Below are 57,671 nucleotides of genomic sequence, written 5' to 3' on the forward strand. Positions count from 1 at the left end.
ACTTCCAAGAAAACCAAGTGAAGCAGCCCGTACCGTAAACCGACACAGGTAGTTGGGATGAGAATTCTAAGGTGCTCGAGAGATTCATGGCTAAGGAACTAGGCAAAATCGACCCGTAACTTCGGGAGAAGGGTCGCCCATCTTCGGATGGGCCGCAGTGAATAGGTCCAGGCGACTGTTTATCAAAAACACAGGGCTATGCTAAATAGAAATATGATGTATATGGCCTGACACCTGCCCGGTGCCGGAAGGTTAAGAGGAGATGTTAGCTTCGGCGACGCATTGAATTGAAGCCCCGGTAAACGGCGGCCGTAACTATAACGGTCCTAAGGTAGCGAAATTCCTTGTCGGGTAAGTTCCGACCTGCACGAATGGTGCAACGATCTGGACACTGTCTCAGCCATGAGCTCGGTGAAATTGTAGTATCGGTGAAGATGCCGGTTACCCGCTGTGGGACGAAAAGACCCCGTGAACCTTTACTATAGCTTAGTATTGACTTTGGATAAGTAATGTGTAGGATAGGTGGGAGACTTTGAAGTGGCGTCGCCAGGCGTCGTGGAGTCATTGTTGAAATACCACCCTTTGCTTATTCGAAGCCTAACATCGCGAGATGGACAGTGCTTGGTGGGTAGTTTGACTGGGGTGGTCGCCTCCAAAAGAGTAACGGAGGCTTCTAAAGGTTTGCTCAGTACGGTTGGTAATCGTGCGTAGAGTGCAATGGCATAAGCAAGCTTGACTGAGAGAGATACAGCTCGATCAGGTACGAAAGTAGAGCATAGTGATCCGGTGGTTCCGCATGGAAGGGCCATCGCTCAAAGGATAAAAGGTACTCCGGGGATAACAGGCTGATCTCCCCAAGAGCTCACATCGACGGGGGGTTTGGCACCTCGATGTCGGCTCGTCACATCCTGGGGCTGGAGAAGGTCCCAAGGGTTGGGCTGTTCGCCCATTAAAGTGGCACGCGAGCTGGGTTCAGAACGTCGTGAGACAGTTCGGTCTCTATCTACAGTGGGCGTTAGAAATTTGAGTGGATCTGACTTTAGTACGAGAGGACCGAGTTGGACGAACCGCTGGTGTATCTGTTGTCTCGCCAGAGGCACTGCAGAGTAGCTACGTTCGGAAGGGATAAGCGCTGAAAGCATATAAGCGCGAAACCCACCACAAGATGAGATTTCTTTAAAGGGTCGTGGGAGACTACCACGTTGATAGGCTATAGGTGTAAAGGCAGTAATGTCATAGCCGAGTAGTACTAATAACCCATAGGCTTATGCGCCTGAATTGCTTTTTACAAGCTTATTTTAGTAACTCTTTAGTGTATTTAAATCAATATGTCAACTTATTAGGTTAGTAGTGTGTTTATGAAATAGTATTTCATAGGTATAGGTACTAATAAAGATTTAAGGTGGTTATAGCAACGGGGCTCACCTCTTACCATTCCGAACAGAGAAGTTAAGCCCGTTAGCGCCAATGGTACTACAATCGTGGAAGAGTAGGTCGCCGCCTTCTTTGAAACCCTTCATTAAAATAATGAAGGGTTTTTTTATGCTTAAATTTTATCCAACTAATAACAAATCAAAATAGAAACAATATACTACTTAAGTAAACTATTGTACATACTATAGCATGCTTCTAAGTATGATGAGAATTAGTATTTTTGGATAAATTCATGCTATAGTATTAATAGGCTCTTTATAGATGAATAAGTGTGTTTTAAGTTATGAGTTGAAAAGGATAAAGGTATTCAGAGACACAAATCACTTAATTAAAAGAAGATGTCTTTAATTAGTTTTTGGTACAGGCCGTAATTTCCCAAATCACGTTATTAATTTATATTAGGATAAGGAATCTTCAAGTGTTTTTTTAATGAAAAATAGGCTCAAACCTTATTTAAGTTTTGAACCTATTGCATTTAAGATTATTTTAAAATAAAAAAAAATAATCTACTTTAGTTATTGAAAAGAAATTATACACAAACGGGTAAACCATTTTCGTAATCGCATAAATGCCCATCAGTACACTCTTCGCATTCAAAGGGATCTGCTAATTTTAGAGAATGTCTCATACCACCTTTAATCTCTTTCTGTCCTTTTTTGCTAATAGCTTTTCCTAAGTTTAAAATTGATTTTTTCATAAAATTTAATTTTAGTATTAAAGTATTAATTCTGTATCAAACCCTGTTCCTACTGGTTCTATGGGACGTTTAAGGCCTGACGTGTCAATAACCTTAGCTTTAGGTCTGTCCCCTCCATACACTGTTTTTAATTGTTTTGCGTCTATTTTATAATTTTCTAAACTTTTCATATTTAATTTTTAAGAATTACACCTACTCTATTTTTATAAAGCTTTTCGGTTATCACTTTTTAAATCGGGATTACATTGCTTTTCTTAATACAGCATGGGGTAACTAATGACTTTAAAAAGGCGTAGTTTCAAATATTGTTTTATTAACCTAAATTAAATCACACTACCCAATAATTTTAACTAACCGCATTAATGTGAAACCGTAATTAGTTCATGCCTGGAGTGTAGTAAGTACCGTCGTCCAGTTTTATCATATTAAGACCGCCTCCAGTCCCTTGCCAACAACGACGATCATTACATATTGTATCTCCTCCAGTAACATTTCTTTGTTGTTGTTTAGTTAAAACGGTTCCTAAGTTTAAAATTGAGTTTTTCATATTATATGTTTTAATTATTTTATACCACAATATGTTTAATGTCGTGTGTGGTTTTACGACTAAAATTTATATATCCATTTGATAGGAGATGATGTTCAAAATGTTTAATTGTTTTAATAGTTTTCAGAGACTAAACTATGTGTAAAAGCAACGTTTTTCAAGAAGATCTGGTAAGCATTTATAAATTTTACCCTATCTATTTATAAATTTTGACTTACTATTCAGGCTGTTGTAATGTTAACGTATTAAAGGATGATTAGGGTTATGGTTGTTTTTCGTTTTTGATTTAATATTCTTTGTATGTTTACTCAAAATTTTGGTAATAATTCATTTTACTCTTACTTATAATATGAGGGTTTCTTATTGGTTAATTATTTTGGTCTGTTCCGTGACTTCTGTATACTCAGCGGAGCAGCAGAAAAATATATATAATAGTTCTTCTGATTCTTTATCTAATAAAACACTTCAAGAATTAGGTACTCTTTTTTGGAGAGGAATACATCATAATTCAATTGTTAAACGAACTTTGGCAGACTACTATATGTATAGAGCCAAGAAAGAAAATAATATAGAAAATATCGCGGATGGTTACCAAATGTTTATTTCTATTTATAAAAAACAACCTGATATCGCATTATGTTATACAGACTCAATAATTGAACTGACAAAAGACACACAAAATAGTCGATATCCTTCTACAGGGTATAAGATAAAAGGAAATATACTGAGTAAAATAGATAGATATAATGAGGCTTTAGAAGCATATTTGATTGCTCAAAAGTATTCTGAAAAGATGAATAATGAAAGACAACTCATAGGACTGAAGCACAATATTGCTATTCTTAAAACGACCTTAGGAAAAGAACGTGAGGCACTAAAAGTGTATAAAGAGAATTACGAGTATTTCTCAAAACAAGATAGTGTTATAAAACTTAGTCAAATTTATATCGCTACTTTATATAAAATGTCAGATAGTTATAATCGCCTTAAGTACTATGATTCTGCATATTTTTATTTAAAAAAAGGAATAAAAGCTAGTTTGTTGAATCCGTATAGACGTTACTATCCTAATCTATTATTTGCTTATGGAGCGAATAGTTATGAAAGAAAAAATTATCAATCGGCTATTGACAGTCTGCAAAAGGCGCTAATTTTGTCAGAAGAAGATGTTAATGATATTAATGTTAAAAAAGGATATTTGTTTTTAGCTAAGACGTATCTGGAGCTTAAAAAAGAATCAAAGGCATTGCACTATTTGAAAAAATTGGATGCAATAACTAATGATTCAAATTATAGAATTGAAGTAGCCGAAGCTTTTACATTATTGATAGATTATTACAAAAGAAGTAATGATCCAAAAAATCAATTAAGAATAATGGAAAAGCTTTTAAAATATGATAGTATATCGGATATAAAATATGCTAAATTAAATAACTCTCTCATAAAAAAATATGATACGCCAAAGCTAATAAAAGATAAAGATTTGTTAATAGACGGGATTAAAAATAGCAATAAAATTTTAGTCTATAAGTTAATAGCTTTTGGTGTTTTTTTGATTACCATAATAGGTTTCTTCTATTTTTATTTTTCTAAAAAACGAAAAGATAAATACAATGTGTTATTAGGGGCAGAGAAACAAAAAGTAAAAGTGTTGCAACAAAAGAATGTCAAGTCTGTAAAAATAAGTGTTGAACTTCCATTAGAATTAAAACAAGGAATACTAGAGAAATTGACCAACTTCGAAGATGACTTGGAGTTCTTAAAAAATGACCTTACTCTAGTAAAGGTTTCAAAAAGATTAAAAACCAATTCGACCTATTTGTCTAAGGTGATTAATATGGAGAAGCAAAAGAATTTTGCAAATTATATTAATGACTTACGAATTGAATATTGCAAACACAAGATTAAGAATGATAAAAAATTTAGACAATATTCTATACGATCAATGGCAGTAGAAATTGGTTTTAATAATATACAATCGTTCGCTAAAGCCTTTTCTAAGAAAGAAGGGTGTAATCCCGTTGAATATGTAAAAAGATTTAAGAATTAATATTTGAAGATGTTTTTAACCTAAACAATAAGGTTAAGATTTATAAATTTTAACCTATATCCAGTTGTTGGTATTTATTGCACACTGCTTTTTTTGTTACATTCGCTATGTAAAAAAAATAAAACAAGAATCATTTTGAAAAAAAACAAGAAAATTAAAATCGAATTAAAAAAAATTAAAATTACAAGATTGAATAATTCGGCAGAGCAATATGCAAAGGGTGGTGGAACGGATCGTTACAATAGCGACGGATGTGATTCTGAAATCCAACCGTGTTATCCTCTTCTAATATATAAAAGTATTGACTGTTATAAGTTATAGTTAGATCTGTAATACAGGTGTTTTATAGAGGTATGCATTTCACACAGTAAGAAGTAGTCAGCACGTATTTGATTATTTGTGTTAATGGGCTTGAATTCGCATTACCAATAGCCCATGTTTTGTTGAATAAATTTAGAGTGCTAGAATAAAATATCAATTTAATACTGGTTTTCTGTCATAACCATATTAGAATATTAGAGTATTAATTTTTGAAAACAAAAAGCGAAGTTTGTGAGTTCACACAAACTTCGCTTTTTAATAAATTTTCTTCAACGAATTAATCTCTAAGAATACTTCTTGAGATTACAATTTTTTGAATTTCGCTTGTACCTTCATATATCTGTGTGATTTTGGCATCTCGCATTAGTCGTTCTACATGATACTCTTTTACAAAGCCGTTCCCTCCATGTATTTGCACAGCTTCTACACTTACTTCCATAGCAGCTTGAGAAGCAGCTAATTTGGCCATTGCACCAGATAAGTCGTAATTTTCATGATTATCTTTGTCCATTGCTGCTTTATATACTAGCATTCTTGCCGCTTCAATTTGAACATGCATGTCTGCTAATTTAAATGCAATAGCCTGGTGATTCATAATCTCTGTTCCAAAGGCTTTTCGCACTTTAGAATATTCTTTTGCTAATTCATATGCACCTTCAGCAATTCCTAAAGCCTGTGCTGCAATTCCGATACGTCCACCTGCAAGTGTTTTCATGGCAAATTTAAAACCAAAACCATCCTCGCCTATACGATTCTCTTTAGGAACCTTTACATCATTAAAAATTAAAGAATGAGTGTCACTACCTCGAATACCTAATTTGTCTTCTTTAGGGCCAATTTCAAAACCTTCCCATCCTTTTTCAACAATAAAGGCATTGATACCTCTATGTTTTTTTTCTTTATCCGTTTGTGCAATTACTAAATAGTAATCTGCAGACCCACCGTTAGTAATCCAGTTTTTGGTTCCATTAAGTATATAATGATCACCTTTATCTATTGCTGTAGTTTTTTGAGACGTTGCATCACTACCTGCTTCTGGTTCAGATAAACAAAAAGCACCGATAGATTCACCAGTAGTTAACTTCGAAAGATATTTCTTTTTTTGTTCATCGTTTCCATAAGTGTCAAGACCCCAACATACCAAAGAGTTATTTACAGATACAATAACAGAGCATGAAGCGTCTATTTTAGATAATTCTTCCATAACTAAGACATAAGAAAGAGTATCCATACCACCACCTCCGTACTCAGGAGAAGCCATCATTCCTAAAAAACCAAGTTCTCCCATTTTCTTTACTTGTTCTGTTGGGAATTCTTGTTTGTTATCACGATCGATAACTCCAGGTAATAATTCAGCTTTTGCAAAATCACGAGCAGCATCTCGTATCATTAACTGTTCTTCGGATAGTTTAAAGTCCATATTTTATTATAATTTACTGTGCGTGCATAACACGAAATTCGTACTTTTTGATGAAAATAAATCGAGTTTACCCCTCGATTTTTACTAATTCTACAAATATAAGCTATAATATGATAGTTTTAATGTTTTTTTGCTTTTTTGATATCATGAATTTTTGAATGTATTTTAGAGGAATTTTCCCATATTTTTTAAAATTTGATTGACCTACTATAAGAAAAGAAAAACACTATTATTAGCGTAATTTTAATTTTATTTACTGTTTCAGCGTATTTAGTTTTTTATATTTGTCATCAAACATTTTTATTAGAATTCAATTTATAATAATGTCTTATGGATCAGCGCTGACCTCTGTAATGGAGGATAATTTAGACGAATAGAATAAGAGAACAATTTCGTTACGAATTGTGACGGAAATATTATTGTTAAATAAATTGAAATTTTTTTGAATGAAAGAATTATTAAAAAAATACGAAAATAAAACTCCCGAGATTATTTTTAACTGGAAAGATGCTGAGACAGAAGCTGAAGGTTGGACAGTTATAAATTCTTTAAGAGGAGGTGCAGCAGGAGGTGGTACTAGAATGCGACTTGGTTTGGATATGAACGAAGTACTCTCTTTGGCTAAAACGATGGAAGTAAAATTTACGGTTTCTGGACCCGAAATTGGCGGAGCAAAATCTGGAATTAATTTTGACCCCAATGATCCTCGTAAAAAAGGAGTTTTAAAAAGATGGTATAAAGCTGTATCTCCATTATTAAAAAGTTACTATGGTACTGGGGGAGATCTTAATGTAGATGAGATTCATGAAGTAATTCCTATTACAGAAGAGTGTGGTGTATGGCACCCACAAGAAGGAGTTTTTAATGGACACTTTCAACCTACCGAAGCTGATAAAATTAATAGGATAGGGCAATTAAGACAAGGAGTTATCAAAGTTTTAGAAAATACTATGTTTTCACCAGATGTGTCTAGAAAGTATACCGTTGCTGATATGATTACCGGATATGGAGTAGCAGAAGCTGTAAGGCATTATTACAGTATTTATGGAGGTGATGTAAAAGGAAAGAAGGCTGTGGTACAAGGTTTTGGTAACGTTGGGTCAGCAGCAGCATATTACCTTTCAGAAATGGGAGCTAAGGTAGTAGGTATTATAGATCATGCTGGTGGACTTATTAAAGAAGATGGTTTTTCTTTTGAACAGATCAAAGAGTTATATTTGAATAAAAAAGGAAATAAACTATATAGTGAAACGTTAATTCCTTTTGATCAATTAAATGAAAAAATTTGGTCTTTACAAACTGAAATATTTGCACCTTGTGCTGCCTCTAGGTTAATTACTAAAGATCAGATATCACAAATGATAGACTCAGGCTTAGAAGTAATTTCTTGCGGAGCCAATGTTCCTTTTGCTGATAAAGAAATATTTTTTGGACCAATAATGGAGTATACAGATGAACAAGTAAGTCTGATACCTGATTTTATTTCTAACTGCGGTATGGCAAGAGTATTTTCATATTTTATGGAACGAAAAGTGCAAATGACCGATGAAGCTATTTTTATGGATACATCCGAAACTATAAAAAAAGCTATTCAACATACATATAATAATAACAAAACAAAAACTAGTATCAGTAAAACAGCGTTTGAAATAGCCCTGAAACAATTACTGTAATATTAATCGCATTAACTAAGTAAAACTATGTTTAAGTATTTTTTAGGTAATAGTCCAAAATGGTTCAAAACCATAATGATTGGATTTTTAATTTTCAATGTATTTTCTTTTTTCGTTTTAGGACCAATAATTACTTCTTGGTTATTTATCGCAGAATTTATTTTCACATTGGCGATGGCACTAAAATGCTACCCCTTGCAATCAGGAGGTTTGTTGGCAATTCAGATTTTGATATTGAATCTTACTACTCCAAAAAATGCTTATCATGAAATAGACCAAAATCTAGAAGTTGTATTGCTTTTAGTTTTTATGGTAGCTGGTATATATTTTATGAAACCTTTATTAATGTATATTTTTAGTAAAGTGTTTACAAAAATAAAGTCTAAAATGGTATTGTCGCTACTGTTTGTTTTTCTTGCAGCAGTACTTTCGGCATTTTTGGATGCATTAACTGTAACTGCTGTTTTAATAAGTGTAGCAGTTGGTTTTTATGGAGTATACCATAAGATTCATTCAGGTTCTGGAGATTATGATGATAGCGGGACTTTGGATAGAAAGGAATTAAGCGGGGATACTTTAGAACAATTCAGAAGTTTCTTAAGAAGTTTGGTAATGCATGGAGTGGTAGGTACGGCCTTAGGAGGAGTTTGTACTTTGGTAGGAGAACCGCAAAACCTATTAATAGGGGAACGAATGGGATGGGACTTTATACAGTTTTTCTTAAAAATGGCTCCAATTTCGATTCCAGTACTAGGTGCAGGATTGCTTACAACAGTTGTTCTTGAGGCTACAGGGTCTTTTGGTTTTGGTGCAAAATTACCAGAAGTAGCCAGAAGAATTATAGAGAGTTACACAGAGGAAGAAGATGCAAATAGATCTGATAAATCTAAATATGGTCTTATTGTTCAGGCAGTATCAGCTATACTTTTAATTATTGGTTTAGCAATGCATTTAGCCCCGGTTGGTCTTATAGGATTAGCTTTAATAATTGTACAAACTGCCTTTATGGGGATTACTGAAGAGCATCAATTAGGGGCGGCATTTGAAGAAGCGCTGCCATTTACAGGTTTAATTGTAGTTTTCTTTGTTATTGTTGCTATGATTCATGATCAGCATCTGTTTAAGCCTATTATAGATTGGGCATTAACGTTGGATCCCGATCAACAACCTTCTATGTTTTATATCGCAAATGGATTATTGTCGATGATTAGCGATAATGTATTTGTAGCTACTGTGTATATTGGTGAAGTCAAACAGGCTTTTGATAGTGGAGTAATATCTCGTGAACAATTTGAGAAGTTAGCTATAGCGATTAATACAGGAACAAATTTACCAAGTGTTGCAACACCTAATGGTCAAGCAGCGTTCTTATTCTTACTAACATCTTCGTTAGCGCCGTTAATAGGATTGTCATATATGAAAATGGTGAAAATGGCTTTTCCTTATACAATTGTGCTTGGAGGCATTGGTTTATTAGGAATTATATATATATTATAAAAAAACGTCCATATACTTAACCTACAGAAATAACGTTAGTATACTAACACTAAATTAACAAAATCAAACATGACATATTTATCTATGCTTGGAGCTATTGCCCAAAACGCTGCAGAAAGCGAAACGGAGACAGAGAATTCATTGTCTATAATGGACCTTCTACTTAGTGGAGGTACAGGAGCGGTTGTAATCATTTCTATTCTTTTTGTATTACTGTTTGTTGCAGTGTACATTTATTTCGAAAGAATCTTTGCTATAAAAGCGGCATCTAAATATGATGAGAGCTTTATGACTAAAATTAGAGATAATGTAACTACAGGTAAAATTGAAGCGGCCAAAATATTATGTGCGCAAACCAATAACCCTGTTGCTCGATTAACTGAAAAAGGAATTTCACGGATAGGCCATTCATTAGAGGATATTAATAAAGCTATCGAAAATGCAGGTAGGCTAGAAGTGTATAAATTAGAGAAAAACGTAAGTATATTGGCCACTGTTGCTGGAGCTGCACCAATGATTGGTTTCTTAGGTACAGTTATTGGTATGATTTTGGCATTTCATAATTTGGCATCTAGTGAAGGAACTGCTGATATGGGAGTTTTGGCAGAAGGAATATATACTGCAATGACAACAACTGTAGGAGGACTAGTAGTAGGGATTGTTGCCTATATAGGATATAATCATTTAGTTGTACGAACTGATAAAGTTATACACAGTATGGAAGCAAAGGCTGTAGACTTTCTTGATTTATTAAACGAACCTGCTTGATATGAATTTAAGAGGAAGAAATAAAGTAAGTCCAGAGTTCAGTATGTCGTCAATGACGGATATTGTATTTCTATTGTTGGTTTTCTTTTTGTTAACATCACCAGCAATAACTCCTGAAGCGCTAGATTTGGTTTTGCCAAAAGCAAAAGGAAAAAGTTCTAATACACAAAATATATCGGTAAGTATTACCAATAAATTACAATACTATATCGATAGTGAACGAATAACTCAAAGTAGATTAGAGAGTGAATTGTTAGCTCGTTTGAAAGGTCAGAACGAACCAACAATTATCTTAAGAGCAGAAGAAGGTGTGCCTATTGAAAAAGCCGTAGGTGTAATGGATATAGCAAATAGAAATAAATTTAAAGTAATACTGGCAGTGAAACCCGATTAATATGATAAAACTAGATACAAAACATAAAAAGAAATCATTTGTGCTAACTTTAATTTTGCACATTGGGATTATTTTTTTGTTATTTTATCTAAGTCTTAATTATATAGAGCCAGATGAAGAAGGTGGTATTGCTGTTAATTTTGGAACTACAGAAACAGGTTCTGGTAAGATTCAACCCAATAAACCAATAAAAACATCACCTAAAAATACTACTCCTGAAACGGCTGCAACTCCTCCTGAACCGGTAGAAGAATCTCCAGAAATCAAAGATGAAGTTGTTACTCAGGATACCGAAGAAGCTCCGGTTATAGAGAAAAAACCTAAGAAGAAACCTAAAAAGAAGGTAGAAAAACCTAAAGAGCAGCCTAAAAAAAATACAGAACAAAAGCCGGTTAAAAATCCAGTAAAAGATAAACCAGTAAAAAAGGTAGAGGAAAAAAAACCTGATCCTAAACCTGATAAGTCTACATTGGATATACTGAATAGTTTTTCTAATGGCCCCAAAAATGATGGGAAATCTAAGGGGGGAGAAGGAAACGACAAAGCGCCAGGAGATAAGGGTAGTCCTAATGGAGACCCAAATGCAAAGTCATATTATGGTACTGGTAAAGGACTAGATGGCGATGGTAATTATAGATTAGGAGGACGAAAGGCTCTAAACAAAGAGAAGTTCGTTCAAGATTGTAATGAATCCGGAATCGTGGTTGTAAAAATAGAAGTGAATCAAAGCGGAAAAGTAATCCGTGCCACTCCTGGTGTAAAAGGTACAACTAATAGTTCGGCATGTTTAATGGAACCTGCAAAAAGAGCAGCTATGGCTACAAAGTTTAATAGCGATTCAAAAGCGCCGGTCAAACAGGTAGGAACTATTATTTATCAATTCAAACTTTCCGAATAAAAAATATGAATTACAGTGAAACACTGGATTGGATGTTCAGCCAATTACCAATGTATCAACGTCAAGGTAGTAGTGCTTATAAAGCAGATCTTCATAATACTATTCAATTAGCTAAATATCTACAAAATCCTGAAACGAAGTTTAAAAGTATTCATGTTGGGGGTACAAATGGTAAAGGTTCAACGAGTCATATGTTAGCTTCAGTTTTGCAAAAGGCTGGTTATAAAGTGGGATTGTATACCTCACCGCATCTAAAGGATTTTAGGGAGCGTATAAAGATTGATGGTGTAGAAATTGAAGAAGATTATGTGGTTGATTTTATAGAGCAACATAAGGCGTATTTTGAAGAAAATCAGCTGTCTTTTTTTGAAATGACGGTTGGTTTAGCGTTTGAGTATTTTGCAACTTCAAAAGTAGATATTGCTATAATTGAAGTTGGACTTGGTGGTAGGTTAGATTCTACAAATATAATTGTGCCAGAGGTATCAATTATAACCAATATAGGTCTTGATCATGTAAAGTTTTTAGGAGATACTTTAGAAAAAATAGCAAATGAAAAAGCAGGTATCATAAAAGAAAATGTTCCTGTTGTTGTTGGTAGAACAACTGTAGATACAAAGAAGGTATTTGAAAACAAAGCCGCATCTTGTAGTAGTGTTTTGTATAATGCAAGTGGATATGCAGGATTTCTATATTCTTCAGATTTGAAAGGAGAATACCAAAACGAAAATATAAAGACTACTCTACAAACAATATCAGTTTTAAAAGATCAGGGATGGTTAATTAGTGAATTGGCAATTCAGAATGGTCTTGCAAATGTATCTAAAACTACAGGTTTGTTAGGAAGATGGCAAGTTTTACAACAAAGACCAAAGGTTATTTGTGATACGGCGCATAATGAAGATGGGTTAACGTATGTGATGCGGCAATTACTAAAAGAGGAATATGATAGTTTGCACATTGTTTTAGGAGTGGTTAATGATAAAGATTTAAGTAAAATTCTTACTCTTTTCCCAACAGAAGCCCAGTACTATTTTGCAAAACCAGATATTTCTAGAGGACTTGAGGTAGAAGAATTAGAAAAAAATGCAAAAAAAATAATTTAATAGGAGAGAGGTTTAGCTCTGTAAAAAAAGCGTACAAAGCTGCTTTACAACGTGCTACAGAGCGAGATGTTGTTTATGTAGGAGGGAGTACATTTGTAGTAGCAGAAATAATTTAATTTTTCTTTCAAATTGTTTTGGTAGACTGCAAAACTGTCTTATATTTGCATCCGCAATCGCAAGATAGCGGGCGCTTAGCTCAGTTGGTTCAGAGCACTTGGTTTACACCCAAGGGGTCAGGGGTTCGAATCCCTTAGCGCCCACAAAGGTTCTCATTTATGAGAACCTTTTTTGGTTTTATACACTTTCTGTTAAAAATATGGAACTTAAAATGAATGCACTTGACGATAGCCTTTTTTTCTTATTTTAGTGTTAATCAAAAGGCAGATGGCTATAAATTCGTTACATTTCCTCTAAATATTATTTACACGCGTTAAATCCTCTCATTTAGGTTTTAATTCTTGTTGTATTGTATATATCAATATGCTCAATTCATTACTTTTTATACCAGATATATCTGGTTTTACCCATTTTGTTCAGAATACAGAAGTAGAACATAGTCAACATGTAATTTCGGAACTGTTAGAGGTTCTTGTTAAAGCTAATACTCAACATCTGCAATTGGCCGAAGTCGAAGGTGATGCTTTATTTTTTTATAAGGAAAACGAAATCCCTTCTCAAGAAAAGCTTTTGGCTCAGATTGAAACAATGTTTACGGCGTTTTATAGTCATTTAAAGTTGTTAGAAAAAAACCGTATTTGTCCTTGCAATGCCTGTGCAAAGGCTCCAAATTTAGAATTAAAAATTGTAGTGCATTGTGGAGAAATACAGTTTATTACTGTGCAGGGAAAACGAAAACCTTTTGGAGAATCAGTTATAGAGGTGCATAGAATGTTAAAGAACTCTATTGATAGTGATAACTATACGTTATTGAGTGATGATGTGAGTAAGGTTATAGGATTGTCTAAAGGGTATGAGAGTAAGTTGTATCTCTTTCATGAGAGCTATGATACTTATGACGATAAGAAGGTTAAATATTTATACTCAGAAATAGATAAAACTAAACTCAAACTTAATCCCTTTGCCACTCCAGAAGAAGTAAGTTTTGATGAAAAACCAGGTATCGTTATTGTAAGGGATTTTGAAATTTCTGCAAGACAATTATTAGAGTACATTACAAACTATAGTTACAGGTATTATTGGGCTAAAGGCGTAGATAAGATTGAATATAATGTTAATGAAATTACTAGACTGGGTTCTGAACATGTATGTGTAATCGACGGAAAACGGTTAAATTTTACAACAGTTACTAAAAAGGTTGAGGGAAACGAGATTGTTTATGGTGAGCGCACAACCGATGTACCAATAGATTTGATTTATAATTTTTTTATTATAAAACCAATCTCTGATACTCTTTGTCAATTAAGGTTGGAGATATACCCCGAAGCGAAATCTTGGATAAAAAAAATAGTACTGTCAATGTTTATTAAAGCAGCAATTAAGAAATCCACAGCAAAATCTTTAGATGCGCTCTCTGATTTTATTAAAAAAGAAGGCAGATCTGTCTAGTTAAGTAAATTTAATATTCGTTCAAGTTGCATCCCACGAGAACCTTTGATCAGTATTGTAACCTTTTTGTTTTTTAATTTCCAATTACTCTTTAGGTTTTCAAAAGACTCAAACTTTTTAACTCTAGGATCATTAGATGTTGTTTGAAGAAAGTTCTTTCCTAATAAGTAGATTTCATTTACACTAGTGTTTGTGATTAGATTAGTGATTTTTTGATGTTCGGCTTTAGCTTCAGAGCCTAATTCAAACATATCGCCAAGAAAAACAATTTTATTGTTATCGTTTAGTGTTGTTAAGTTGTTTATGGCAGCCTCCATACTTGACGGATTGGCGTTATAGGCGTCAAGAATAATAGTGTATGAATCCTTCTTTATTATTTGGGAACGATTATTTGTTGGGATGTAAGATTCTATGGCTCCTTTGATGGCATTAGGAGGGGTGTTAAAATGATTTCCGATAGCAATTGCAGCAGCTATATTTGTAAAATTGTATACACCAATTAAATTGCTGTTGATGATTAGGTTTTGGTATGATACAATCACATTTGGATTTGCTTCGATTAATTTGATTGTACAATCACTTTTACTAGTTTGAGAAAAACTAAAACTCTTTATTCCTGATGATGCGTTGACTAATTTTTGATCTTCAATATTAATAAAAACAGCTTTATCATTTTGTTTAAGATGTCTGTATAGTTCGGTTTTGCCTTTTAGAACACCTTCGATGCCTCCAAACCCTTCTAGGTGGGCTTTTCCTATATTGGTGATGTAACCATAGTCTGGTTTGCAAATAGCACATAAGGATTCGATTTCACCTTGGTGATTTGCGCCCATCTCAACAATTCCTATTTCTGTTTCTTGTGTCATAGACAAAAGAGTGAGTGGGACACCTATATGATTATTTAAGTTGCCTATTGTGGCAGTGGTTTTAAATTTAGAAGAAAGAACACAATTTATTAATTCTTTTGAAGTGGTTTTTCCATTACTGCCTGTTAGCCCGATAATAGTGATACCTAAAAACTCTCTATGATATAAAGCTAAATCTTGTAGTGTTTTTAATGTGTTATTAACTAGAATATGTTTGTCTGAAGTTTTAAATTCTGGCTCATCTATTATGGCAAACGAGGCACCTGATTCGAGTGCTTTATCGGCATATGTGTTACCATTGAAATTTTCTCCTTTTAAACTAAAAAACAAGGTGTTCTTGCTAATTTTCCTTGTGTCAGTAGAGACTCCTTTGCTATCTAAAAATAATTTATGAATTTGTGAAATGGTCATATATCATATTGTATAAAAAAGCCCTGACAGTTAAGTACAGGGCTTTTTTGTTTATAACGAACATTTATTTCTTAATACTATTTTCTTGGCTTTTGGTGTCTAGGAGTCTTTTGCTTTTTTGCTTTGGTACCAACTCGAGACATTGCATTTCTGAAACCAATATAATCCGTTGCCATATCTTGAGGCATGAATCTTCTTTGCGCTGGATCTAACCAATATGCTCTATCTTTCCAAGAACCTCCTTTGTATACTCTTACATCATCACCAATAAGTGTAGTTCTTTTACTAGATTCATCATATTTTCTGTCCATTTTTGTACTGTCTTCAGCACTTGGACCTACGTAATGAATAGGAGCATTATACATTCTTTTGCTTGGCTCACCACCTCCATCTTGATAAGATTCAAAATATCTTGAAGAGTTTTTGTCACCATCTCTATAGTTTATATTATCACTATCAGTAAAGTTAGTTCTCATGTACGTATCTTCATCATCGATAGGTACCTGTAAAATTCCACCTGGTAAAACTCTAGCGATGATCTTACCGTTACTTAATGTGTCATAAACAATAGAATCTGTCATAACTACTTTAACTGTACCGTCTGGGTTTATAGCATTTTTTGTATAAACATTTCCTCTATAGTAGTTAAAGTCATTGTATTCATCATCTACGATAGGTCTATATACATCTGCTACCCATTCAGCTACATTTCCAGCCATATCGTATAGTCCGTAATCGTTAGGATCATAAGATTTAACAGGGGCAGTAATATCTGCGCCATCATCACTCCAACCTGCGATACCACCATAGTCACCATCACCTTGTTTGAAGTTGGCTAATTGATCTCCACGAGTTCTTCTGTTTCCTGAACGTGTATATTTACCAGTCCAAGGGTATTTTTTTCTACCTCTATAAATATTGTAACTTCTGATTTCTACAAGACCTAAAGCAGCATATTCCCACTCCGCTTCTGTTGGGAGTCTGTACTTTGGTAATAGTAGTCCATCCTTACGTTGAATATATAGACCAGTTGAGTCATTTCTTTTTTCGTACTGCTCTGATTTTTTACCACCTCTGGTAGCTTCATCATTACCTCCGTATGTTTGTGAAGGAGCGTTTAAGTATGTTTCTGTGTCAAAAGTACTTTCTGCAGAAACATCTTCAAAAGGAGCATTTGGTTTTATTACTTGTTCTTCTTCAAGAATTCTTTCATTAACACGATTAGTCCTCCAGTTACTAAACTCGACTGCCTGAATCCAATTAACTCCAACTACAGGGTAGTTAGCGTATGCAGGGTGTCTAAGATAGTTATTGGTCATCATTTCGTTAAACCCAAGACGATTTCTCCATACTAATGTATCAGGAAGGGCACCATAATAGATATTTCTGTATTTTGGTTCTGTAGGAGGGTAAACTCCTTTTAACCAATCTAAATATTCTAAATACATGATGTTGGTAACCTCTGTTTCATCCATGTAAAATGATTGAACATGCTGTTGAGTAGGGGTGTTGTTCCAGTCGTGCATTACGTCGTCCTGCACACGTCCCATGGTGTACGTTCCTCCTTCGATAAATACAAGACCCGGTCCTGTCTCTTGTTCTTTGTAATTTGTAGCAACCTGGAAACCACCTTCTTTGGAATTGTATTTCCAACCTGTGGCCCTAGAACTGCTCCCATAGTCGTTTTGAGAACAACTGATGAGCAATACACTAACGGAAAGCGCCATTAGCGACTTAATAATAAACGCGTTTTTCATAATCTTAAGTTCGTTAAAAGTAGAAATTAGGGCTTGCAATATAATTAATAAACGTTAAAATTACCCTAATTTTTGTAAAATATTATCAATTCACGATTTTTTGTGAATTTCTAACGACTTTGGTTTAACGCAATATTTCTAAAATTATTATTGATGACCAAATAAAATCTAAGAAATTTAAACTTTTCTGAAAAAACACTTTTTATCTATAATTCCAATAGAAGATTTTTACTAAAAAAAACCATTTGTACTCTAGTTTAGTACATATGATAACCCTTTTTGAGGCTTTATTTATTTAAATTGCGAAGATTATATAAGATATAAGTAAATTAAACGTTAACAGTAGAGTGTAGTAAAAAAAAACAAATTACACACTATTTTTTAATCACTAAATAACTATATATTTGTCAAACTCAATTATTGCAGGTATGAAAAACACACTTATTGCTGGTATTATATTACTGACACTCTTTAATTTTAATATCAACGCTCAAGAGAATAGAGCGATTACAACAGCCACACCATTTTTATTAATTGCTGCAGATGCTAGAGCAGCAGGTTTAGCAGATCAGGGAGTTGCTACTTCAGCAGATGCCTTTTCTCAACAATGGAATCCTGCTAAATACGTATTTGCTAAAAGTAAGCAAGGAGTGGGTGTGAATTATACACCATACCTTAGTAACTTGGTGAATGATATATTTTTAGGAAATTTGAATTATTATAATCGTATTACTGAGACTAGTGCGGTTGCTGCAAGTTTTAGATACTTTAGTTTGGGAGATATAGAGTTCAGACAAACTGCAGATGGTGCTTCAAATACACAAAGACCGAATGAATTTACTATAGACCTTTCTTATACGTTAAAATTAAGTGAGAATTTTTCTATGGCTGTAGCTGGACGTTATCTTAGATCTGATTTGAGATTGCAGACAGAAAATGCAGATGACGCAAGTGCGGCAGGAAGTGTTGGTGTAGATATTGCTGGTTTCTATCAAAGTGAAGAAATTGCATTCAATTCTTTTAATGGTAGATGGAGAGCAGGTGCTACTATTTCAAATTTAGGACCAAAAATTAGTTATGATGATTCAGGTCAGGAAAACTTTATTCCAACTAATTTTAGAATAGGTGCTGGTTTTGATTTTATTCTCGATGATGATAATAGAATTTCACCATCTATAGAATTTAGTAAATTGTTAGTTCCTACTCCTCAAGATTTTGATAATGATGGCGATATTGATGCAGATGATAATAGAGAATATCAAGAGATTGATTCTTTCGGAGCAGTTTTCTCTTCATGGGGAGATGCTGATGGAGGTTTTAGTGAAGAGCTAAAAGAAATCACATGGTCTTTAGGAGCAGAATATATGTATCGTGATGTTTTTGCTTTTAGAGCAGGATATTTTAACGAAAGTGAAGAAAAAGGAGCGCGTAAATTTCTTTCTTTAGGAACAGGATTTAGATACAATGTAGTTAACTTAGATGTTTCATATTTATTTTCAACATCAGCGGTTAAAAGTCCTTTAGAAGGTACACTACGTTTTGGTCTTACATTTAATTTTGGAGATGAATATTATTAATCATTTCTAAGTATCACAATATTTTAATAAAAGTATCAAGCTACGGTTTGATACTTTTTTTTGTTTGTAGTACATTGTAAGGCTATTGCATTACTAGTAAATTAAGAAGCGAGATTATAAGATAAAATGAAAGAAATAGAGATAAAGTCAACGTTGCAAGTATATGATTCATTTGATGAATTGCCAAAAGACATTCAGCAATTAATGCAGAAATCGATGGCTATAAGAGATAAAGCATATGCCCCATATTCAGAATTTTTAGTAGGAGCGGCTTTGCTATTGGAGAACGGAGAAGTAGTTTTAGGAAATAATCAAGAGAATGCTTGCTATCCTTCAGGATTATGTGCAGAACGAACGGCTATATATTATGCCGGAGCAAATTATCCTGATGTCCCCGTTTTAATAATGGCGCTAACTGCTAAGTCACTAAAGCATCAGTTAGTTACTCCAACGCCTCCTTGTGGAGCATGCAGGCAATCAATTGCAGAATATGAGCTAAAACAAAATAAGCCTATTACGATTTATTTTATGGGAGAAACAGGAAAAGTGGTCAAATCTTCTTCTTTATCTAATTTATTGCCCCTTATTTTTGATAATTCATATTTATAACGTTTTCGTTGATTTTATCAGCAAAGGGCTTTTCCCTTAATTGTGAATATGTTATTTTTGTTTTTCGTTCTCTTAATAAATTAGGAGAAATATTAAATGATTATCAGTGTCAAAACTGATTTGTTATACACACATCAGCACAATTGCAAATGAAAAAAATAACCAAAGAAGTTTACCTAAATTGGTACGAAGAAATGCTTTTCTGGAGAAAGTTTGAAGATAAGCTTGCTCAAGTATACATTCAGCAAAAAGTAAGAGGATTTTTACACTTGTATAATGGCCAAGAAGCTATTCTAGCAGGAGCGCTACATGCAATGGACCTTACCAAAGATAAAATGATTACTGCTTACCGTAATCATGTACAGCCTATTGGAATGGGGGTAGATCCTAAAAGAGTAATGGCCGAATTATTTGGGAAAGGCACAGGAACTTCTCAAGGTTTAGGAGGATCAATGCATATTTTCTCAAAAGAACATCGTTTCTATGGAGGTCATGGTATTGTAGGAGGTCAAATACCTTTAGGTGCAGGTTTAGCCTTTGCAGATAAGTATAAGAAAAGTGATGCTGTGACATTAACTTTCTTTGGTGACGGAGCGGCTCGTCAAGGATCATTACATGAAACCTTCAATTTAGCAATGCTTTGGAATTTACCTGTAGTATTCTGTGTAGAAAACAATGGATATGCCATGGGGACTTCTGTTGAAAGAACAGCAAATCATACAGATATATGGAAATTAGGACTAGGGTATGAAATGCCAAGTGGTCCTGTAGATGCTATGAATCCTGTTAAAGTTGCAGAGGCTTTTGACGAAGCAATAACTAGGGCAAGAACAGGAGGAGGCCCTACTTTCTTAGAATTAAAAACATATAGATATAGAGGGCATTCAATGAGTGATGCTCAGAAATATCGTACTAAAGAAGAAGTAGCAGAATACCAAAAAATTGATCCGATCACTCAAGTACTAGATATTATCAAAGAGAAAAAGTATGCAAGTGACGAAGAAATTGCAATTATAGATAAAAGAGTAAAAGATAGGGTGGCAGAATGCCAGAAATTTGCTGAAGAATCACCATTTCCAGAAAAGAACGTGATGTATGATGTTGTTTATGAGCAAGAAGACTACCCATTCTTATCACACAAACCACAATAAAATATGGCTACAGTAATAAATATGCCACGATTGAGTGACACTATGGAAGAAGGTGTTGTTGCAAAGTGGCTTGTTAAAAAAGGAGATAAAGTTAGTGAAGGGGATATCTTAGCAGAGATAGAAACCGATAAAGCAACTATGGAATTTGAGTCCTTTTACGAAGGAACATTACTTCATGTAGGTATTCAAGAAGGAGAAACTGCTCCCGTAGATCAACTTTTAGCCATTATTGGTGATGAAGGAGAAGATATTTCGGGATTACTAAATGGTAGTAGCTCAACTGCGACTGCTGAAGCTCCCAAAGAAGAAGCTAATGCAGCATCAGAAGAAACCTCTTCTGAAAGTACTTCTGTACCAGAAGGTGTTGAAATTATTACAATGCCACGCCTTAGTGATACGATGGAAGAAGGAACAGTAGCGACATGGTTAAAGAAAGTAGGAGATACTGTTGAAGAAGGTGATATTTTAGCAGAGATAGAGACTGATAAAGCTACGATGGAATTTGAGTCTTTTTACAACGGTACTTTATTACATATAGGTATAGAAGAAGGTCAAACTGCTGCTGTAGATAAATTATTAGCCATTATAGGCCCTGCAGGAACTGATGTTTCGGGGATTAAGGATGGAGGGAGTGTAACTACTTCTGAACCTAAGACTCAATCTTCAACAGAAGAAGTAAAAACAGAAACTAAATTAGAAGTCACTGCAACAACAGCAAGTGGAGGCAGAGTATTTGCTTCCCCGTTAGCAAAAAAGATAGCGGCAGATAAAGGTATCGATCTTTCACAAGTTAAAGGAACTGGTGAGAACGGAAGAATCGTTAAAAAAGATATAGAATCGTTTACACCTAGTGCAGCACCTGCAATAGATACTACTATAAAAGAAACTAAGGTACCTTCTTCGGTACAAACGTTTACTCCGGCAGGTGAAGTTAGTTTTGAAGAAGTTAAGAATTCGCAAATGCGTAAGGCAATAGCAAAAAGCCTTTCTGCTTCTAAATTTACAGCACCACATTATTATCTTACAATTGAAGTAAATATGGATAATGCCATTTCTTCTCGTAAGATTATTAATGAGCTGCCAGATACAAAAGTCTCGTTTAATGATATGGTAGTTAAGGCTTGTGCAATGGCTTTAAGAAGGCATCCTAAAGTAAATACTACATGGAAAGACGATGTAACCGTATATAATAAACATATAAGTATTGGTGTGGCAGTAGCTGTACCAGATGGGCTAGTAGTTCCGGTATTACCTTTTACAGATCATATGAATATTATGGAAATTGATGTGAAAGTAAGAGATTTAGCTACTAGAGCTAGAGATAAAAAGTTAACTCCGCAAGAAATGAGCGGTAGTACTTTTACAGTATCTAATCTTGGGATGTTTGGTATTCAGGAGTTTACTTCTATTATTAACCAACCCAATTCTGCAATTTTATCTGTAGGAGCAATTGTAGAAAAGCCGGTAGTTAAAAATGGAGCAGTAGTTGTTGGAAATACAATGAAAGTTACGTTGGCTTGTGATCATAGAACTGTGGATGGAGCTACAGGAGCACAGTTTTTACAAACATTACAGAAATATCTTGAGAACCCAGTAACAATGTTGGCGTAATCCAAGAAATAAATATCAAAATACAGAAATCCTGCTTCTTTCGAAGTGGGATTTTTTTATCTTTATCTCAAAACGTATTTAAGATGAAACAATGTTTAAGTGTGCTATTGATTTTTGTGGTTTTTGTAAATTGTAAACAAGGTACAATAGCGCAATCTAAAGAGAAAGATACATCTGTTACTAGTTCTTTTTTGAAAGGAAATGTTACAGCTGGTGAAGTTGAAGAAATAATGAATTTTTTGGCTAATGATAAATTAGGGGGTAGAGATACTGGTAGTAAAGGATTAGCAAGTGCGGCTCAATTTGTAGAAAAAGAATTTAAAGAAGTTGGGGTACGTCCATATTTTGAAAATTATAAAAATTCTTTTTTGGCTAAAGGAGTCGAAACATTTAACGTTGTTGGGTATTTAGAGGGCATTGATAAAGATTTAAAAGAAGAATTTGTAATCATAGGAGCACATCTTGATCATATTGGTACAGCAAAAGAAGTTAATGGTGATGTTATAGCTAATGGAGCAAATGATAATGCAGCAGGAAGTACTGCAGTAATATCTTTAGCAAAACAATTGGCTAAGATAAAAAAGAATAAACGTAGTGTGTTGTTTGTTCTTTTTGGAGCCGAAGAAAAAGGACTATTAGGTTCTAAACATTTGGCTAAGGTGTTAAAAGAGAAAAATATTGACCTATATACTATGGTTAATTTTGAAATGATTGGAGTTCCTTTAAATGAAAAATCATACGAAGCCTATATAACGGGATATGAAAAATCAAATATGGCAGACAAGATTAATGAATATTCTAAAAGTGAACTTGTAGGATTTTTGCCGAAAGCAAAAGAGTTTCAATTGTTTCAACGAAGTGATAATTACCCTTTTTATAAAGAATTTAATGTGCCTTGTCAGACCATATCTACATTTGATTTTACAAATTATAACTATTATCATCATGTAGATGACGAGGTTTCTGAAATGAATTTTGAGTTTATGGCAAAATTGATTAATAATTGTTTGCCATCAATAGTAAATATATGCCGTACGCCAACTAAAGAAATTACATTAAATTAAATAGAGTTTATCGAAAAACTATGAAGAATATTATTATCACTGGGGCCAGTAGAGGTATTGGTTATGAATTAGCAAAATTATGTGCAGATAGTGGGCACAATGTTTTGGCATTATCCAGGAATGAGAAGCCTATACTTAATGTTAACCATAAAAATATTCATGCGTTTTCATTTGATATTTCTACATCAAAAGATCTAGATAATATGGTTGAATACATTTCTACAGAATGGAAACAAGTAGATATATTGATTAATAATGCCGGAAAACTGCTAAATAAACCTTTTAGTGAGATTTCTTCAAAGGATTTTGAAGATGTATATAAAGTTAATGTTTTTGGTGTTGCAGAGATCACTCGTAGAGTATTACCGTTTATGAAAAGAGAAAGTCATGTGGTAACCATAAGCAGTATGGGAGGGATTCAGGGTAGTGCAAAATTCCCGGGTCTTTCTGCATATAGTTCTAGTAAGGGAGCAGTGATCACATTAAGTGAATTACTAGCAGAAGAATATAAAGAAAGCGGTATTGCTTTTAACGTGTTAGCTCTTGGAGCTGTGCAAACAGAAATGTTAGAAGAGGCTTTTCCAGGGTATCAAGCCCCATTAACAGCAATAGAAATGGCAACTTATATCAAAAATTTTGCCCTTACAGGACATAAATTTTACAACGGTAAGGTTTTGCAAGTGTCAAATAGCACACCTTAACTCATATTTATGAACCTATATCAATACTTATTTTTAAGTTCAAGATATTGGTAAAACTGTTGCACAGTAAGTACTTTTTTAAATTCTTGATTCTGAAAGTATACTAGATTGCTTAAATTTTTTGACTTTTCTTTTTCAGATAAATTTGATTGTATAACTTCATTAGCTTTGACAGAATACTGATAAATTGTTTTTTCAAGAATTCTGCTGGTGTACAAGGTTAAATTTAGTTCTTTTTGTAGTTCAATTGTTTTTTGGACAGCCAATTTCTGAAGCATTTTTTTTTCTTTAGGTTCGATTTGGGTTTGCGCAAAACTACCAAGACATATAACAAAGAAGACGATGGTTAAAGAAGTTTTCATGAGGTTAGTTTGTGAATGAAATGTTAAATTGTTGTGATTTAAAAATATTAATAATTGATATACAGTAGATTGAAATAAATGAAAACTCGATGAATCGTGTTTTTTTAACGCTTAAAAACCATTTTATTTATGGTTTTAGCATGTTTTTAGTGGTTGAAAACCTTAATTAGAGGTAAATTATAGAAGGTTTTTTGAGATGGTTTACTGAAATTGAAGCATTATTTTTTTGTAAACCTGAATGAGAGTATAAGTAGAACCTTTAATAATAAGTGAGATGAAATTAGATTCTTAATTTTTGCCTCTTTCGAAACGTAATTTTACTGTCTTTAATAGTTTTCCATCTACTATGGTTTGTGAAGTTTTGATATATGTATAAATCGTGTCTATCCCCGAATTGAATACAACTTTTGTTTTTGTGACTTTTGTAGAGTCAGAAATCATCTTTAAAGGTGATATAAGATCTACATCTTTAATTAGTTTACGCTGTTCTGAAAATAAGTATTCGTTTTCCTTTTCTATTGAGAAACTTGGATGATTTTGTGCTATGATGTACTTATCAATATGTTCTTGAAGTTTTTGCTTAATTAGGATACTATATGCATCTTCTTCTGAAAGAATAACTTCTTTTTCAGTGATGTCAGCATTGGGAGCTAAATTATCTAACTCTTTGGATGAATTGTTAGCACATCCAGATGTTACTAAGATTACGATTATCAAAACAAACTGTTTCATGATTTTATTCTAAATTTTAGTTTTACAATCTGTTCATTTTTTCTTTGAGATTCTATAATCTCAATATTTTTTAAGCTTTCTGTCGGTGTGGTTAACGTGTTGATGAAATCATTTTTACTATATATTTCTATTCCTAATCCATGTGGTAATATTTGCATTATTGTGACATCGTCTGAAATCATTCGTGATAGTTCTTTTTTTCGATTTTTCCAATCTTCTATCTTTCCGTTTGCATAATAATGAAGCATTAATGCATAATCATTTGTTCTTACTTTTAGATGTTCTTGATTTTCAGATGACGCAATTCGGTATATAGTATCAGTTTTATGATACGGTGATTGCACTACAAAATGAATATAATCATCAGTAGTTTTCCATGAAAAACATCCTAAACTATCACTTTTTGTATAAAATTGAGACTCTTTATCATTAAGGATGATTACATCAAGAGGGATTCGGGTTATGGGTTGATTTCGATCTTGATCTATGAAACAAAAATTAAAAGTGTGTTTTGTTGGAATTAATAATAATAGGATGCCTACCAAACCAAGACTCGATACTATAATTACAAACCATTTAGGAGTTCTCTTCTTCTTTTTAAAAACATTAGAAGAAAGTTTCTTTTCTTTAAAATCATTCCAATTTGAATAACCACAATATTGAGACAGTATAGTAAGTATATCTACTCGCGGTAACTTTTCTGTTGAATTTTTAAAGTAACTATAAAAAGACTTTTCACTAATACTTGTTTTAGTGTATCTCTGTAAATCTTCTTGAAACGAAATAATATCTTGTCCTTTCCATTTAGAAATATCAGGGTTTGAAGCAGAATTGTTTTTCAAAAACTTTTGTGCTACAGCTTCTTTAAGGAGTTCGAATACTATTTTATCTTCAGGCGTAATAGTTGTATTGTTTTGATAATAAGTTATTTGAAGTTTGTAAAATAATTTACAACTATTATACAAGCGTTCTACAAAGGATGAAACAAAAACTCGAATAGGTTTGCTTTCAGATTAACAATATAAAAATATAAAAATGAAATCAAACAAAATAAGTAAGGTAGGCATCGTAATGTTAGTAGTCATATTGCTTTTAAGTATTTCCTGCTCAAAAGAATCGAAGTTAAATGATATTGCGCTAGAAAATATTCCTCTTAAAACTACAGGAGAACAACCTGTTTTAAATTCTTTTGAAACAAATGATGATCGGGAGGCGAACAAGATAGGAGTTGATAGGCGTCTTAAGATTATAAAAAATGCGACTTCTAAGATTAAGGTAAAAAATGTAGAAAAAGCGACACAATTGGCCAAAAATACAGCTAGAAAATATGATGGCTATGTCTCAGATGAACGTTTTACCAATACCAATACTACTAAAGAAAACCGTTTCACAATTAGAATTCCTCAAGATCATTTTGATACGGTATTAAACCAAATTTGTGAACTTTCAGAATTTGTAGAGTATAAAAATGTTTCTACAATTGATGTGACAGAAGAATACATTGATATTAGCTCACGTTTAAAAACCAAACTAGAAGTAAAACAGCGATATGAAAACATCTTGCGCACTAGCGCTAAAACTGTAGAAGATATTTTATTGGCAGAAGATAAACTTAATGAACTTCAGGAAGAGATAGAATCTGCTCAAGCTAGATTAAATTACTTGGGAAATAAAGTTTCATATAGTACCATTCAACTCGATATGTACGAAACTGTAATTCCCAAAAAAGAACCAGAGACCTATGAACCTGGTTTTTTTGATAATGCTCAAGAGGGACTATCTTTTGGCTGGTCATTAATTAAAGGTTTGATTCTTATAGTATTCTATATTTGGCCATTGATTGTTTTGGGACTTATAATTTTGGTTTATTTTAGGATAATAAGAAATAGAAAAATATTAAATTAGGGATGCATTGTGATAAAGTTAATTTTGTATTTTGCAAAGGTGAAGGAAATACTTGCAAGATATATCCCAGAACGTGCTATTGATATGGCATTTGACCTAGTCGTTAAGTGTAATGTGCATTTAAAAATTGTAAATGAACGTGTAACTCGACATGGTGATTATCGCAAAATGCCCGATGGTAGACATCAGATTACTGTAAATGCTTCGTTAAATAAATATCGTTTTTTAATTACCCTAGTGCATGAGATTGCTCATTTAATAGCTTTTGAGAAATATGGACGCTATATAAAACCCCATGGTATTGAGTGGAAGAAGACTTTTCAGCAACTTATGTTGCCTTATATTCACCCCGAAGTTTTTCCCTCAAAATTATTACCAGTATTAGCTAAGCATTTTAAAAATCCAAGAGCGAGTAGTGATACAGATGAGAAATTGTCTTTGGCACTAAAACAATACGATCCTAAAAGTGATAAAAACTACATTTTTGAGTTACCTTTAGGTAGTACATTTAGATTGTATAACGGACAAATCTTTAAAAAAGGGAATAAGAAGGTAAAACGATATGAATGTGTAGAGCTTAATACTGGTAGAATCTATCTGTTTAACCCCAATGCAGAAGTAGAACTTTTAAACTAACTATGAATAAAAATTATTATGCCATATTAATGGCCGGTGGAGTAGGATCAAGATTTTGGCCTGTAAGTACAACAGAATTTCCAAAACAGTTTCATGATATGTTAGGAACCGGGGAAACCTTAATTCAACGTACTTTTGAGCGCTTAGCTAAAATAGTGCCTGCAGAGAATATATTTATTCTTACCAATGAAAGGTATAATGATTTGGTTCTGGAACAATTACCTAAGATAGAGCAAAGACAGGTTGTAACCGAACCTGCAATGCGAAATACAGCTCCTTGTATTTTGTATGCTGCAATGAAAATAGAAAAAGAAAACCCAGATGCCGTAATGGTAGTCGCACCAAGCGATCATTGGATAGAGGATGAAGATGCTTTTGTTTCAAATCTAAAAGATTGTTTTGTTGCATGTTCGCAAAAGGATATCTTAATGACATTAGGTATTAAGCCTACTTTTCCTAATACAGGATATGGGTATATTCAATACCTCGAAGAAAGTGATCCTATTAAGGAAGTTACACAGTTTACAGAAAAGCCTAACTATGATACGGCTAAGGTGTTTTTAAGTGAAGGAAATTATCTATGGAATGCAGGTATTTTTATATGGAGTGTTTCTAGTATAATAAAAGCATTTGAAGTGTTTCAAGAAGAAATGACAGCTTTATTCAGAAAAGGAGAAAGCTTATATAATACAGAAAATGAAAAAAACTTTATAGCAGATAACTATGCATTGGCAGAAAACATATCTATCGATTATGCTATTATAGAAAAAGCTAAGAATGTATATGTTTTACCCGCTGTTTTTGATTGGAACGATCTGGGTACATGGGGATCATTGTATGATAAATTAGATAAAACAGATGATAAAAATGCTATAGTTAATACTCGTGTTTTACCACAAGACGCTTCGGGTAATATGATTAGAACTGCTAATAATAAAATAGTAGTAGTTGATGGATTACAAGACTATATCATAGTGGATAAGGAAGATGTGTTACTTATCTATCCTAAAAAAAAGGAACAAGATATCAAAGAAGTGCTTAAAAAAGTAAAGGAAACCTACGGAGAACAATACGGATAATATACTAATGGAAGAAAATAAAGAAGAATTTAATAATAAAACTCAAGATCAAAAAGTAGAGCAGCAGAAAGAAGCTGTAAAACAAGATGCAAAAGGGTTGTTTAAAAGTTTTTCAACTTTTTTGAAAGAATTACTTGATTTTCGAAATGATACAGATCGAGAAAGTACAATAGAATTAATTAAGGCTGATATCCCATTTAAAGGAGCTACTGCCTGGATTTTAATTTGTTCAATCTTTATTGCCTCTATAGGGCTAAATGCAAATTCGATACCTGTAGTTATTGGAGCCATGTTAATATCACCCCTTATGGGGCCTATTTTAGGTATGGGAATGTCAATTGCAGTTAATGATATAGACACATTAAGAAAATCATTAGTGAATTTTGTAGTAATGGTTGTGCTTAGTGTGATTACAGCATGGTTGTTTTTCTGGTTGTTTCCTCTTAAAGAAGAATCTTCAGAGTTATTGGCAAGAACAAAACCCGATATAAGAGATGTATTGATAGCCTTCTTTGGAGGTATGGCATTAATTATTGCCAGAACTAAAAAAGGAACAATAGCCAGTGTAATTTTTGGTGTGGCAATTGCTACAGCTTTAATGCCGCCATTATGTACGGTTGGTTTTGGGTTAGCAATAGGTAAATATGATTATGCCATAGGGGCAATGTATCTTTTTATTATTAATACAATTTTTATTGGTTTAGCAACTTTTCTAGTGCTGAAGTTGTTGAGATTCCCGATGATTAGATATGCTAATTCTGCCAAAAGAAAATTAACAGCTCGAATAGCTTCTATTCTGGCATTAGTAGTTATGATACCTGCGCTGTATACGTTTTGGGTTACTCTTAATGAAAGTAAAGCGTATGGGGATTTTGAAAGCTTTATTGCAAACGAGGTAGATGCTAATGAAAATCTGTATCTAAGAAAGCCTATATATGATTATAATAATAGAACGTTAAAATTATTTTTTGACGGTGAAATTTCAGAGGCCACAGCAAGTGATTTACATAATGAAATTTTAAAATATGAAAGCATAAGTGATTTTAAACTTACTGTAAGAGGAAACAAAGCCAGAGGTATTGACCAAGTGTCAAAAGCGTATGACAGGTCGATAGAACAAATTAATCGTTTAGAAAAAGAAAACAGTCAACTTTTGGATGAGATTGAAGATCTTAAAATTCAGATAGCAGGTTTAGAAACCAGTCTTAGAGAAGCTAACAAAGTAATACCAGTAAAAGTATTGCCCTATGCTAGTATTGCCAAAGATGCTAAAATACGTTTCCCGGATTTAGAAAGATTAGGGTATGGTGAGGTTTTACAATCTAATTTCTTAAAAGTTGATACGGTAAAGGTGATTTTTCCTAGATGGAAATTTAAAGTGTCAGACAGTTTAAATGCTATTAGAGTTAGGTCACTACAAGAATGGATTACCAAAGAAATGAAAACAGATACCCTGCATATAGAGTAGCGTTTAAGATTAATCATAATATCTTTCCGAAAAAAAATACCGGTTACATTTGTGAAGAAGTGATTATTTAAGGTAACATTTTTGATGTAGATGACATAGATTATAATAACTATCTAAATATTAAATTTAAAATGAGAAATATTATCTTATCAGTGATTGTACTTGTATTAACTTTTGAAATTAGCGCGCAAAATGTTGATTTAAATAATAGTACCGATTATATCAGAGTTCAAAAAGTTGGAGAATCAGGGTTTTCAAGGGCTTTTGGGCTTAATGGTTCTAATCAGCTGTATATAGGTAGTGTAGAAAAAACTATTGGAAACATTCATTTTTTTAACAAAGGAACTAATCATTTAATGACAATTAGACCCAATGGGAATGTTGGAATCGGTACTACAAACCCTGTAAGTCTTTTAGATGTAAACGGAGATGCTAAAATCGGATCTTTAGCAAATAGGCATTACCTGAGAATAACTTCAAAAGAATGGCCAGAGATAAGGTTTGAGACTCCAAGTAGTGATAGACTTATAAGGTTAGGGGTGGCTCATGCAGATAATATTGCGTATGGTGTTGGAGAAGGTGATTTTTATGTGTATTCTAATACTGTTAATAAAATGCCTTTAATTGTCAATAAAAATGGAAATGTATATATAGCAGGTAATTCAGGTAATGTAGGTATAGGAACCACAAATCCTGGGGCTTGGAAACTAGCCGTTAATGGTAAAATAAGAGCTAAAGAAATTAAAGTTGAAACAGGCTGGTCAGATTTTGTGTTTTACGACGATTATAAATTACCAACACTAAAAGAGGTAGAAGATCATATTAAAGCCAAAGGGCACTTACAAGATATTCCAAGTGCAAAAGAGGTTAAGGAAAAGGGAATATTTCTTGGGGAAATGGATGCAAAGTTGCTTCAAAAGATTGAAGAACTAACATTATATACAATTAACCAAGAAAAAAGAATTAATGAGCTAGAGTCCGAAAATGAAAATGTTGGAAAAGAGAATGAAGAATTAAAAATTTTAGCTAATAAATTCTTGGAATTACAAGAGCGACTTGAAAAATTAGAGTCTAGAAAATAGTTATAATAAAAAAGAGAAAAAAAATAGTTTACCTATGTGTGAACTATTTTTTTTGGAATATAAGTGTCAAATAAAACGTCAAAATGAAAGAATTACAATTTCCAATTAAATTTACTTTTAATATTACCACATTAGCAAATGATTTTACCGCTAAAGATGCCAGTGGAAAGACTGTAGCATATGTAAAACAAAAAATGTTTAAGCTTAAAGAAGATATTGCTATTTATGAGGATGAGAGCAAAAGTAAAGTCAATTTTAGTATTAAAGCCGATAAGTGGATAGATTTTTCTGCGGCATATAGTTTCTCTGATGCGCATGGAAATGAAACCGGTAAAATTGCTAGAAAAGGATGGGCATCATTGTGGAAAGCCGAATATGAACTGATCGATCAACATCAAAAGTTGCAATACCATATTAGAGAAGAAAATGGTTGGGTTAAAGTTTTAGATTCTTTATTAGGACAAATACCTGTTTTGAGTATGTTAACCGGTTACCTTTTTAATCCATCATACAAAGTAGTCAACTCAAAAGACGAAATTGTAATACGACTTAAAAAAGAACCTTCTTTTTTTGGTAGAAAGTTTGAAATATCAAAATTAATTCAAATAGATCAAGACGATCAAGAGCGAATATTATTGGGATTAATGATGATGATTTTACTAGAAAGACGAAGAGGATAAATGGTAGATATTATAACCCTTTTAATTGAGCATCGCGGACTTTTTTGAATAGATTTGATGAATATACAAAATCAGTAACGGCTTTGTTATCTGTTTTGAAAATTTGTGTTTTATCACCTTCCCATTCTAGATATCCGTTTTTGAGAAAGACGATTTTTTCTCCAATTTCCATTACAGAATTCATATCATGAGTATTAATCACAGTTGTGATATCATACTCTTCTGTGATTTCTTTAATCAGATTATCAATAACAATTGCGGTTCTAGGATCTAAACCAGAATTTGGTTCATCACAAAATAAGTACTTTGGTCGGGTCACTATGGCCCGAGCAATAGCTACACGTTTTTGCATCCCGCCACTAATTTCAGAAGGAAGTTTTTTGTCTGCATTTTCTAAGTTTACTCGGTTTAAAACCTCATGAACTCTTTCAGTCATTTCTTCCTTTTTTTGCTTAGTAAACATCATTAAAGGAAACATAACATTTTCTTCAACAGTCATAGAATCAAACAAGGCACTCCCTTGAAAAACCATACCCATTTGTTCTCTAAGGTCACGTTGTTGTTGCTCGTTTAAATCAGAGTATGTAGAGCCATCATAGCAGATCGTACCTTCTTCAGGAGTAAAAAGTCCTAATAGACATTTTAAAAATACCGTTTTTCCACTTCCGCTAGTTCCAATTATAAGATTGGTCTTGCCTCTATCAAAAGTAGTTGTAATACCTTTTAAGATAGCTTCTCCATTAAAACCTTTATGTAAATTGATAACTTCTATCATTAGCTTAGTAATAATTGCGTGAGTACATAATTAGTGATAATAATGACTACAGTTGTCCAAACAAAGGCCGAAGTACTCGCTTTACCAACCTCTAGAGCTCCTCCTTTCATATAATACCCATGAAACGATGGTATAGTAGCTAATAAAAAGGAGTATAAGAACGTTTTTATAAAGGCATATACCAAGTGATAAGGAATAAATTCTTCTCTTAAACCGGTTAAAAAATCTGTGCTAGAAACAAAACCCCCATAAACTCCTGCAATATAAGCTCCGCAGATTCCTGTAAACATAGCAATAGCAATTACAAACGGATACATAAGCATCGCGATGATTTTTGGGAAAACTAAATAATTAAGAGAATTTATCCCCATGACCTCTAATGCATCAATTTGCTCTGTAACTCTCATGGTTCCTATACTTGATGTAATAAATGATCCAACTTTACCTGCCATAATTACTGATATAAAAGTAGGGGCAAACTCTAGAATTACAGACTGCCTGGAGGCAAATGCAATTAGTTTTTTAGGAATTAAAGGATTGGTAAGGTTTAATGCAGTTTGTATGGCTACAACAGCTCCAATAAAAAAGGCAAGAAATACCGTTATTCCTAAAGATCCTATAATGAGGTCATCTATTTCTTTAAAAATCAGATTTCTAATTACCGAACCTTTAGTCATTCGACTAAAAACTCCTTTAAGCATTAAAAAATAGCGACCGATATCGTCTAAGTAAAACATTCTTTATAATTAGAAAGGCTAAAATAGAAAAAAAAATAGCTACACCATTTAACCTTCTATTAAAGTTTTACATTTGCAGAAATACTATTTTAGGTAAACTCGAAAAGAGTAAGATTTATAAAATTTAAAGTAATGATAAAGAATGTATTTCTGATCGCATTATTCGTAATGTTATCTATTCCTTGTAAATCACAAGAAGCAATTCATAAATCTCCAAAATTGGTAGTCGGGATTGTAGTTGACCAAATGCGATATGACTATTTAACTCGATTTTATAATCGTTTTGGTGATGGTGGATTTAAGCGTATGATTACTAATGGATATAACTGTAAGAATAATCATTTTAACTATGTTCCTACATATACAGGACCTGGGCATACATCAGTGTATACAGGGACAACACCTCAAAACCATGGGATTATTTCGAATCATTGGTATGATAAGTTTAGTAAAAAGATGGTATACTGTGCTAATGATCCTTCTGTTAAGCCAGTGGGTTCTGATAGTGAAATGGAGCAAATGTCTCCGCATAGAATGAAAACTACTTCTGTGGCAGATCAAAATAGATTACATACACAATTAAAAGGAAAAACTATTGGAATTGCGATAAAAGATCGCGGTGCAATACTCCCTGCTGGACATACAGCTAATGGGGCGTATTGGTTTAGAGGAAAAGATGAAGGTAAATGGATTACCAGTACATATTATAGAAATGAATTACCAGAATGGGTTAAAAAATTTAACGCATCAGGAAAAGCGGCATCGTACTTTAAAGTATGGGATACCAAAGAAGATATTAAAACATATACAGAGAGTGGTAAAGATTTAAATACATTTGAAAGAGGTTTTGAAGGAAAAGAAACAGCAACATTTCCTTATGACTTAAGAAAGTTAAAGAAAGCTAATGAAGGGTATGATCTCATAAAGTCTACTGCATTTGGAAATAGTTTGACTGCAGATTTTGCTATTGAAGCTATTGATGGTGAAGACCTGGGAGCAGATGAGGTTACAGATTTTCTTACAATTAGTTTTTCAAGTACCGATTATGTAGGACATAATTTTGGAGTAAATTCTAAAGAAGTACAGGATACATATTTAAGATTAGATGCCGATATAGAAAGGTTGTTAAACCAACTTGATCAAAAAGTAGGTAAAGGACAGTATACTGTTTTTTTAACAGCAGATCATGGAGCAGTTCATGTACCTTCATATTTACAGTCTATAAAAATTCCGGCAGGTTATTTTGACAGTAAAGTGTTTGAAGAAAAGGTGAGGTCGTATGTTAAAGAGGTCTTTAAAGCTGATAATTTAATAGAAAATATTTCAAACAATCAAATCTTTTTTGATTACAAACAATTGATTAACAATGCTATCGATGCAGAAAAACTTCAAAAGAGTATAGCACATTTTATATTGCAAGAAAACCAAGTAGATAAAGTTTTTACCAGAAGTCAACTTGAATCTGTTGAGTATACATCGGGTATTGCAAGATTAATTCAGAAAGGTTTTAATCAAAAAAGAAGTGGAGACGTCGTTGTTATTATGGATCCAGCTACAATATCATATTCTAAGACTGGTTCTACTCATGGTAGCGGAATGATATATGACACACATGCTCCATTATTGTTTTTCGGACATGGTATTAAAAAAGGAAGCACGACTCAAAAAACTAAGATAACAGATATTGCACCAACTATTTCAGCTTTGTTAGGGATTACATTTCCTAATGGTGCAACGGGAGATGTATTATCTTTTGTTATCCAATAAAGGGCTCATAAAAAGTCTCAATATTTAGGTGTATTGAGACTTTTTTACAAAAAAAATCAATAGTGAAAAGCTATATTTTTAGCGTATTAAATAATTCAATTAATTCTGGATGTGAAGGCCTTGGCGCATTTGCATCGACAATTTTTCCTGCAGGATCAATGAGTATAAATCGTGGGATACCCTTAATATTATATTTTGTAATAAATGTCGATTGCATTGCATTATCCGAAAACAATTGAATTCCTCCTAGTTCTTTTTCTTGAATCATTGCTTTCCATTTATCATAGCTTTGTTTTTGATCAACAGAGATGCTCACAAATTTAATATTTTTACTTTCGTATTTCTTTTCAATTTTTTTTAGCGAAGGGATTTCTTTTATACATGGTGCGCACCATGTTGCCCATACATCAATGTAAACATATTTCCCTCTTAAATTTTCTAAGCTAGTTCTTCCTCCTTTGAAATTTTCATAATCAAATGTAGGCGAATCATTCCCTTTTGCAACAGCTTTAATACGATCGTATGCATTGGTAATCTCTTCGCGTACTTTTTTATTGGAGATGTTACTCATTAATAACTTATATATATCTTCATTGTTTGCATTACCTGGTTTTAATTTACGACCAACAATACTTTTTAATTGGTAATCTTTAATGTTATTGCTTGTAAGCGGGTTTAACACTGCTAGAACTGCTTTATGATAAGGGATACTGTCTTCTGAAGCTTTTTTATAAGCATCAATTTGTATTTTATTATGAATTAGGTACCAGTAAGGAATTGATCTCTTAAAATCTTCGCCATTGTCAATGTCTAGTGCGTTTCCCTCATCAAGAAAACCTTCAGGAAATTTAAAATCTGGTTGCTTGGTTAAATATTTATAGCTAGCTGGGTATAACCTATAAACATAGTCAAGGTAGTGATAGTGATTATCTCTCTTTTCCTCTTGTACAAACTGTGGTTTCATATTAGGATGTTTAAGAATAAGATTATCCAAATCGGTTTTGAAATCTACTATTTTGGCTTTGAATACGGTAGGTTTTTGTAGATAAAAAGAGTCTTTTTGTTTTTTTAGTTGTTGTTTAAGATTTGTAATGACAGAATCTTTAAGAGCTAGATACTTATTTTCAGTGACCAAATCACCAGTAAATTTCGTGCTCTTAAGATGGTCTAAATCTAGATGTATATTTAATACTTTGTCTTGTTCCAAATAGATGGCAGAACTAAATGTCTTATCATCTGTTAAGAAATACTTTCCACTATAAGGTAAGGAAATAGTATCTCTGAAACTCCCTTCTGATGAAAGCATTATTTCATGGGAAAAACCGTATTGGTCGAATTCCTTAATGTTTAAAGGTGTATTGGAGTGATTTAATATAGACCCAGTTAGGATCACATAATCTGTAGTTTCTTTTTTTTCTCTATGGCATGAAACCGTAAATAATAAAATCAGAAGTAGGGTGAATAGATTTGTTTTCATATCGGAATAAGGTTACATATTTATTGCAAATATAGTACAAATTAATTTTTCAACTAATTTTTTAGTTGAAAAGAATCAAATCAAACAAATACTTTAGAATACTGATACTTTCTTTGTTTAAAAGATTTTTTTCTTTATACTTCTCCATCGCAGTTTACGTATAAATTTCCCTTCTTCTTTGGACACAAGAAAAGATTGTTTTTGCGCTTTGAAAAAGCCTAAAAGATAATCAATAATAAGTCTTGGTTGTTTTTTAAGTATTGCTAGTTTTAACGAGGCAATTAACGTAATCCAAAAGCCGTAGCGCATACGATAAAAAGCTTCGCCTTGTTTATATTTTGCTTTAGAATTGTAGGTGTTTCCGGTTGGTTTTAAGTGTTTAACTTTTAAAGAGGAATCGGTTTTGATTTGCCAACCATGGTATTGCGCAAGTAATTCATCTATCGTATCCCATCCCATTGCTCGTTTAAGGCCACCAATATTTTCAAAACATGATTTTCGATACGCCTTTAACGCTCCACGGATATGATCTTTATTGGTTAAATTCTCTAATACCCATTTTTGGTTTTTTTCTATATAGCAAAATCCCCCAACCATACCTATTTGGTTAGTATTATTAAAATGACTAACCATTTTTTCTAGATAATCAGATGGAAAAATAAGATCAGCATCAAATTTGCAAATAATATCATAATTAGAGTCTACATCTTTATATCCTTCATAGAACGCATTAATAACCTTACTACCTGGTAGGTGATCTTGCGAGGAATTTATTTTTACCTGTGTTATAAAATTGTAGTTATTTCTAAAGTTATTAATAATATCTTCTGTGTTGTCTGTAGAATTGTCATTAACAACTACTATTTTTTTTGGCAGTAATGTTTGAGAAACTAAAGACTCAAGTGTATGAGAAATATAACGTTCTTCATTATGAGCTGGTATGATGATATATATGTCCAAATTTTGTGCTCTAGTTTTTTATTCTTTCAGCATATATAATATAATATCTAGGGGTGAAGAGCCTTAGTAGCGGTCGAAATCCAATCTTTTTTATAGGATGTGTCCATTTGTCTCTAGCTTTTATTTCCCATCCAGACTTTTCCAGGAGCCAATCAAATTGCCAATCTTCGAATTCATGGTAATGTCGATCCCAAGGATCTGTTTTACTCCTATAGGCAGGAGAAAACCAAAGTTTTAAGGGGATTGAAGCTACCAATTTATCGGCACTACTATCCCTTAATACGTTAAAAGGAGCAAGTAAATGTTCAAAGATTTCAAAAGCAGTGATAACTTCTGCACTGTTGTTTTTTACGACTTCGGTATTGATATCCAAATCTTCACCAGAAGTATTTTGAACAGAGTAGCCCTCTTTTTCCATAAACTCTACAAAAGGGTTTTTCACACCTAGGTCAAGAATATGTGCCGGAGATGGAACGTGATTTCTAAGAAATTCTAAAGTTTTTTGATATCGTTTATGAGGAAAAGTCCCTTCGTACATGGTTGTTAAATCAGTAATTATGAACGTAAAAATAGATAATTACGTACATTACTTCGACTACAATTGGTAGTTTTTTTAAACAACACTAATGCTGGTATAATATGGCATTAATATTCATACCCGCTCCAACACTGGCAAATAGAATGATATCACCTTGATTAATACGTTGATCTTGTATTTTTTCTTTAAGAATAAGATCATATAATGTTGGGATCGTAGCTACACTACTATTTCCTAGTTTTTTTATACTCATAGGCATAATTCCTTCTGGAACTTTTTTACCATAAAGATTATAAAATCGTTTTACAATCGCTTCATCCATTTTTTCATTTGCCTGATGAATTAGAATTTTGGAAATATCGTCAATATTGATCCCAGTCTTATCTATACAAACTTTCATAGCATTGGGTACATGATTTAATGCAAATTCATATATTTTACGACCGTGCATTTTGATATACCTGTTATCATCTTTTAATTTGTTGTTATAGGTTTTTCCGAAAAACAGAAAATTACTTTCTTCTAAAGTATGAGACGCACTTACTGTAGAGAGGATTCCTCCGGTACTTTTTGTTATTTCTAAAATAGAAGCGCCGGCACCATCAGAATAAATCATAGAATCTCTATCATGTTCATCAATAACACGTGATAAGGTTTCTGCCCCAATAACAAGGCATTTTTTTGCCATATCACCCTTAATGAATGATTGAGCTTGGATAATACCTTCTATCCAACCAGGGCATCCAAAGAGCAGGTCATAAGCAACACAATATGGGTTTTTAATCTTAAGTTTATGTTTTACTCTTGATGCTAAGCTTGGAACGGTATCTGCTTGTGAAGAATCTTTAGAAACATCTCCAAAATTATGTGCTACGATAATGTAATCAAGTGTCTCAGGATCAATTTTAGCGTTTTCAATGGCTTTCTGAGCAGAAAGAAATGCTAAATCAGAGGTGTTTTGTTGTTTTGATGCGTATCTACGTTCTTCAATACCCGTAATTCTTCTAAATTTCTCAATTATAATATCAGTAGAGTGTTCAATTTGGACTCCATCTCCATTAAAGAATTGATGATGCGCAAAATCTTCATTTTTCTCTACTTCTGTAGGTATATAGCTACCTGTCCCCGTTATTTTGATGTTCATAATTCTCTTCTTTAACTTTATGGACGGGAAGGTAGTGAATATAAACCCGATTATTATGCATGCATAATATATATTACAATGCCCAAGCTTTTTTTATTGAAGATAATTATGTTCTGATTATTGGGTTTTAATTTGAATTACTGTTGCGATAGACAAAGCTCGTGTTTTGATTAACTCTGCTTGTTCTCCTTTGAAATGTGTATTTACAGTTGTATTAAAAAGTAGTAGCCAAGTATCAAAATCTTGTTGTTGAAGTTCTTTTTTTAGGTGTAAATCTTTATGAATTTGAAGAACATTCTTTTTATACTCTCCTTTTCTGAATAATTGTTGTTCCCAAAAGTTAGTTATATGCGGAAGATGTTCTTCGAGTTTGATCTTGGCAATTTTTGTAAAAAAAACACCAATTACAGGATCGGTTAGCGCCTCTTTGTAAAAGGTCCTCATTAGAAATTCTATATCCTTTCTTGTAGTAATATCCTTCATTTTTGAATTGTAATGAGAAAGAGACAACTGTTAAGTTGCCTCTTTATAATTTCTACGTATTTCTTTTTATACCTCTGCTTCCATATACTCTTCAATCGGAGCACAAGTACAAATTAAGTTTCTATCACCATAGGCATCATCTACACGTCTTACAGATGGCCAGAATTTATTTTCTGCGATATACTCTAGCGGATATGCTGCTTGTTCTCTAGTATAAGGGAACTCCCAATTGTCTGTAGTTAACATCGCCAGTGTATGCGGTGCGTTTTTCATCACATTATTTGGATTTTCTGAACTTGCACTTGCTATTTCTTGACGAATTGATAGTAGGGCATCACAAAAACGATCTAATTCTGCTTTACTTTCACTTTCTGTAGGTTCAATCATTATTGTGCCTGCTACAGGAAAAGATACAGTTGGTGCATGAAACCCATAATCCATAAGTCTCTTTGCGATATCTGTTACTTCTATACCATTAGCTTTAAAAGGTCGACAATCAATAATCATTTCGTGAGCGGCTCTTCCTCTTTCACCCACATATAAAACACTATAATGCCCGTCTAGTCTTTCTTTGATGTAATTGGCATTTAATATTGCATATTCGGTTGACTCTTTTAGACCTTTAGCACCTAGCATAGTAATATATCCGTACGATATCAAACACGCCAGAGCAGATCCCCAAGGAGCTGCAGAAATTGCCGTGATAGCATTATCGCCTCCTGTTTCAATTACTGGATTTCCTGGTAAAAAGGGCACTAGTTGTGGTGCTACGCAAATAGGTCCTACTCCAGGACCACCGCCACCATGAGGTATTGCAAACGTCTTATGCAAGTTTAAGTGACAAACATCAGCGCCAATAACTCCTGGATTTGTTAAACCAACTTGAGCATTCATATTAGCGCCATCCATATATACTTGACCACCATTATCGTGGATGATTTTTGTTATCTCTTTAATCGCAGATTCATAAACTCCATGAGTAGATGGGTATGTTACCATTAATGCCGAAAGGTTGTCCTTATACTTAAGTGCTTTTTCTCTTAAATCATCTACATCAATATTACCTTCTTCTGTAGCTTTAGTTACAACTACTTTCATACCTGCCATAACTGCAGAAGCAGGGTTAGTACCATGGGCAGATGATGGTATTAAGCAAATGTTTCTGTGATGATCATTTCTGGACTCATGATATGCTCTAATCACCATTAAGCCTGCAAATTCACCTTGTGCACCAGAATTTGGTTGCAAAGATGTTGCGGCAAATCCAGTGATTTCTGTAAGTTGATCTTCAAGCTTTTTTAATACTTCTTGATATCCTTGAGCCTGATTTATTGGAGCAAAAGGGTGGATGTTTCCCCATTGCGGATCACTAAGCGGTAACATTTCTGACGCTGCATTAAGTTTCATAGTACATGATCCAAGGGGGATCATAGAATGATTTAAAGACAGATCTTTTCGTTCTAACTTTTTAATGTAACGCATTAATTCTGTTTCTGAATGATACGTATTAAATACATCGTTAGATAAGAACGCTGTAGTACGTTTTAAACTACTGCTAATTATATTACTTTCTTCTAACTCTTTAATTTGAGTACTATCTTTTTGAGCTACAGTAGCAAAGATTGATACAATCGTATTGAGATCCTCAATAGTTGTTGCTTCATTTAGAGATATAGAAATGGTGTTCGAATCTGGATAGAAGAAATTTACATCATGCTTTTCGGCAACTTCTTTTACTTTTTTGGCATCGGCTTGTATACGAATAGTATCAAAAAATACAGAATTTAATTGTTTAAATTCTAAAGCTTCTATTGTTTTACTTAAGGTTACTGCCGAAGCATTTACTTTGTTTGCGATGTATTGTAATCCTTCTGGACCGTGATATACCCCATACATACCAGCCATTACAGCCAGTAATACTTGTGCAGTACAGATGTTGGAAGTTGCTTTATCTCTCTTAATATGTTGTTCTCGAGTTTGAAGCGCCATACGCAATGCTCGATTACCATTAGTATCTTGAGTAACACCAATTATTCTTCCTGGGATATTTCTTTTGTATGCTTCTCTTGTGGCAAAGTAAGCAGCATGAGGTCCACCATAGCCTAATGGAATTCCGAAACGCTGCGTTGTACCGACAACCACATCTGCATCAAAGCTTCCTGGTGATTTTAGTGAAACTAAACTTAAAATATCAGCAGCTACAGCAACTTTAATATTAGAAAGATGAGCTTTTTCAACAAAATCGGCATAGTCATATACTTCTCCTGATTTACCTGGATATTGTAAGATGGCACCATAAAACTGTTCTGAAAAATCGAACTCCTGATGATCTCCAATAATCAATTCGATGTCAAGAGGTATCGCTCTTGTTTTAAGAAGAGATAGTGTTTGTGGTAAGATTTCTTCGGAAACAAAAAACTTATTGACGTTATTTTTTTTCTGATCTCTCGAACGAACCGAAAATAACATTGTCATAGCTTCGGCTGCCGCAGTACTTTCATCTAAAAGAGATGCGTTGGCTAGCTCCATTCCTGTAAGGTCACATATCATGGTTTGATAATTTAATAGTGCCTCTAGTCTTCCTTGAGCAATTTCTGCCTGATAGGGAGTATATGCAGTATACCAACCCGGGTTTTCTAATATATTGCGTTGAATTACGGCTGGCAAACAAGCTTCGTGATATCCTAAACCAATATAACTTTTAAATACTTTATTCTTAGAAGATAGTCTTTGCATATGCGCCGAATATTCTTGTTCGCTCATTGCAGAATCAAGATTAAGCGGTTGTTTTAAAAGAATATCATCTGGAATAGTTTCATAAATAAGTTGCTCGATAGAATCTACTTTTATAGTATTGAGCATACTGCTTAAGTCTCTCGTTGAAGGACCAATATGACGCAGTTTAAATGAGTCAGTTTTCATAGCAAAAAAACAGTTGAAATTGAGATTTCAAAAATACATATTTAATCCTGAAAATTTCACAATTAATTAACGAGAAGGTGTCAAGTTTTTAACCAACTTCGGGGGGTTATTAACAGATTACCCTAAATTTGCAACGTGGAAACCTTAAAAAGTATTTTTAGATTTTATATAAATAGTAGTATTCATGTTTCTTTAGCAGTGTGTGCTTTAGTTCAGGTAACCTTAATTAAAATAGGTTTTCCTTATGATTATACAATTCTTTTTTATAGCTTTTTCACTTCTCTGGTAGCCTATAATTTTGTCAAATATTCTAAAGTATCTAAGTTATACCATAAGCGCTTAACAAAATCGATGAAAAGCATCCATTTGTTAACGTTACTGGCTTGTATAGGATTTATATATACAGTTTTTAAAATACCATTCGAAACGGTATTATATACATCTCCTTTTATTGCATTAACCATATTGTATACCGTGCCAGTATTTCCTAATAATAAGAATCTGAGAAGTCTAGCAGGTGTCAAAATCTTTATAATAGGAGCAGTTTGGGCGGGTATTACAGTTTTAGTTCCACTTGTTTATGCAGGAGAGAATCTGATGAATTTTGATTTTATTGTCGAAATAGTGCAACGATTTTTATTTATAGTGGTTATGATGTTGCCATTTGAGATAAGAGATCTTCAGTATGATGATCTTTCTTTAGAAACAGTTCCTCAAAAAATTGGAGTAACAAGAACAAAAGTGTTTGGCAGTATTTTATTGGTATTATTTTTATTGTTAACCGCAGTAAAGGACGAACTTAACTCTATAGAGATATTAAGTACGATTTTAATTACGACTATAAGTCTTTTGTTCTTGTGGGGCACAGAAAAAAAACAATCAGAATATTATTGTTCTTTTTGGGTAGAGAGTGTTCCTATTTTTTGGTTACTAATACTATTCGTACTAGAGAACCTATTTAGTTAACTCTTCATGTAGTTTTTGTTTCATCACTTTCTTTTGTGAAACATCTATCGCCTGAATGTTAGATTTTTCTATCATTTGCGTAAGTTTGGTATTTCTTTTAGAATACGCTCGAGTCACTCTGCAGTATACTAAACGCAGATTGAGCTGTATAATTTCTAATGCACTTGCTTCTCCGTATTGATTTTTATCACAGATATACTTTGCCTGTTCGCATGACACGAATATGTTATTAGTAGTTTTCATTGCATATTATGTTATTTTAATTTGGGGCATGGTTAATGTTAACCTTATTCTAGCATTTTTTGTTTAAGTTTTTCTTTCATTGCCTCTTTTTGTGATCTATCAATACTTATCACTTTTGGGTCTTTCACTAATTTTGTTAGCTTCATGTTTTTAGCAGTATATTTTCTACATGCTTTACAATATATTAGATGTATATTAAGCTTTACTTTTTCCCAAAAAGTCGCTTCTTTATATTGATTCTTATCACAAAAGTGATTTGCTTCAGAACAACTGACTAAAATTTTGTTTTCTTTACTCATTTTATTTCTAATACCAATTTTTTTCTAAACATTCGGCCATTGCCGTACGAGCTCTATGTATTATGACCCATAGGTTAGACGCAGTAATATCAAATTCATTACAAATAGCTTCGGTATCAAAGCCTTGTATAGTTTTCATTTTAAAGATAACAGCTTGCTTCTCTGGTAACTTATCCAAACAACTGTGTATGGCTAAGCCCAATTCTTCATTTTCTATTTCACTTTCAGCATTACCGTCAAAAGGATCTGCAACTCGCTCTTCTAGCCAATCTCCTTCAGTTTCAGAATCTGTACTATAATTTATTCTTACTTCAGCCTTACCTTTATTACTATTTATTTTTCGATAATAGTCAATAATCTTTCTTTTCAAAATCGAAATAAGCCAGGTACGCTCGCTCGCTTCTCCTTTAAAGTTTTTCATCGATTTAAGACCTGCAAAAAACGTTTCTTGTACCAGATCTTGAGCAATTTCTCTATCATCAACTCGTACAATCGTGTAATTGAATAGGTAATCACTATACTTATCAATCCATGAATTGGGGTCTATGGTGTTTGTTGACATGATTTTTTCTATTGTTGTATTCCCCAAAAATAGGATAAAAAGTTGAATCTTAATGTGCTTACTTAACGAATAATTAGTTGTAATACTTTTTGCTTCCTTACAAAGAATATTATAATTAGTATTGATTATCGTTTTTTTGTTTCTATATGAGTTTTTATAGATTCGTTTCTTGTGGTTAGAAAATTAAAGAGATGTCTTTTTAAGCATAGTCCATTAAAGATTTTTCCAATATAACCGTAAGGTGTTTGATATTCGAGAATATCAATCATCTTTGTACCTAATGCTGTTTTACTGAAGTGATGTTGATGTTTAAAGGATTTAAAGTGTCCTTTAATCATTTCATCTGTAAAACTATTTGGAAAATCAAGTTCGGTAATTTTACTTTGATGTGTAAGATAGATTCCAAAATGCTTTCCTTTCCAAGTGACCGTTTCATTTAGGTTAATTAATCCTTGAGTAACTCCCGAAATGGCCTTTTCGTTTGTTTTCTTTGCAGATTGTATATGAAAATCTATATTTCTAGATAGGTTGAAAACTTCTTGTATAGGTGCTGTTATTTCTGTTATGAGATGTAGTTTTGTAATCATTTAGAATAAATAAGGTGTTCGAAAGCGTTTTCTAAATCTGGGTAAGAAAAATTAAAACCATTGTTTTGAAGTTCTTGCGGGACTACGTTTCGGCTTTTAAGTATTAGTTCGGTTTCCGTTTTAATAAATCTAGCACCTAATTCTAAGATGGGTTTTGATAAAGATATTCCGATTGGCATTTGCATAGTTTTTCTTAGGGCTTTCATGAATTTTACATTTGTGGTAGGTGTGGGCGATACGATATTTATTGGTCCAGAAATATTGTTATCATTAATTATAAATTCTAAACTTCTTGCAAAATCTACCTCATGAATCCAGCTTAATTTTTGGTTTCCATTACCCTGTTTGCCTCCAAAACCAATTTTTACGAGATTTATAATTGGTGGTAAAGCGCCGCCGTTTCTTCCCAGAACTATAGATGTCCTGAGTGCTACTTTTCTCGTATTTGGAGTGTGTTGATCAAAAAATGTTTTTTCCCATGTAGTAGCAACATCGACAGAAAATCCTGTTCCAATTTCTCCATTAATCTCATCCATTTCTTTATCTAAAGAATGTCTGTAGATCGTTCCTGTAGAAGAATTAAGCCATACTTTTGGAGGATTTTTGCATTCTTTGATCGCTTTACCTAATACTGTTGTTGAGGCAATTCTAGAACTCATAATTAGCTTTCTGTTTTTTTTAGTATATCTACAGTCAACTGATTTACCTGTCATATTAATAAGTACCTCGGCATTATTTATTTCTGTTTTCCAGTTCCCAAGGGTCTTTGCATCCCAGTGTACGAATTTCATATTGTTTTGGGTTTTGTTTTTGCCACGAGTTAGTATGATTATGCTTTCAAATTTATTTTTAAAGTGCTCGGTTAGAACGCTGCCTAGAAATCCGGTTCCTGCAGCAATAACAATTTTTTTCATGTTTTTATTTTTCTGCTATTATTAAATAGTATCCAAAATCGCGAATGTGTAATCCAGAAAGTAATGCATAAAGAGAGCCTTTGAGGTTTTTCCAACTTTGAGGTTTAAGGTTTTCTTTGTTACATAATTTTTGAAATATAAAACCTAAAATTGCAAATGGAACGTGTAAAACCGAGGGGGCAACTCTAAAAGATATATCTTCAATTACCACGTTTTTGAAACCTATCTGTTTTAATTTTTTTTCTATTTGGTGTATATTACCTAATCCTTCAAGACTCCAGCCTTCGCATAATTTTTCATAGCAATGCGAGCTTCCTAAACATAACTTATTTTCATCTTTTTTAATGAAAGCATCAGCGATAACTAACCTAGCTTTTGGCTTAAGTATTCTATATGCTTCTTGTAGAGCCTTGGTATCATGACCTGAATGGCAAAAACTTTCTATTGCGTAAGCTCCATGAATACTATTAGTTTTAAAAGATGTTTGCATATAATTTTCTTCTAAAATCAATCCGTTCATTTTTTTTAGTCTTTTGTTGCCTTCTTTTACTTGAAAAGAGGAGAGCGTAACACCAATAATGTGTAATAAAGGGTATTTTCTCAAACCATACCTAATAGCTCCTCCTATACCGCATCCCAAATCTGCAACTATGGTATTTTTTTTAGAGACATCCAAACGATCAAATACTTGTTTGTTCATTTCATTAAGCATAGAGTCTCTTTTAAATAGATTGGTCTTGAACGGAATGTAATACCCAAAATGCATATTAAAATCCTTACTCCAAAATTCATAATCCTCTGTAGCTTCGTCGTAGAACCGAATTATTTTATCTTTTGTAGTTGTTTTTCTTAATTTTAATTTATGTAGTAATGATAGCGTAGTCATTGTTTTTGATTTTTAATTAATATTGAAGAAACCTATGCAGTTGTAGATGACTAATAATGTATAAACGGTAGCAAAAAGAACAAAAAGCATATTCATACCATAACTACCAATCTTGAAAATTCTCTTTTGCGGTATTTGATACATTGGGTAGTACGCGATCTGAGTAATAACTTTTCCTACCCAATAAGCTGCAATTAATCCTGTTAAAGCAATTGCTAATGGGGTTTGTTCTTTAAGGTTTGGATAGAGTAGGAGTGCGATTAATCCAAAAGAAAAATTAAGTCCTTGAATATATCTTCCATATGTCTTAGCAATTTCTTGATTAAGAGGCTTTAATTTTTTTACATCGGTATACCAATCAAATACTTTGTGTCTTATATATGGATAAATTAATGCAGTGAATATTTGTCCAACACCTCCTAAAATGATTAGCCAATTTGGAATATAGAGTTTCATGTTTTTTTATTTTTAAAGTTTCAGAAAAATATGAAAGTATAATTTAAAATATAAAGGAGTCTAAGCTCCTTTTTAGTCTAAGGTATTGTGTTTATTTAATTAATTTAACAAGAGCTTTAGTTATCCAGTTATGATCCTGACCAATAACTTTGTTCATCATAGTATCTAAAGTATCTGCCATATCATGCAGTGCTTTGGTTTGTTTAATTAGCTCTTTAGTTTTTGCAGTGCCGTCTTCGTCAATATTGGATACGTCTTTAAGTACTTTAATTGTAGGCTGTAATTCTCTTCTGCTTCTCTCTTTAGCGATCTGTCGCGCAAGTTCTTGAACATCTTTTTCAGAAGTGAAATACTCTTTTCTTTCCCCCATTTTATTTTCCTTGAAAACAATTCCCCAATCCATAAGTTGTCTAAGATTCATACTGGTATTACCTCTTGAGATTTGAAGTTCGTCCATAATATCTTCCATAGATAATGGTTCAGGGGATATTAACAATAATGCATGTATTTGTGCCATTGCTTTATTGATTCCCCATAAGGTGCCAAGTGCTCCCCATGTGGAGATAAATTTATTTTTTGCATCATCGTAATTCATCACTCTCTTTTAAATTGTTTTAATAATAGTACAAATATATAAAAAATTTTAAACTTTCAAAAAATATTGAAAATTAAAAAACTAAATACCTAATTAATGTCTTAAATGTTAAAAAAGAGTTAAACGTAAAAATTACAAAAACCACTTTTGTATCGGGCTCGTATATACCCCTGTTAGATATCTAAACAATCAGTTTAGAATCACAAATCATTTTAATTTAAATCACTTAAAATCACAAATCATGAAACACAAGAACTCTTATGAAAACCTTTTTGGTTTACTCAAAATTCGATTAAAATTAATACTCATGACCCTTTTTGTCGGGTTGTATGGAATGAGCACATATGCCATCCAAGATCAACAAAATAAAGTCAATTCAAATCCCATTGTAGTAGATAATGCCAATGGTGGTACCGTTGCTATTGATATTGACGCAACAGGGAATCCAAATGGTACTACAAGCTTTAATAGCGATACCAAAGCTGTTATATGTGTAGATGGAAGGGAAGATCCTTTAGTGGTAACACATCAAAATCCTGGAGCAGAAAACTTATCATATAGATATGTAATAACTGATGCTGCTACAGGTTTAATCTTAAATGTAGTAAAATCAAGAGAGATTAGCTTAGATGGAGCGGGTTCAGGTACATGTCAAATCTGGGGTTGGTCGTATACAGGAGTAGAAGGGAATGGATTAAATCAAGTAGGACAACCACTATCGTCATTAAATGATTTGTCTTTCTCAGATATTTCAGACAATGCGATTACAGTAATTAGAGAAGTAGCTGATGGTGGAACGGTTGCTATTGATATTGACGCAACAGGAAATCCAAATGGTACTACAAGCTTTAATAGCGATACCGAAGCTGTTATATGTGTAGATGAAAGAGAAGATCCTTTAGTGGTAACACATCAGAATCCTGGTGCAGAGAACTTATCTTACAGATATGTAATTACAGATGCCGCTACAGGTTTAATCTTAAACGTAGTAAAGTCAAGAGAGATTAGCTTAGACGGAGCAGGATCAGGCACATGCCAGATTTGGGGATGGTCTTACAGAGGCGTAGAAGGTAACGGATTAAATCAGGTAGGTCAACCATTATCATCTTTAGATAATTTACCATGTTCAGATATTTCAGACAATGCGATTACAGTGATTAGAGAAGTAGCTGATGGTGGAACGGTTGCCATCGACGTTGAAAATACAGATCTTGCCAATGGAACCACTACCATTAATGATCAGAATTCTTCAGAAATTATTGTTGGTGATGGCGTTGCAAATCCAATTATTGTTGTTCATCAAAATCTTGGCGCAGAGAACTTATCTTACAGGTATGTAATTACTGATGCGGTTACGGGTTTAATCCTAAACGTTGTAAATACCAATCAAATTGATTTAGAATCAGTTGCACCAGGTACTTGTCAGATTTGGGGATGGTCGTATAGAGGCGTAGAAGGTAACGGATTAAACCAAGTAGGACAACCACTATCATCTCTAGATGATTTACCATGCTCAGATATTTCAGAAAATACAATTACTGTGGTGAGAAGAGCTTCTCAACAACCTATAACTTTTGAAGCCACTTTAACTGGAACACAAGAAAATCCAGCAGTAACAACAAGAGCATTTGGAGCTGCACAGATAATATTGAGAGGTGATATGCTTGAGGTTACGGGGTCATTTACAGGGTTAGAAGGAGATTTAGCTAGACAATTGGCTGGCGGAGGTCATATCCATGAAGCAGTAGCTGGATCAAACGGACCCATATCTAATGGACTATTTTTAAGTATCCAAACAGATAATACAAATCGTAATGGTACATTTAACAATCGATATCAGTTAAGTCCTAGTCAGTTAGAATTACTGAGATCTAGATCTTTGTACATCAATATTCATAGCCAAGCTAATATAGGAGGAGAATTAAGAGGTCAGATTGTACCTACATCCGATGCTGTTTTAGGAGCTAATTTATCAGGAAGCAATGAAGTGCCATCGATAGTTACTACCGCTGGTGGAAATATCATATTTGACCTTAAAGGGAATATCCTAACAGCTTCGGGATCTTTTTCTGGATTAGCAGGGGATATCGCTATAGATTTAGCAGGAGGATCTCATATCCACGATGCAGTAGTAGGACGAAATGGAGGGATTTCTAATATCTTAAATTTAACAATAGCAGAAGATAATAGAAGTGCAATTATTAGAGCAGAAGATAATATATTTGAATTATCAGATGCACAAGTGGCTACTTTGTTACGTCAGGGGAACTATGTAAATGTGCATTCGCAAACATTTAGAGGAGGAGAATTAAGAGGGCAGATAGCACCCTTAACTAATGCAGCATTTAGAGTACAGTTATCGGGAGTACAAGAGGTTCCTGAAGCAGCCAATACCACAGCAAATGGTAGATTATTGGTATCGTATGATGCAAGTAACAATCAATTGGTGGTTTCAGGATCTTATAATGGTCTAACAGGAGCTTTGGCAACTGATTTAGCAGGAGGTATTCATTTACATACTGGTGTTGCTGGTACAAATGGTCCCGTAACTATTATCTTAAATACAACTGCCGATGATCAAAATAATGGAGTATTCTTACCCGAGAATAATACTTTTGACTTAAATCAAGCAGGAGTTATTGTAGCTTCCGGAGAAACACCAGATTCATTTGTAAATGCATTGTTTGAAAGAGGAATATATACAAATATTCATAGTAGTGTATTTAGAGCAGGAGAGTTAAGAGGGCAGGTAATGCCATTGGCGCAGAGCTATTTCGCAACAAATTTAGATAGTAGAAACGAAATTCCATTGGCAGTAAGTGATGCCTTTGGTAACATTCAATTCGAAGTTACCGGAAACTCTCTGATTGCCAGCGGAAGTTTTAATAATCTTGGGTCTGCTTTAAATGTAGAATTAGCAGGAGGTGCACATGCACATTTAGGTAATGCTAATCAAACAGGAGCGATTCAATTTTTGCTAAATTCTACTGCATCAGAAGATAACCTTAGTGGAGTATTTGAAGCGGCAAACAATGTGGTTACCCTTACAGATGGGCAAAGAGATGCGCTATTAGCAGGAGAATTATATATCAATGTACATTCTTTGGAAATTGCTTCAGGAGAATTAAGAGGTCAAATTCTTAGAGATGATAATAGATTCCCAGCAACTACTGAAATTAGTGAAGTTAATACAAGAAGAGGATTGATAATTTCATGGGATGAAGCAATAGATCCAGATAATGATCTTGTTGTGTATACACTACAAAGTAGTCTTAATGAAAACTTTGAGGGATTATTAATTAATGAAAAATCTGCAGAGACATTATTTTCTCCAGAAAAGGATCAGGCTCGAAGTTTATTTAGAACCCTCCTGAAAGAGTTTATCAGAGCTAGAGTCCAAAGAAGAAATGCTATTCTTAATTTAAGAGTATTATCATCTGATGGTAGTGTTAGTGAAGTAGGAGCTTCATTTACGAGGAAAATAGATATCTCATTATTAAGAAGTTTATTGTTTAGTAAGTTTAGTAAGAGTGAAGTAGAGAAGGAGTTGGCACAATTAGAAAAATTAGAAAATGCTCAAAATTTTAGTGTAAATGTATCTCCTAATCCAGCTACAAACGGTATAATTAGGATGAGTACCATTGGAGCTTTAAATTCTAATCTAAATATCACAATCTATGATATGTTAGGAAATGTAGTGTATCAAAATAATTATGATGAGATAACATCTAATAAAACGATTACTATTAATTCTGATCGATTATCTCGAGGTGTCTATATTATTAGAATGGCAGATGATAGTGGTAGTTATAGTACTACAGAAAGAGTGGTGATACAATAGTATTTATAATACGTAATAACGAGTACAAAATAAAGAAAGTGCCCTGACTTTTAAAGTCAGGGCACTTTACATTACCTACACTTGAAGTAATACCATAATTGTGGGTTGTATAATGTTTAATTTTAATTATTTGTTAATGTTAATACAGTCAATATTTTGTGGTAGAGCCATTTTTGTTAAGTGCTGATTTTGTGTAATTTCAAGCCCTAATACAAACTCAAACTTATAATGAAAAAATTTAACCAATTTATTTCAGTAGTATTTTTATGCTTTTTTTTATCGTATAGTTATGCTCAAGAAGAAGACAGTATGTTTTTTGCAACCATGCAAACTCAGGATGCTAAAGAACTTATAATTGACCATCCAGAAGATATTGTGATTATCGATTCATCAAACGGTTATAGCGCCGTTAAACTGAGTCAAAATGCGGCAGAAGAACTCCATCATAAAGTATTAGTTCATGGTCCTGGTTTCATATATGAAACATCCGAAAAAAATGCACTTGCTTCAATTTCTAATATCAATAAAAGAGCTGCAGAAAAACAAAGAGCAGTATTTTCTATAACTCAAGATGCATTAGTAAGACAGAGTCTTGATTTAGTAAATAATAGAAATATAGCTAACCAAATACAACAATTAGAAGATTATGGATCACGTTATCATACAACCAATAGTGCCCGTCAATCTGTTGTAGATTTAAAAACTAAGTGGGAAGGATTAGCTGCGGGGCGTAGTGATGTTTCAGTAAGAATTGTAAATCATACCAGTACTAATATGCCATCTGTGGTTATGACTATTACAGGTACCGAAGAACCAGATGAATTTGTAATAATCGGAGGGCATATTGATTCTACTGCAAGAGGGGGTAATAGTAATAATGCTCCAGGTGCCGATGATAATGCCTCGGGAATAGCAACAATTACAGAGGCTGCAAGAGTTTTGTTTGCAATGAATTTTAAACCTAAAAGAACAGTAGAGTTTATGGCTTTTGCGGCAGAAGAAGTAGGGCTAAGAGGGTCCAAGGAAATCGCTGAAGATTATAAAAGGCGTAATGTAAATGTTGTAAGTTATATGCAATTAGATATGACCAATTATAAAGGTTCATCTAATGATGTATATATTTCTACTGACTCATACAACGACGACACTTTAAACGATTTCTTGGTGGATCTAATGCAATACTATAATGCTTCGGGGACTCATAAAATTACGTATGGTACTTCGCAGTGTAATTATGGATGTTCAGATCACTATAGTTGGGCACAACAAGGATATGATGTTGCCTTTCCTTTTGAGGCAACTTTTAACCAGAGTAACCCTAATATTCATACTACACGCGATACTTTTGATCGCTCTCCAACGCCTAATGCTACACATGCTGCAAAATTTGCAAAATTGGCTTTAGAATATTTGATTGAAATCTCTAATGGAGTCACTACCGGAGGCCCAGGAGGAGGCCAATGTGCTTCTACAACATCTTCTTTTCCTTATGTACAAGGTTTTGAAGGTGCAATAGGAACTTGGACACAGGCAAGTAACGATAATCTAAACTGGACTATAGATGCAAATGGAACTCCTTCTAATGGTACAGGACCAAGTGCAGCGGCAGAAGGATCATCATATATATATGTAGAGGCGTCTGGTAACGGAAATGGGTTTCCAAATAAAAGAGCAATTTTAAATTCACCGTGTTTTGACCTTAGTAGTGTTTCTAAAGCTACATTTAGTTTTCAGTACCACATGTTAGGTAGTGCCGTTGGAAATTTAACCGTAGAAGCAAGTACAGATAATGGTGCAACTTGGACCAGTATCTTTAGTAAAACAGGAGAACAAGGAAACAGTTGGAATACTGCTAGTATTAACCTATCTTCATACATCGGCAATACAATACAATTACGATTTAATGCTGTAACTGGCACTAGTTGGCAAGGTGATATTGTTATTGATGATGTTAAATTAACTGAAGGTTCTGGCGGAAGTACAGATATTTGTGATGGTGTAGCACCATATAACTCATCCACAAGTTATCAACCAGGAGATAGAGTAACCTATCAAGGTAGTCTCTATGAACGAACTAATAGTGGATGGACTCTTATAGGAGCCTGCGGAACATCAGCACGCAACTATATAGCAACTACCAAATTAGCAGATGATGATACATTGTTAGTGTTATCTCCAAATCCAGTAAGTGGAGCATATATAAATCTTTCGGTAAATAATGATTTATGGAAAGGAAGCTCGATACTTATAATTGATAGTATAGGTAATATTATAGAAGAGGTCAAACTTAAAGAAAGAAATACCAAAATAAATACTTCTAAACTCTCTACAGGAACATACTTTTTAACCTTATTTAATGGTTCTAAAAGTTATACCAAGCAGATGATTAAGAAGTAATTTTAAAATTTTTTGCCAAATTTGTGAGTCTGAGCTTGTCGTAACATAACCTAGTTATTGAAAAGCTGAAAAAAATCGGCAAGCTCAGTTTACTCGTTTATCTTCTATTTTAGTAACCCTGCACGTTTTAATAATGCCTCTGGTTTAGGTTCTTGACCTCGAAAACGCTTGTAAAGTATCATTGGATTTTCTGTACCTCCTTTTGATAATACATTATCTCTGAATTTTTCAGCTACTTTTTTGTTAAAAATTCCATTTTCTTTAAAATATTCAAATGCATCGGCATCTAATACTTCTGCCCATTTATAAGAGTAATATCCTGCAGAATAACCTCCTTGAAAAATATGAGAGAAGGCAGTACTCATACAATTTTCTTCTACATTGGGATATAAAGAAGTCTTTGAGAAAGTTTCTTTTTCATGTTCTTTAACGCTTTTAATAACACTAGGATCTTGTGAATGCCAAGACATATCAAGTAAGCCAAAACTAAGCTGACGCAAAGTCGTCATTCCTTCCATAAATGTGGCAGATTCTTTGATTTTCTCAACTAAGTCCATAGGAATTATCTCACCTGTTTCATAATGTTTAGCAAAAAGTGCTAGAGCTTCTTCTTCATAACACCAATTTTCTAATACTTGGCTAGGGAGTTCAACAAAATCCCAATAAACGCTAGTTCCTGATAGTCCCGGATATGTAGTATTGGCAAGCATGCCATGAAGTGCGTGGCCAAATTCATGAAATAAAGTAGTTACTTCATTAAACGTAAGTAAAGATGGTTTGCTTGGTGTTGGTTTTGTAAAATTACACACAATAGATACATGAGGTCTATTGTCTAAACCGTTTTTTCTCATTTGTGATTTATAAGAAGTCATCCAAGCACCGTTTCTTTTTCCTGGTCTAGGGTGAAAATCTGCATAAAATAAAGCTACAAAATTTCCATTGGTATCAGTGACGTTAAAAGTTTTAACCTCTTCATGATATGTATCTACTTCATCAGTTACTTTAAACTGAAGTCCGAATAGTTTTGAGGCAATAGTAAATACACCATCAATTACATTCTCAAGTTTAAAGTAAGGTTTTAACTTTTCATCATCAAGATTAAAAAGTTTTTGCTTTAGCTTTTCGGTATAGTATGCTCCATCCCATTTTTCGAGATGATCAATTCCATCAAGTTCTTTTGCAAAAGATTCTAATTGTTTGAACTCTCTTTCTGCTGCGGGTTTTGCTTTTTCTAAAATTTCATTAAGAAATGAAAAAACAGTATCAGGGGTTTTCGCCATTCTTTCTTCTAAAATGTAATGCGCATGTGATGAATACCCTAAAAGTTGAGCTCTTTGGTGTCTCAAGTTCGCTATTTTAAGAACATTTTGTTGATTATCAAATTTATCATTGTGAAAACCTTTCGAACCAAAGGCTAGAGCGAGTTTTTTACGTAATTCTCTATTTTTAGCATAGGTAATAAAAGGAATATAGCTAGGATAATCTAATGTGATTAGCCAGCCTTTTTTATCTTTAGCGTCAGCCATTGCCTTTGCAGCTTCTTTTGCACCGTCTGGCAATCCGTCTAAATCAGACTCATCAGTCAGTAATAGTTCATAAGCATTAGTTTCTGCTAATATGTTTTCACCAAAATTGAGACTTAGTTTAGAAAGCTCCTTGTCAATTTCTCGTAGAGTCTCTTTTTTGGTATCTGGTAAGTTTGCTCCATTTCTGGAAAAAGATTTATATCTCTTGGTTAACAATGTTAATTGTTCTGGATTAAGATTTAAAGAGTCTTTTTGATGGTAAACCGTTTCAATTCTTTTAAATAAATCCAGATTCAATGCGATATCATTACTAAACTCTGATAACAAAGGAGAGGCTTCTTGGGCAATTTCTTGTATTTCCTTTGTTGTTTCTGCACTATTTAGGTTAAAGAAAATGCTTGTTACTCTATCTAAAAGTTCACCACAATATTCTAATGACTCGACGGTATTCGTAAAAGAAGGTTCTTCTGTGTTAGAAACTATGGCATTAATTTCCTCTTTGGCAATACTAATTCCATTTTTTATTGCTGGTAGAAAATGTTCAGACTTTATTGTTTCGAATGGAGCGGCATCAAACTTTTTTAATAATGGATTGTTCATTATATAGCTCTTTTTTTAAATTATTAATTATATTTTTTATTCTTTATCGAGAAAAGGTGTCTTTTATCGAAAAAAGAGGATTTCATTTCATGCTTTTTAATCTAACTGCTTTGGTATACCTGTACCTTTAACACGGTTTATTAGTGAAAGGGTCTATGGGTAGGGAAACTCGAAAATTATTTTTGCTGGGGGTATGAGCGTTAATAATTTTTTTCGAACCAAAGACCAAATATATGTAAAGAGCTATAATTTCTATAGCTCTTTTCTTCTTTTAAAAATATTTTCACTCTATTTTTTCTCCTTAATGTGTGTTTTTATGTTAAAAAAAAATGTTAATTTTTTTTAAAATTGCATTTCATCGAAAAAAACAGCTTTTTAACTAAAATTGTTAATAACTTTTTGTTACTTCTATTGTGTAATCAAAGTAAGGTTTTACCTTTGTAGTAGGTTTTAAGAGTAGGGTCTTACATTGAATTTTTTTGTGTAATATATTTAAGTTGGTTAATAAATATTGTTATATTCTTTTGTAAGACCTGATATTTAAAGAGTCACTGAGAAGTGGCTCTTTTTTTTATGGCTCTATTACAGAGGTTATTTCTTAACTTTTTTAGCTCCTTCAATAACTTTTTGCTTTAACCCTTCTTTGTATATTAAAACTTTATCTAATACACATGAATCATTAGAACCAATGATTTGAGCTGCAAGTATACCAGCATTTAATGCGCCATCTAGTGCAACAGTTGCAACAGGTACACCTCCTGGCATTTGTAAAATTGATAATACAGAGTCCCAACCATCTATTGAGTTGCTTGATTTAACGGGTACCCCTATTACAGGTAATGGCGATAGTGATGCAACCATTCCTGGCAGATGTGCTGCCCCTCCTGCACCTGCAATAATAACGTTGATACCTCTAGTATGCGCATTTTTGGCA

At 33.3% G+C, this 57,671-nt stretch carries 50 protein-coding genes, 1 tRNA gene, 2 rRNA genes and 1 pseudogene (2 of these 54 cut by a window edge); 27 read left to right on the forward strand and 27 right to left on the reverse strand.

Features of this window, described 5'->3' with window-relative positions; all coding sequences use genetic code 11:
- Together D1816_RS21735 and rrf are read left to right on the forward strand one after the other, a co-directional pair.
- Positions 1-1,273: ribosomal RNA gene (locus D1816_RS21735) — 23S ribosomal RNA — on the forward strand (it extends 1,547 nt beyond the left edge of the window).
- 125 nt (positions 1,274-1,398) lie between these two features.
- A 5S ribosomal RNA gene (rrf, locus tag D1816_RS21740) occupies positions 1,399-1,506 on the forward strand.
- A 457-nt stretch (positions 1,507-1,963) separates the two neighbouring features.
- On the opposite strand, the gene D1816_RS25880 is transcribed toward rrf, so the two are convergent.
- The 3 genes from D1816_RS25880 to D1816_RS25890 form a co-directional block, all read right to left on the reverse strand.
- Positions 1,964-2,131: a hypothetical protein gene (locus D1816_RS25880; RefSeq protein ID WP_157766106.1), complete on the reverse strand. Its 168-nt coding sequence runs from the start codon at positions 2,129-2,131 to the stop codon at positions 1,964-1,966.
- Positions 2,132-2,148: 17 nt separating this feature from the next.
- Positions 2,149-2,301 carry a hypothetical protein gene (locus D1816_RS25885; protein ID WP_158597776.1) on the reverse strand — a complete coding sequence of 51 codons (153 nt, stop codon included), beginning with the start codon at positions 2,299-2,301 and terminating at the stop codon, positions 2,149-2,151.
- A gap of 206 nt (positions 2,302-2,507) precedes the next feature.
- A complete protein-coding gene (locus D1816_RS25890) occupies positions 2,508-2,678 on the reverse strand; it encodes a hypothetical protein (protein ID WP_157766104.1) in 171 nt (56 codons plus the stop codon).
- A gap of 349 nt (positions 2,679-3,027) precedes the next feature.
- On the opposite strand from D1816_RS25890, the gene D1816_RS21745 reads away from it, so the two are divergent.
- Positions 3,028-4,728, forward strand: a complete 1,701-nt coding sequence (locus tag D1816_RS21745) for a helix-turn-helix domain-containing protein (protein ID WP_118505678.1) — start codon at positions 3,028-3,030, stop codon at positions 4,726-4,728.
- A 598-nt stretch (positions 4,729-5,326) separates the two neighbouring features.
- Here the strand turns inward: D1816_RS21745 and D1816_RS21750 are convergent.
- Positions 5,327-6,469, reverse strand: a complete 1,143-nt coding sequence (locus tag D1816_RS21750; protein WP_066314604.1) for an acyl-CoA dehydrogenase — start codon at positions 6,467-6,469, stop codon at positions 5,327-5,329.
- Positions 6,470-6,915: 446 nt separating this feature from the next.
- Between D1816_RS21750 and D1816_RS21755 the strand changes: the two genes are divergently transcribed.
- The 8 genes and pseudogenes from D1816_RS21755 to D1816_RS21790 all read left to right on the forward strand — a co-directional run bounded on the left by D1816_RS21755 (position 6,916) and on the right by D1816_RS21790 (position 14,371).
- Positions 6,916-8,142, forward strand: coding sequence for a Glu/Leu/Phe/Val dehydrogenase dimerization domain-containing protein (locus D1816_RS21755; RefSeq protein ID WP_066314598.1), 1,227 nt, complete (start codon positions 6,916-6,918; stop codon positions 8,140-8,142).
- Positions 8,143-8,169: 27 nt separating this feature from the next.
- Complete coding sequence (gene nhaB / locus D1816_RS21760; protein WP_066314597.1) at positions 8,170-9,639, forward strand: sodium/proton antiporter NhaB; 1,470 nt, start codon at positions 8,170-8,172, stop codon at positions 9,637-9,639.
- 84 nt (positions 9,640-9,723) lie between these two features.
- Positions 9,724-10,407: a MotA/TolQ/ExbB proton channel family protein gene (locus D1816_RS21765; RefSeq protein ID WP_082832451.1), complete on the forward strand. Its 684-nt coding sequence runs from the start codon at positions 9,724-9,726 to the stop codon at positions 10,405-10,407.
- A 1-nt stretch (position 10,408) separates the two neighbouring features.
- Positions 10,409-10,801 (forward strand): biopolymer transporter ExbD, encoded by a 393-nt coding sequence (locus tag D1816_RS21770; protein WP_118505680.1) that lies wholly within the window; start codon positions 10,409-10,411, stop codon positions 10,799-10,801.
- Position 10,802: 1 nt separating this feature from the next.
- Positions 10,803-11,699, forward strand: a complete 897-nt coding sequence (locus D1816_RS21775; RefSeq protein WP_118505682.1) for an energy transducer TonB — start codon at positions 10,803-10,805, stop codon at positions 11,697-11,699.
- Positions 11,700-11,704: 5 nt separating this feature from the next.
- A pseudogene (locus D1816_RS21780) lies at positions 11,705-12,921 on the forward strand (folylpolyglutamate synthase/dihydrofolate synthase family protein).
- 69 nt (positions 12,922-12,990) lie between these two features.
- Positions 12,991-13,065, forward strand: a tRNA-Val gene (locus tag D1816_RS21785).
- A gap of 220 nt (positions 13,066-13,285) precedes the next feature.
- Positions 13,286-14,371: a DUF2652 domain-containing protein gene (locus tag D1816_RS21790; protein WP_118505684.1), complete on the forward strand. Its 1,086-nt coding sequence runs from the start codon at positions 13,286-13,288 to the stop codon at positions 14,369-14,371.
- On the opposite strand, the gene murF is transcribed toward D1816_RS21790, so the two are convergent.
- Positions 14,368-15,648, reverse strand: a complete 1,281-nt coding sequence (gene murF, locus D1816_RS21795; protein ID WP_118505686.1) for a UDP-N-acetylmuramoyl-tripeptide--D-alanyl-D-alanine ligase — start codon at positions 15,646-15,648, stop codon at positions 14,368-14,370. The genes D1816_RS21790 and murF overlap by 4 nt on opposite strands.
- A 77-nt stretch (positions 15,649-15,725) precedes the next feature.
- Positions 15,726-17,405: a gliding motility lipoprotein GldJ gene (gene gldJ / locus D1816_RS21800; RefSeq protein WP_066314674.1), complete on the reverse strand. Its 1,680-nt coding sequence runs from the start codon at positions 17,403-17,405 to the stop codon at positions 15,726-15,728.
- Positions 17,406-17,833: 428 nt separating this feature from the next.
- On the opposite strand from gldJ, the gene porV reads away from it, so the two are divergent.
- The 6 genes from porV to D1816_RS21830 all read left to right on the forward strand — a co-directional run bounded on the left by porV (position 17,834) and on the right by D1816_RS21830 (position 24,118).
- Positions 17,834-18,982, forward strand: a complete 1,149-nt coding sequence (porV, locus tag D1816_RS21805) for a type IX secretion system outer membrane channel protein PorV (RefSeq protein ID WP_066314575.1) — start codon at positions 17,834-17,836, stop codon at positions 18,980-18,982.
- 126 nt (positions 18,983-19,108) lie between these two features.
- Positions 19,109-19,591 (forward strand): cytidine deaminase, encoded by a 483-nt coding sequence (locus tag D1816_RS21810; RefSeq protein ID WP_066314574.1) that lies wholly within the window; start codon positions 19,109-19,111, stop codon positions 19,589-19,591.
- 149 nt (positions 19,592-19,740) lie between these two features.
- Positions 19,741-20,742: a pyruvate dehydrogenase (acetyl-transferring) E1 component subunit alpha gene (pdhA, locus tag D1816_RS21815; RefSeq protein ID WP_066314573.1), complete on the forward strand. Its 1,002-nt coding sequence runs from the start codon at positions 19,741-19,743 to the stop codon at positions 20,740-20,742.
- A gap of 3 nt (positions 20,743-20,745) precedes the next feature.
- Positions 20,746-22,353: a pyruvate dehydrogenase complex dihydrolipoamide acetyltransferase gene (locus tag D1816_RS21820; RefSeq protein ID WP_118505688.1), complete on the forward strand. Its 1,608-nt coding sequence runs from the start codon at positions 20,746-20,748 to the stop codon at positions 22,351-22,353.
- 83 nt (positions 22,354-22,436) lie between these two features.
- On the forward strand, positions 22,437-23,417 hold the full coding sequence (locus tag D1816_RS21825) for a M20/M25/M40 family metallo-hydrolase (protein ID WP_118505690.1): 981 nt from the start codon (positions 22,437-22,439) through the stop codon (positions 23,415-23,417).
- Positions 23,418-23,437: 20 nt separating this feature from the next.
- A complete protein-coding gene (locus tag D1816_RS21830) occupies positions 23,438-24,118 on the forward strand; it encodes an SDR family oxidoreductase (RefSeq protein ID WP_066314569.1) in 681 nt (226 codons plus the stop codon).
- Between the two features lie 20 nt (positions 24,119-24,138).
- Here the strand turns inward: D1816_RS21830 and D1816_RS21835 are convergent, their stop codons facing one another.
- The 3 genes from D1816_RS21835 to D1816_RS21845 all read right to left on the reverse strand — a co-directional run bounded on the left by D1816_RS21835 (position 24,139) and on the right by D1816_RS21845 (position 26,054).
- Entirely contained in the window at positions 24,139-24,480 is a 342-nt protein-coding gene (locus D1816_RS21835; RefSeq protein WP_066314568.1) for a hypothetical protein, read from the reverse strand.
- Positions 24,481-24,768: 288 nt separating this feature from the next.
- Positions 24,769-25,212: a hypothetical protein gene (locus D1816_RS21840; RefSeq protein ID WP_118505692.1), complete on the reverse strand. Its 444-nt coding sequence runs from the start codon at positions 25,210-25,212 to the stop codon at positions 24,769-24,771.
- The gene (locus tag D1816_RS21845; RefSeq protein ID WP_158597777.1) at positions 25,209-26,054 is read right to left on the reverse strand and encodes a hypothetical protein; all 846 of its coding nucleotides are present in this window, start codon (positions 26,052-26,054) and stop codon (positions 25,209-25,211) included. The genes D1816_RS21840 and D1816_RS21845 overlap by 4 nt, the downstream gene beginning before the upstream one ends.
- Before the next feature lie 193 nt (positions 26,055-26,247).
- On the opposite strand from D1816_RS21845, the gene D1816_RS21850 reads away from it, so the two are divergent.
- The 6 genes from D1816_RS21850 (at position 26,248) to D1816_RS21875 (ending at position 32,062) form a co-directional block, all read left to right on the forward strand.
- Positions 26,248-27,117: a DUF4349 domain-containing protein gene (locus D1816_RS21850; protein ID WP_118505696.1), complete on the forward strand. Its 870-nt coding sequence runs from the start codon at positions 26,248-26,250 to the stop codon at positions 27,115-27,117.
- Between the two features lie 39 nt (positions 27,118-27,156).
- Positions 27,157-27,753 carry a SprT-like domain-containing protein gene (locus D1816_RS21855; RefSeq protein WP_118505698.1) on the forward strand — a complete coding sequence of 199 codons (597 nt, stop codon included), beginning with the start codon at positions 27,157-27,159 and terminating at the stop codon, positions 27,751-27,753.
- Positions 27,754-27,755: 2 nt separating this feature from the next.
- Complete coding sequence (locus D1816_RS21860) at positions 27,756-28,832, forward strand: mannose-1-phosphate guanylyltransferase (protein WP_066314561.1); 1,077 nt, start codon at positions 27,756-27,758, stop codon at positions 28,830-28,832.
- 7 nt (positions 28,833-28,839) lie between these two features.
- Positions 28,840-30,300, forward strand: a complete 1,461-nt coding sequence (locus D1816_RS21865) for a DUF389 domain-containing protein (protein WP_066314560.1) — start codon at positions 28,840-28,842, stop codon at positions 30,298-30,300.
- 131 nt (positions 30,301-30,431) lie between these two features.
- Positions 30,432-31,382 (forward strand): hypothetical protein, encoded by a 951-nt coding sequence (locus tag D1816_RS21870; RefSeq protein WP_118505700.1) that lies wholly within the window; start codon positions 30,432-30,434, stop codon positions 31,380-31,382.
- Between the two features lie 83 nt (positions 31,383-31,465).
- A complete protein-coding gene (locus D1816_RS21875) occupies positions 31,466-32,062 on the forward strand; it encodes a hypothetical protein (protein ID WP_066314557.1) in 597 nt (198 codons plus the stop codon).
- A 10-nt stretch (positions 32,063-32,072) separates the two neighbouring features.
- On the opposite strand, the gene D1816_RS21880 is transcribed toward D1816_RS21875, so the two are convergent.
- Positions 32,073-32,837 carry an ABC transporter ATP-binding protein gene (locus D1816_RS21880; RefSeq protein WP_066314556.1) on the reverse strand — a complete coding sequence of 255 codons (765 nt, stop codon included), beginning with the start codon at positions 32,835-32,837 and terminating at the stop codon, positions 32,073-32,075.
- On the reverse strand, positions 32,837-33,574 hold the full coding sequence (locus D1816_RS21885) for an ABC transporter permease (RefSeq protein WP_066314553.1): 738 nt from the start codon (positions 33,572-33,574) through the stop codon (positions 32,837-32,839). Before D1816_RS21885 ends, D1816_RS21880 begins: the two co-directional genes overlap by 1 nt.
- Positions 33,575-33,706: 132 nt before the next feature.
- On the opposite strand from D1816_RS21885, the gene pafA reads away from it, so the two are divergent.
- Positions 33,707-35,341: an alkaline phosphatase PafA gene (pafA, locus tag D1816_RS21890; protein WP_118505702.1), complete on the forward strand. Its 1,635-nt coding sequence runs from the start codon at positions 33,707-33,709 to the stop codon at positions 35,339-35,341.
- 70 nt (positions 35,342-35,411) lie between these two features.
- Here the strand turns inward: pafA and D1816_RS21895 are convergent, their stop codons facing one another.
- From D1816_RS21895 to gcvP, 6 genes are all read right to left on the reverse strand, one after another.
- Positions 35,412-36,818 carry a TlpA disulfide reductase family protein gene (locus tag D1816_RS21895; protein ID WP_118505704.1) on the reverse strand — a complete coding sequence of 469 codons (1,407 nt, stop codon included), beginning with the start codon at positions 36,816-36,818 and terminating at the stop codon, positions 35,412-35,414.
- Between the two features lie 117 nt (positions 36,819-36,935).
- The gene (locus D1816_RS21900) at positions 36,936-37,778 is read right to left on the reverse strand and encodes a glycosyltransferase family 2 protein (protein ID WP_118505706.1); all 843 of its coding nucleotides are present in this window, start codon (positions 37,776-37,778) and stop codon (positions 36,936-36,938) included.
- A gap of 10 nt (positions 37,779-37,788) precedes the next feature.
- Positions 37,789-38,316, reverse strand: coding sequence for a methyltransferase (locus D1816_RS21905; RefSeq protein ID WP_066314548.1), 528 nt, complete (start codon positions 38,314-38,316; stop codon positions 37,789-37,791).
- A gap of 85 nt (positions 38,317-38,401) precedes the next feature.
- Positions 38,402-39,460: a 3-oxoacyl-ACP synthase III family protein gene (locus tag D1816_RS21910; protein WP_118505708.1), complete on the reverse strand. Its 1,059-nt coding sequence runs from the start codon at positions 39,458-39,460 to the stop codon at positions 38,402-38,404.
- A 117-nt stretch (positions 39,461-39,577) separates the two neighbouring features.
- The gene (locus D1816_RS21915) at positions 39,578-39,943 is read right to left on the reverse strand and encodes a group III truncated hemoglobin (RefSeq protein ID WP_066314545.1); all 366 of its coding nucleotides are present in this window, start codon (positions 39,941-39,943) and stop codon (positions 39,578-39,580) included.
- A gap of 66 nt (positions 39,944-40,009) precedes the next feature.
- Complete coding sequence (gene gcvP, locus D1816_RS21920) at positions 40,010-42,865, reverse strand: aminomethyl-transferring glycine dehydrogenase (RefSeq protein ID WP_118505710.1); 2,856 nt, start codon at positions 42,863-42,865, stop codon at positions 40,010-40,012.
- A 135-nt stretch (positions 42,866-43,000) separates the two neighbouring features.
- On the opposite strand from gcvP, the gene D1816_RS25895 reads away from it, so the two are divergent.
- A complete protein-coding gene (locus D1816_RS25895) occupies positions 43,001-43,831 on the forward strand; it encodes a hypothetical protein (RefSeq protein WP_147405099.1) in 831 nt (276 codons plus the stop codon).
- Here D1816_RS25895 and D1816_RS21930 read toward each other — a convergent pair.
- From D1816_RS21930 to D1816_RS21965, 8 genes are all read right to left on the reverse strand, one after another.
- Positions 43,820-44,074, reverse strand: coding sequence for a hypothetical protein (locus D1816_RS21930; protein ID WP_066314539.1), 255 nt, complete (start codon positions 44,072-44,074; stop codon positions 43,820-43,822). The two genes, D1816_RS25895 and D1816_RS21930, sit on opposite strands and share 12 nt — an antisense overlap.
- A gap of 44 nt (positions 44,075-44,118) precedes the next feature.
- Entirely contained in the window at positions 44,119-44,373 is a 255-nt protein-coding gene (locus tag D1816_RS21935) for a hypothetical protein (protein ID WP_066314537.1), read from the reverse strand.
- Positions 44,374-44,380: 7 nt separating this feature from the next.
- On the reverse strand, positions 44,381-44,935 hold the full coding sequence (locus D1816_RS21940) for a sigma-70 family RNA polymerase sigma factor (RefSeq protein ID WP_066314536.1): 555 nt from the start codon (positions 44,933-44,935) through the stop codon (positions 44,381-44,383).
- A gap of 125 nt (positions 44,936-45,060) precedes the next feature.
- Positions 45,061-45,522 carry a cell division protein gene (locus D1816_RS21945; protein WP_369886788.1) on the reverse strand — a complete coding sequence of 154 codons (462 nt, stop codon included), beginning with the start codon at positions 45,520-45,522 and terminating at the stop codon, positions 45,061-45,063.
- On the reverse strand, positions 45,519-46,436 hold the full coding sequence (locus tag D1816_RS21950) for a TIGR01777 family oxidoreductase (protein WP_118505715.1): 918 nt from the start codon (positions 46,434-46,436) through the stop codon (positions 45,519-45,521). Before D1816_RS21950 ends, D1816_RS21945 begins: the two co-directional genes overlap by 4 nt.
- Positions 46,437-46,440: 4 nt before the next feature.
- Positions 46,441-47,322: a methyltransferase domain-containing protein gene (locus tag D1816_RS21955; protein WP_118505717.1), complete on the reverse strand. Its 882-nt coding sequence runs from the start codon at positions 47,320-47,322 to the stop codon at positions 46,441-46,443.
- A gap of 12 nt (positions 47,323-47,334) precedes the next feature.
- Positions 47,335-47,778 (reverse strand): hypothetical protein, encoded by a 444-nt coding sequence (locus D1816_RS21960; RefSeq protein WP_066314532.1) that lies wholly within the window; start codon positions 47,776-47,778, stop codon positions 47,335-47,337.
- A gap of 91 nt (positions 47,779-47,869) precedes the next feature.
- Positions 47,870-48,373 (reverse strand): GbsR/MarR family transcriptional regulator, encoded by a 504-nt coding sequence (locus D1816_RS21965; RefSeq protein ID WP_118505719.1) that lies wholly within the window; start codon positions 48,371-48,373, stop codon positions 47,870-47,872.
- Between the two features lie 241 nt (positions 48,374-48,614).
- Here D1816_RS21965 and D1816_RS21970 point away from each other — a divergent pair, with 241 nt between their 5' ends.
- Both D1816_RS21970 and D1816_RS21975 read left to right on the forward strand, forming a co-directional pair.
- On the forward strand, positions 48,615-52,214 hold the full coding sequence (locus D1816_RS21970; RefSeq protein WP_118505721.1) for a CHRD domain-containing protein: 3,600 nt from the start codon (positions 48,615-48,617) through the stop codon (positions 52,212-52,214).
- A gap of 228 nt (positions 52,215-52,442) precedes the next feature.
- On the forward strand, positions 52,443-54,611 hold the full coding sequence (locus tag D1816_RS21975; RefSeq protein WP_118505723.1) for a M20/M25/M40 family metallo-hydrolase: 2,169 nt from the start codon (positions 52,443-52,445) through the stop codon (positions 54,609-54,611).
- A 104-nt stretch (positions 54,612-54,715) separates the two neighbouring features.
- Here the strand turns inward: D1816_RS21975 and D1816_RS21980 are convergent, their stop codons facing one another.
- Together D1816_RS21980 and purE are read right to left on the reverse strand one after the other, a co-directional pair.
- A complete protein-coding gene (locus tag D1816_RS21980) occupies positions 54,716-56,737 on the reverse strand; it encodes a M3 family metallopeptidase (RefSeq protein ID WP_118505725.1) in 2,022 nt (673 codons plus the stop codon).
- A 591-nt stretch (positions 56,738-57,328) separates the two neighbouring features.
- Positions 57,329-57,671, reverse strand: the 3' portion of a protein-coding gene (purE, locus tag D1816_RS21985) for a 5-(carboxyamino)imidazole ribonucleotide mutase (RefSeq protein WP_066314523.1). 143 nt of this gene lie beyond the right edge of the window; the window shows 343 of its 486 coding nt (coding positions 144-486); its start codon lies beyond the right edge, outside the window; its stop codon occupies positions 57,329-57,331.

It is taken from the genome of Aquimarina sp. AD10 (genome assembly GCF_003443715.1).
In the GTDB taxonomy this organism is placed as follows: domain Bacteria; phylum Bacteroidota; class Bacteroidia; order Flavobacteriales; family Flavobacteriaceae; genus Aquimarina; species Aquimarina aggregata.

What these genes read in the sequence shown, in the direction of transcription:
- D1816_RS25880 (WP_157766106.1), bottom strand. Translation starts at nt 2,131, where the DNA reads ATGAAAAAATCAATTTTAAACTTAGGAAAAGCTATTAGCAAAAAAGGA.
- D1816_RS25885 (WP_158597776.1), bottom strand. Translation starts at nt 2,301, where the DNA reads ATGAAAAGTTTAGAAAATTATAAAATAGACGCAAAACAATTAAAAACA.
- D1816_RS25890 (WP_157766104.1), bottom strand. Translation starts at nt 2,678, where the DNA reads ATGAAAAACTCAATTTTAAACTTAGGAACCGTTTTAACTAAACAACAA.
- D1816_RS21745 (WP_118505678.1), top strand. Translation starts at nt 3,028, where the DNA reads ATGAGGGTTTCTTATTGGTTAATTATTTTGGTCTGTTCCGTGACTTCT.
- D1816_RS21750 (WP_066314604.1), bottom strand. Translation starts at nt 6,469, where the DNA reads ATGGACTTTAAACTATCCGAAGAACAGTTAATGATACGAGATGCTGCT.
- D1816_RS21755 (WP_066314598.1), top strand. Translation starts at nt 6,916, where the DNA reads ATGAAAGAATTATTAAAAAAATACGAAAATAAAACTCCCGAGATTATT.
- nhaB (WP_066314597.1), top strand. Translation starts at nt 8,170, where the DNA reads ATGTTTAAGTATTTTTTAGGTAATAGTCCAAAATGGTTCAAAACCATA.
- D1816_RS21765 (WP_082832451.1), top strand. Translation starts at nt 9,724, where the DNA reads ATGCTTGGAGCTATTGCCCAAAACGCTGCAGAAAGCGAAACGGAGACA.
- D1816_RS21770 (WP_118505680.1), top strand. Translation starts at nt 10,409, where the DNA reads ATGAATTTAAGAGGAAGAAATAAAGTAAGTCCAGAGTTCAGTATGTCG.
- D1816_RS21775 (WP_118505682.1), top strand. Translation starts at nt 10,803, where the DNA reads ATGATAAAACTAGATACAAAACATAAAAAGAAATCATTTGTGCTAACT.
- D1816_RS21790 (WP_118505684.1), top strand. Translation starts at nt 13,286, where the DNA reads ATGCTCAATTCATTACTTTTTATACCAGATATATCTGGTTTTACCCAT.
- murF (WP_118505686.1), bottom strand. Translation starts at nt 15,648, where the DNA reads ATGACCATTTCACAAATTCATAAATTATTTTTAGATAGCAAAGGAGTC.
- gldJ (WP_066314674.1), bottom strand. Translation starts at nt 17,405, where the DNA reads ATGAAAAACGCGTTTATTATTAAGTCGCTAATGGCGCTTTCCGTTAGT.
- porV (WP_066314575.1), top strand. Translation starts at nt 17,834, where the DNA reads ATGAAAAACACACTTATTGCTGGTATTATATTACTGACACTCTTTAAT.
- D1816_RS21810 (WP_066314574.1), top strand. Translation starts at nt 19,109, where the DNA reads ATGAAAGAAATAGAGATAAAGTCAACGTTGCAAGTATATGATTCATTT.
- pdhA (WP_066314573.1), top strand. Translation starts at nt 19,741, where the DNA reads ATGAAAAAAATAACCAAAGAAGTTTACCTAAATTGGTACGAAGAAATG.
- D1816_RS21820 (WP_118505688.1), top strand. Translation starts at nt 20,746, where the DNA reads ATGGCTACAGTAATAAATATGCCACGATTGAGTGACACTATGGAAGAA.
- D1816_RS21825 (WP_118505690.1), top strand. Translation starts at nt 22,437, where the DNA reads ATGAAACAATGTTTAAGTGTGCTATTGATTTTTGTGGTTTTTGTAAAT.
- D1816_RS21830 (WP_066314569.1), top strand. Translation starts at nt 23,438, where the DNA reads ATGAAGAATATTATTATCACTGGGGCCAGTAGAGGTATTGGTTATGAA.
- D1816_RS21835 (WP_066314568.1), bottom strand. Translation starts at nt 24,480, where the DNA reads ATGAAAACTTCTTTAACCATCGTCTTCTTTGTTATATGTCTTGGTAGT.
- D1816_RS21840 (WP_118505692.1), bottom strand. Translation starts at nt 25,212, where the DNA reads ATGAAACAGTTTGTTTTGATAATCGTAATCTTAGTAACATCTGGATGT.
- D1816_RS21850 (WP_118505696.1), top strand. Translation starts at nt 26,248, where the DNA reads ATGAAATCAAACAAAATAAGTAAGGTAGGCATCGTAATGTTAGTAGTC.
- D1816_RS21860 (WP_066314561.1), top strand. Translation starts at nt 27,756, where the DNA reads ATGAATAAAAATTATTATGCCATATTAATGGCCGGTGGAGTAGGATCA.
- D1816_RS21865 (WP_066314560.1), top strand. Translation starts at nt 28,840, where the DNA reads ATGGAAGAAAATAAAGAAGAATTTAATAATAAAACTCAAGATCAAAAA.
- D1816_RS21870 (WP_118505700.1), top strand. Translation starts at nt 30,432, where the DNA reads ATGAGAAATATTATCTTATCAGTGATTGTACTTGTATTAACTTTTGAA.
- D1816_RS21875 (WP_066314557.1), top strand. Translation starts at nt 31,466, where the DNA reads ATGAAAGAATTACAATTTCCAATTAAATTTACTTTTAATATTACCACA.
- D1816_RS21880 (WP_066314556.1), bottom strand. Translation starts at nt 32,837, where the DNA reads ATGATAGAAGTTATCAATTTACATAAAGGTTTTAATGGAGAAGCTATC.
- D1816_RS21885 (WP_066314553.1), bottom strand. Translation starts at nt 33,574, where the DNA reads ATGTTTTACTTAGACGATATCGGTCGCTATTTTTTAATGCTTAAAGGA.
- pafA (WP_118505702.1), top strand. Translation starts at nt 33,707, where the DNA reads ATGATAAAGAATGTATTTCTGATCGCATTATTCGTAATGTTATCTATT.
- D1816_RS21895 (WP_118505704.1), bottom strand. Translation starts at nt 36,818, where the DNA reads ATGAAAACAAATCTATTCACCCTACTTCTGATTTTATTATTTACGGTT.
- D1816_RS21905 (WP_066314548.1), bottom strand. Translation starts at nt 38,316, where the DNA reads ATGTACGAAGGGACTTTTCCTCATAAACGATATCAAAAAACTTTAGAA.
- D1816_RS21910 (WP_118505708.1), bottom strand. Translation starts at nt 39,460, where the DNA reads ATGAACATCAAAATAACGGGGACAGGTAGCTATATACCTACAGAAGTA.
- D1816_RS21915 (WP_066314545.1), bottom strand. Translation starts at nt 39,943, where the DNA reads ATGAAGGATATTACTACAAGAAAGGATATAGAATTTCTAATGAGGACC.
- gcvP (WP_118505710.1), bottom strand. Translation starts at nt 42,865, where the DNA reads ATGAAAACTGACTCATTTAAACTGCGTCATATTGGTCCTTCAACGAGA.
- D1816_RS21930 (WP_066314539.1), bottom strand. Translation starts at nt 44,074, where the DNA reads ATGAAAACTACTAATAACATATTCGTGTCATGCGAACAGGCAAAGTAT.
- D1816_RS21935 (WP_066314537.1), bottom strand. Translation starts at nt 44,373, where the DNA reads ATGAGTAAAGAAAACAAAATTTTAGTCAGTTGTTCTGAAGCAAATCAC.
- D1816_RS21940 (WP_066314536.1), bottom strand. Translation starts at nt 44,935, where the DNA reads ATGTCAACAAACACCATAGACCCCAATTCATGGATTGATAAGTATAGT.
- D1816_RS21945 (WP_369886788.1), bottom strand. Translation starts at nt 45,522, where the DNA reads ATGATTACAAAACTACATCTCATAACAGAAATAACAGCACCTATACAA.
- D1816_RS21950 (WP_118505715.1), bottom strand. Translation starts at nt 46,436, where the DNA reads ATGAAAAAAATTGTTATTGCTGCAGGAACCGGATTTCTAGGCAGCGTT.
- D1816_RS21955 (WP_118505717.1), bottom strand. Translation starts at nt 47,322, where the DNA reads ATGACTACGCTATCATTACTACATAAATTAAAATTAAGAAAAACAACT.
- D1816_RS21960 (WP_066314532.1), bottom strand. Translation starts at nt 47,778, where the DNA reads ATGAAACTCTATATTCCAAATTGGCTAATCATTTTAGGAGGTGTTGGA.
- D1816_RS21965 (WP_118505719.1), bottom strand. Translation starts at nt 48,373, where the DNA reads ATGAATTACGATGATGCAAAAAATAAATTTATCTCCACATGGGGAGCA.
- D1816_RS21970 (WP_118505721.1), top strand. Translation starts at nt 48,615, where the DNA reads ATGAAACACAAGAACTCTTATGAAAACCTTTTTGGTTTACTCAAAATT.
- D1816_RS21975 (WP_118505723.1), top strand. Translation starts at nt 52,443, where the DNA reads ATGAAAAAATTTAACCAATTTATTTCAGTAGTATTTTTATGCTTTTTT.
- D1816_RS21980 (WP_118505725.1), bottom strand. Translation starts at nt 56,737, where the DNA reads ATGAACAATCCATTATTAAAAAAGTTTGATGCCGCTCCATTCGAAACA.